The 54,952-nt window shown below is 65.6% G+C and carries 57 protein-coding genes, 2 tRNA genes, 2 pseudogenes and 1 other annotated feature (1 of these 62 cut by a window edge); of the genes and pseudogenes, 15 read left to right on the forward strand and 46 right to left on the reverse strand.

Annotated features, from left to right (window positions below):
- Positions 1–129: 129 nt before the first annotated feature.
- On the reverse strand, positions 130–1,224 hold the full coding sequence (locus FM104_RS13300) for a VIT1/CCC1 transporter family protein (protein WP_087132728.1): 1,095 nt from the start codon (positions 1,222–1,224) through the stop codon (positions 130–132).
- Positions 1,225–1,362: 138 nt separating this feature from the next.
- Positions 1,363–3,105: a DEAD/DEAH box helicase gene (locus FM104_RS13305; RefSeq protein ID WP_179206806.1), complete on the reverse strand. Its 1,743-nt coding sequence runs from the start codon at positions 3,103–3,105 to the stop codon at positions 1,363–1,365.
- A gap of 102 nt (positions 3,106–3,207) precedes the next feature.
- Here FM104_RS13305 and FM104_RS13310 point away from each other — a divergent pair, with 102 nt between their 5' ends.
- Positions 3,208–4,041, forward strand: a complete 834-nt coding sequence (locus FM104_RS13310) for an SGNH/GDSL hydrolase family protein (protein ID WP_087132730.1) — start codon at positions 3,208–3,210, stop codon at positions 4,039–4,041.
- A 23-nt stretch (positions 4,042–4,064) separates the two neighbouring features.
- Here FM104_RS13310 and FM104_RS13315 read toward each other — a convergent pair whose 3' ends face one another.
- A complete protein-coding gene (locus FM104_RS13315; RefSeq protein WP_087132731.1) occupies positions 4,065–4,865 on the reverse strand; it encodes a TrmH family RNA methyltransferase in 801 nt (266 codons plus the stop codon).
- A gap of 67 nt (positions 4,866–4,932) precedes the next feature.
- On the opposite strand from FM104_RS13315, the gene FM104_RS13320 reads away from it, so the two are divergent.
- Both FM104_RS13320 and FM104_RS13325 read left to right on the forward strand, forming a co-directional pair.
- Positions 4,933–5,772, forward strand: coding sequence for a Sir2 family NAD-dependent protein deacetylase (locus FM104_RS13320; RefSeq protein ID WP_087132732.1), 840 nt, complete (start codon positions 4,933–4,935; stop codon positions 5,770–5,772).
- A gap of 24 nt (positions 5,773–5,796) precedes the next feature.
- Entirely contained in the window at positions 5,797–6,381 is a 585-nt protein-coding gene (locus FM104_RS13325; protein ID WP_087132733.1) for a histidine phosphatase family protein, read from the forward strand.
- 27 nt (positions 6,382–6,408) lie between these two features.
- Here FM104_RS13325 and FM104_RS13330 read toward each other — a convergent pair whose 3' ends face one another.
- Genes FM104_RS13330 through FM104_RS13350 form a run of 5 tightly spaced genes read right to left on the reverse strand, consistent with a single transcriptional unit; the run spans position 6,409 to position 12,355 of the window.
- Entirely contained in the window at positions 6,409–7,212 is an 804-nt protein-coding gene (locus FM104_RS13330; protein WP_087132734.1) for an HpcH/HpaI aldolase/citrate lyase family protein, read from the reverse strand.
- Positions 7,213–7,689: a MaoC family dehydratase gene (locus FM104_RS13335; RefSeq protein WP_087132735.1), complete on the reverse strand. Its 477-nt coding sequence runs from the start codon at positions 7,687–7,689 to the stop codon at positions 7,213–7,215.
- A gap of 9 nt (positions 7,690–7,698) precedes the next feature.
- Positions 7,699–8,865, reverse strand: a complete 1,167-nt coding sequence (locus FM104_RS13340; protein ID WP_087132736.1) for an acyl-CoA dehydrogenase family protein — start codon at positions 8,863–8,865, stop codon at positions 7,699–7,701.
- Entirely contained in the window at positions 8,862–10,793 is a 1,932-nt protein-coding gene (locus FM104_RS13345; RefSeq protein ID WP_087132795.1) for an ATP-binding protein, read from the reverse strand. The genes FM104_RS13340 and FM104_RS13345 overlap by 4 nt, the downstream gene beginning before the upstream one ends.
- 8 nt (positions 10,794–10,801) lie before the next feature.
- Positions 10,802–12,355: a carboxyl transferase domain-containing protein gene (locus tag FM104_RS13350; RefSeq protein WP_087132737.1), complete on the reverse strand. Its 1,554-nt coding sequence runs from the start codon at positions 12,353–12,355 to the stop codon at positions 10,802–10,804.
- Between the two features lie 98 nt (positions 12,356–12,453).
- On the opposite strand from FM104_RS13350, the gene FM104_RS13355 reads away from it, so the two are divergent.
- Entirely contained in the window at positions 12,454–13,059 is a 606-nt protein-coding gene (locus tag FM104_RS13355; protein WP_087132738.1) for a TetR/AcrR family transcriptional regulator, read from the forward strand.
- A gap of 31 nt (positions 13,060–13,090) precedes the next feature.
- On the opposite strand, the gene FM104_RS13360 is transcribed toward FM104_RS13355, so the two are convergent.
- Genes FM104_RS13360 through pdhA form a run of 3 tightly spaced genes read right to left on the reverse strand, consistent with a single transcriptional unit; the run spans position 13,091 to position 16,606 of the window.
- Positions 13,091–14,461, reverse strand: a complete 1,371-nt coding sequence (locus tag FM104_RS13360) for a dihydrolipoamide acetyltransferase family protein (RefSeq protein ID WP_087132739.1) — start codon at positions 14,459–14,461, stop codon at positions 13,091–13,093.
- Positions 14,458–15,492, reverse strand: a complete 1,035-nt coding sequence (locus FM104_RS13365) for an alpha-ketoacid dehydrogenase subunit beta (RefSeq protein ID WP_179206807.1) — start codon at positions 15,490–15,492, stop codon at positions 14,458–14,460. The genes FM104_RS13360 and FM104_RS13365 overlap by 4 nt, the downstream gene beginning before the upstream one ends.
- A 1-nt stretch (position 15,493) precedes the next feature.
- Positions 15,494–16,606, reverse strand: a complete 1,113-nt coding sequence (gene pdhA / locus FM104_RS13370; protein ID WP_087132740.1) for a pyruvate dehydrogenase (acetyl-transferring) E1 component subunit alpha — start codon at positions 16,604–16,606, stop codon at positions 15,494–15,496.
- 169 nt (positions 16,607–16,775) lie between these two features.
- On the opposite strand from pdhA, the gene FM104_RS13375 reads away from it, so the two are divergent.
- A complete protein-coding gene (locus tag FM104_RS13375) occupies positions 16,776–17,249 on the forward strand; it encodes an Lrp/AsnC family transcriptional regulator (protein ID WP_087132741.1) in 474 nt (157 codons plus the stop codon).
- Here the strand turns inward: FM104_RS13375 and FM104_RS13380 are convergent.
- Positions 17,221–18,123, reverse strand: a complete 903-nt coding sequence (locus tag FM104_RS13380) for an alpha/beta fold hydrolase (RefSeq protein ID WP_087132742.1) — start codon at positions 18,121–18,123, stop codon at positions 17,221–17,223. The two genes, FM104_RS13375 and FM104_RS13380, sit on opposite strands and share 29 nt — an antisense overlap.
- Positions 18,124–18,189: 66 nt before the next feature.
- On the opposite strand from FM104_RS13380, the gene FM104_RS13385 reads away from it, so the two are divergent.
- From FM104_RS13385 to FM104_RS13400, 4 genes are all read left to right on the forward strand, one after another.
- Entirely contained in the window at positions 18,190–18,453 is a 264-nt protein-coding gene (locus tag FM104_RS13385; RefSeq protein WP_087132743.1) for a hypothetical protein, read from the forward strand.
- Between the two features lie 76 nt (positions 18,454–18,529).
- Positions 18,530–18,602 (forward strand) — tRNA-Arg (locus tag FM104_RS13390).
- A gap of 97 nt (positions 18,603–18,699) precedes the next feature.
- Complete coding sequence (gene orn / locus FM104_RS13395; RefSeq protein ID WP_087132744.1) at positions 18,700–19,326, forward strand: oligoribonuclease; 627 nt, start codon at positions 18,700–18,702, stop codon at positions 19,324–19,326.
- A 36-nt stretch (positions 19,327–19,362) separates the two neighbouring features.
- Positions 19,363–19,438, forward strand: a tRNA-His gene (locus FM104_RS13400).
- On the opposite strand, the gene FM104_RS13405 is transcribed toward FM104_RS13400, so the two are convergent.
- From FM104_RS13405 to FM104_RS13440, 8 genes are all read right to left on the reverse strand, one after another.
- Complete coding sequence (locus tag FM104_RS13405) at positions 19,431–21,125, reverse strand: recombinase family protein (RefSeq protein ID WP_087132745.1); 1,695 nt, start codon at positions 21,123–21,125, stop codon at positions 19,431–19,433. The genes FM104_RS13400 and FM104_RS13405 overlap by 8 nt on opposite strands.
- 181 nt (positions 21,126–21,306) lie before the next feature.
- Positions 21,307–21,513, reverse strand: a complete 207-nt coding sequence (locus FM104_RS13410) for a hypothetical protein (RefSeq protein WP_143738417.1) — start codon at positions 21,511–21,513, stop codon at positions 21,307–21,309.
- On the reverse strand, positions 21,510–22,076 hold the full coding sequence (locus FM104_RS13415; RefSeq protein ID WP_087132747.1) for a hypothetical protein: 567 nt from the start codon (positions 22,074–22,076) through the stop codon (positions 21,510–21,512). Before FM104_RS13415 ends, FM104_RS13410 begins: the two co-directional genes overlap by 4 nt.
- 20 nt (positions 22,077–22,096) lie before the next feature.
- Positions 22,097–22,552: a single-stranded DNA-binding protein gene (locus FM104_RS13420; RefSeq protein ID WP_087132748.1), complete on the reverse strand. Its 456-nt coding sequence runs from the start codon at positions 22,550–22,552 to the stop codon at positions 22,097–22,099.
- Positions 22,553–22,638: 86 nt separating this feature from the next.
- Complete coding sequence (locus FM104_RS13425) at positions 22,639–24,423, reverse strand: type IV secretory system conjugative DNA transfer family protein (RefSeq protein WP_087132749.1); 1,785 nt, start codon at positions 24,421–24,423, stop codon at positions 22,639–22,641.
- Positions 24,420–24,965: a hypothetical protein gene (locus FM104_RS13430; RefSeq protein WP_087132750.1), complete on the reverse strand. Its 546-nt coding sequence runs from the start codon at positions 24,963–24,965 to the stop codon at positions 24,420–24,422. Before FM104_RS13430 ends, FM104_RS13425 begins: the two co-directional genes overlap by 4 nt.
- A gap of 34 nt (positions 24,966–24,999) precedes the next feature.
- The gene (locus tag FM104_RS13435; protein WP_087132751.1) at positions 25,000–26,484 is read right to left on the reverse strand and encodes an ATP-binding protein; all 1,485 of its coding nucleotides are present in this window, start codon (positions 26,482–26,484) and stop codon (positions 25,000–25,002) included.
- Complete coding sequence (locus tag FM104_RS13440) at positions 26,481–27,254, reverse strand: hypothetical protein (protein WP_087132752.1); 774 nt, start codon at positions 27,252–27,254, stop codon at positions 26,481–26,483. Before FM104_RS13440 ends, FM104_RS13435 begins: the two co-directional genes overlap by 4 nt.
- A gap of 118 nt (positions 27,255–27,372) precedes the next feature.
- On the opposite strand from FM104_RS13440, the gene FM104_RS13445 reads away from it, so the two are divergent.
- Positions 27,373–28,128: a hypothetical protein gene (locus FM104_RS13445; protein WP_087132753.1), complete on the forward strand. Its 756-nt coding sequence runs from the start codon at positions 27,373–27,375 to the stop codon at positions 28,126–28,128.
- Positions 28,129–28,170: 42 nt separating this feature from the next.
- On the opposite strand, the gene FM104_RS13450 is transcribed toward FM104_RS13445, so the two are convergent.
- The 12 genes and pseudogenes from FM104_RS13450 to FM104_RS13505 form a co-directional block, all read right to left on the reverse strand.
- Positions 28,171–29,637 carry an SCO6880 family protein gene (locus FM104_RS13450; protein WP_087132754.1) on the reverse strand — a complete coding sequence of 489 codons (1,467 nt, stop codon included), beginning with the start codon at positions 29,635–29,637 and terminating at the stop codon, positions 28,171–28,173.
- A gap of 6 nt (positions 29,638–29,643) precedes the next feature.
- The gene (locus FM104_RS13455) at positions 29,644–31,026 is read right to left on the reverse strand and encodes a conjugal transfer protein TrbL (RefSeq protein WP_087132755.1); all 1,383 of its coding nucleotides are present in this window, start codon (positions 31,024–31,026) and stop codon (positions 29,644–29,646) included.
- Between the two features lie 34 nt (positions 31,027–31,060).
- Entirely contained in the window at positions 31,061–31,333 is a 273-nt protein-coding gene (locus FM104_RS13460; protein ID WP_087132797.1) for a DUF6112 family protein, read from the reverse strand.
- 151 nt (positions 31,334–31,484) lie between these two features.
- Complete coding sequence (locus FM104_RS13465; protein ID WP_087132756.1) at positions 31,485–31,751, reverse strand: DUF6112 family protein; 267 nt, start codon at positions 31,749–31,751, stop codon at positions 31,485–31,487.
- Positions 31,752–31,759: 8 nt separating this feature from the next.
- Positions 31,760–32,941, reverse strand: a pseudogene (locus FM104_RS13470) (M23 family metallopeptidase); the annotation flags it as partial.
- A 9-nt stretch (positions 32,942–32,950) separates the two neighbouring features.
- Positions 32,951–33,586: a hypothetical protein gene (locus FM104_RS13475; RefSeq protein WP_256971665.1), complete on the reverse strand. Its 636-nt coding sequence runs from the start codon at positions 33,584–33,586 to the stop codon at positions 32,951–32,953.
- 87 nt (positions 33,587–33,673) lie between these two features.
- Positions 33,674–34,672: a ParB N-terminal domain-containing protein gene (locus FM104_RS13480; RefSeq protein ID WP_087132758.1), complete on the reverse strand. Its 999-nt coding sequence runs from the start codon at positions 34,670–34,672 to the stop codon at positions 33,674–33,676.
- Between the two features lie 6 nt (positions 34,673–34,678).
- Positions 34,679–35,545, reverse strand: a complete 867-nt coding sequence (locus tag FM104_RS13485; protein ID WP_087132759.1) for a hypothetical protein — start codon at positions 35,543–35,545, stop codon at positions 34,679–34,681.
- A 94-nt stretch (positions 35,546–35,639) separates the two neighbouring features.
- Complete coding sequence (locus FM104_RS16795) at positions 35,640–36,011, reverse strand: hypothetical protein (protein ID WP_256971666.1); 372 nt, start codon at positions 36,009–36,011, stop codon at positions 35,640–35,642.
- A 2-nt stretch (positions 36,012–36,013) separates the two neighbouring features.
- On the reverse strand, positions 36,014–36,691 hold the full coding sequence (locus FM104_RS13495) for a DUF2637 domain-containing protein (protein ID WP_087132760.1): 678 nt from the start codon (positions 36,689–36,691) through the stop codon (positions 36,014–36,016).
- The gene (locus FM104_RS13500; RefSeq protein WP_087132761.1) at positions 36,688–37,608 is read right to left on the reverse strand and encodes a bifunctional DNA primase/polymerase; all 921 of its coding nucleotides are present in this window, start codon (positions 37,606–37,608) and stop codon (positions 36,688–36,690) included. The genes FM104_RS13495 and FM104_RS13500 overlap by 4 nt, the downstream gene beginning before the upstream one ends.
- On the reverse strand, positions 37,605–38,099 hold the full coding sequence (locus tag FM104_RS13505; protein WP_444875230.1) for an ImmA/IrrE family metallo-endopeptidase: 495 nt from the start codon (positions 38,097–38,099) through the stop codon (positions 37,605–37,607). Before FM104_RS13505 ends, FM104_RS13500 begins: the two co-directional genes overlap by 4 nt.
- A 12-nt stretch (positions 38,100–38,111) precedes the next feature.
- Here FM104_RS13505 and FM104_RS13510 point away from each other — a divergent pair, with 12 nt between their 5' ends.
- Together FM104_RS13510 and FM104_RS13515 are read left to right on the forward strand one after the other, a co-directional pair.
- Positions 38,112–38,636, forward strand: a complete 525-nt coding sequence (locus FM104_RS13510; protein ID WP_256971667.1) for a CHAT domain-containing protein — start codon at positions 38,112–38,114, stop codon at positions 38,634–38,636.
- A gap of 16 nt (positions 38,637–38,652) precedes the next feature.
- Positions 38,653–39,216 (forward strand): ankyrin repeat domain-containing protein, encoded by a 564-nt coding sequence (locus FM104_RS13515; protein ID WP_087132762.1) that lies wholly within the window; start codon positions 38,653–38,655, stop codon positions 39,214–39,216.
- Positions 39,217–39,244: 28 nt separating this feature from the next.
- Here FM104_RS13515 and FM104_RS13520 read toward each other — a convergent pair.
- Positions 39,245–40,509, reverse strand: a protein-coding gene (locus tag FM104_RS13520) for an IS3 family transposase (RefSeq protein ID WP_143738419.1) whose coding sequence is annotated in 2 segments (ribosomal slippage) — positions 39,245–40,206 and positions 40,206–40,509 — 1,266 coding nt in all. Because the reading frame shifts where the segments join, the coding sequence is not laid out codon by codon here.
- Positions 40,076–40,210: a sequence feature (AL1L pseudoknot), on the reverse strand. It overlaps the preceding gene by 135 nt.
- A gap of 107 nt (positions 40,510–40,616) precedes the next feature.
- Here FM104_RS13520 and FM104_RS16800 point away from each other — a divergent pair.
- Positions 40,617–40,898 (forward strand): hypothetical protein, encoded by a 282-nt coding sequence (locus tag FM104_RS16800; protein ID WP_256971668.1) that lies wholly within the window; start codon positions 40,617–40,619, stop codon positions 40,896–40,898.
- A gap of 96 nt (positions 40,899–40,994) precedes the next feature.
- Positions 40,995–41,231 (forward strand): hypothetical protein, encoded by a 237-nt coding sequence (locus FM104_RS16805; RefSeq protein ID WP_256971669.1) that lies wholly within the window; start codon positions 40,995–40,997, stop codon positions 41,229–41,231.
- A gap of 214 nt (positions 41,232–41,445) precedes the next feature.
- On the opposite strand, the gene FM104_RS13530 is transcribed toward FM104_RS16805, so the two are convergent.
- From FM104_RS13530 to FM104_RS13580, 10 genes are all read right to left on the reverse strand, one after another.
- Positions 41,446–43,158, reverse strand: coding sequence for an FAD-dependent oxidoreductase (locus FM104_RS13530; protein ID WP_087132764.1), 1,713 nt, complete (start codon positions 43,156–43,158; stop codon positions 41,446–41,448).
- Positions 43,155–43,340: a UBP-type zinc finger domain-containing protein gene (locus FM104_RS13535; protein WP_245642855.1), complete on the reverse strand. Its 186-nt coding sequence runs from the start codon at positions 43,338–43,340 to the stop codon at positions 43,155–43,157. The genes FM104_RS13530 and FM104_RS13535 overlap by 4 nt, the downstream gene beginning before the upstream one ends.
- A gap of 93 nt (positions 43,341–43,433) precedes the next feature.
- The gene (gene trxA / locus FM104_RS13540) at positions 43,434–43,859 is read right to left on the reverse strand and encodes a thioredoxin (RefSeq protein WP_218778583.1); all 426 of its coding nucleotides are present in this window, start codon (positions 43,857–43,859) and stop codon (positions 43,434–43,436) included.
- Positions 43,856–46,483, reverse strand: coding sequence for an ATP-dependent chaperone ClpB (gene clpB / locus FM104_RS13545; RefSeq protein ID WP_087132766.1), 2,628 nt, complete (start codon positions 46,481–46,483; stop codon positions 43,856–43,858). Before clpB ends, trxA begins: the two co-directional genes overlap by 4 nt.
- Positions 46,474–46,785 (reverse strand): chaperone modulator CbpM, encoded by a 312-nt coding sequence (locus FM104_RS13550; RefSeq protein ID WP_087132767.1) that lies wholly within the window; start codon positions 46,783–46,785, stop codon positions 46,474–46,476. Before FM104_RS13550 ends, clpB begins: the two co-directional genes overlap by 10 nt.
- Positions 46,782–47,669, reverse strand: a complete 888-nt coding sequence (locus FM104_RS13555; protein WP_087132768.1) for a DnaJ C-terminal domain-containing protein — start codon at positions 47,667–47,669, stop codon at positions 46,782–46,784. The genes FM104_RS13550 and FM104_RS13555 overlap by 4 nt, the downstream gene beginning before the upstream one ends.
- 3 nt (positions 47,670–47,672) lie before the next feature.
- The gene (locus FM104_RS13560; protein WP_087132769.1) at positions 47,673–48,212 is read right to left on the reverse strand and encodes a nucleotide exchange factor GrpE; all 540 of its coding nucleotides are present in this window, start codon (positions 48,210–48,212) and stop codon (positions 47,673–47,675) included.
- Positions 48,213–48,230: 18 nt separating this feature from the next.
- Positions 48,231–50,096 carry a molecular chaperone DnaK gene (dnaK, locus tag FM104_RS13565; protein WP_087132770.1) on the reverse strand — a complete coding sequence of 622 codons (1,866 nt, stop codon included), beginning with the start codon at positions 50,094–50,096 and terminating at the stop codon, positions 48,231–48,233.
- 35 nt (positions 50,097–50,131) lie between these two features.
- Positions 50,132–50,563, reverse strand: coding sequence for an Hsp20/alpha crystallin family protein (locus tag FM104_RS13570; protein WP_179206808.1), 432 nt, complete (start codon positions 50,561–50,563; stop codon positions 50,132–50,134).
- 469 nt (positions 50,564–51,032) lie between these two features.
- A complete protein-coding gene (locus FM104_RS13580; protein WP_172664066.1) occupies positions 51,033–51,317 on the reverse strand; it encodes a hypothetical protein in 285 nt (94 codons plus the stop codon).
- Between the two features lie 293 nt (positions 51,318–51,610).
- Between FM104_RS13580 and FM104_RS13585 the strand changes: the two are divergent.
- Positions 51,611–51,880 (forward strand): annotated as a pseudogene (locus FM104_RS13585) (hypothetical protein); the annotation flags it as partial.
- A 22-nt stretch (positions 51,881–51,902) separates the two neighbouring features.
- Here the strand turns inward: FM104_RS13585 and FM104_RS13590 are convergent.
- The 3 genes in view from FM104_RS13590 to FM104_RS13600 are tightly spaced (at most 58 nt apart) and all read right to left on the reverse strand, a layout consistent with a single transcriptional unit that may run on beyond the window.
- Positions 51,903–53,780, reverse strand: coding sequence for a heavy metal translocating P-type ATPase (locus tag FM104_RS13590; protein ID WP_087132773.1), 1,878 nt, complete (start codon positions 53,778–53,780; stop codon positions 51,903–51,905).
- Positions 53,781–53,838: 58 nt separating this feature from the next.
- Entirely contained in the window at positions 53,839–54,567 is a 729-nt protein-coding gene (locus tag FM104_RS13595) for a Crp/Fnr family transcriptional regulator (RefSeq protein WP_087132774.1), read from the reverse strand.
- Between the two features lie 48 nt (positions 54,568–54,615).
- Positions 54,616–54,952, reverse strand: the 3' portion of a protein-coding gene (locus FM104_RS13600; RefSeq protein WP_087132775.1) for a class I SAM-dependent methyltransferase. 332 nt of this gene lie beyond the right edge of the window; only the last 337 of its 669 coding nucleotides appear in the window; its start codon lies off the right edge, out of view; its stop codon occupies positions 54,616–54,618.

A 54,952-nucleotide genomic window follows, 5' to 3' on the forward strand; every position in this document is an offset into this window, starting at 1 on the left:
ATCATGAGCAGATTTCCCACGATCAGCCGTCAACGATGTGGTGAATTCCGACACCCCTCCGCGCACGGAACAGAAGGCCTCGGATCCAAGGATCCGAGGCCTTCTTCCGTTGTCGGCAGGTGCGCCGTGCTACAGCACGGTGACGCCGAAGAGCAGGCCCAGCGCGTACGTGATCGCGGCCGCCCCGAAGCCGATCGCCAGTTGGCGCAGTGCCCGGCGCAGCGGCGGGCCGCCGGAGAGGATGCCGACCATCGCGCCCGTCAGCAGCAAAGCGATGCCCACCAGCGCAAGAGCGACGACGATCGCGGTGAATCCGGTGAGACCGAAGATCCAGGGCAGCACCGGGATGATGGCACCCGAGGCGAAGAGCAGAAAACTGGAGACCGCTGCTGCCCAGTCGCTGCCGATGATGTCGTGGTCGCTGTGCGCGACGTGGGTGCCGACGGCACCCGTGCTCGCGCGGCGCGCGCCCACCTGGGCCGCCGTGACGACGCGCTGTGCACGCAGCAGGGACTCCTGCTCGCTCATCCCCCGGGCTCGGTAAACGAGCGAGAGCTCATTCGCGTCGATATCGAGATCGCCTGCAGACGCGTCGGCGGCATCATTGGCTTCGGTTGCTGCGAGGAGCTCGCGCTGTGAGCGCACCGAGACGAATTCGCCGGCACCCATCGAGAGTGCCCCGGCGAGAAGCCCAGCGATACCGCTGAAGAGCACGAACTGCGGCGCGATGCCGGTAGCACCGATGCCGAGCACGAGCGCGAGGTTGGATACGAGCCCATCATTCGCGCCGAACACCGCAGCTCGGAATGACCCGGCGAGTCGACGCCGGCCTCGTACCGCCAGCCCGCGCACGACCTCGTAGTGCACCTTCTCATCAGCGCGCATCGCGGCGGTGGCATGCTGCTCGGAATCGTAGGGCGAGCGCGCCTCCGCACTCTGCGCGAGCGCGAGCACGAAGATCGACCCGAATCGGCTGGCCATCCAGCCCAGCATCCTCGAGCGCAATCCTGCCTTCGGCAAGCGGACGGGTTCTTCGCCGAGCAGATCCAGCCAATGCTGCTCGTGACGGCGTTCAGCCTCCGCCAGCGCCAGCAGAATCTGCCGTTCTTCCCCGTCTCTGCGCGCGGCGAGTCGCGCATACACCGCGCCTTCTGCGCGTTCCTCGACGAGATAGCGGGCCCACTGCCGCCGATCTGCGGCGGTGGGCTGTGCGGGCGCGGTCATGAAGCCTCCGGGCTGGGGGTGAACATTCCACGCTATCGAGCGCGCCGCCCGCACAGCGCACCCGAGCGATGATTGTCAGGATTTCGGACTCCCCAAACGTCGGCACGGAGAGCCCCGGCCAGCATCGGTACGCGTCGATCAGGAGCGAACGCGCTTGCGCAGGATTTCGATGCGCGACTGCAGCTGCGTCACTGTCGCCTGGGAGACAGCGGGTCCGCCGCACATACGACGCAACTCGGCATGCACAGCGCCGTGCGGCTCCCCGCTCTGTCGGGCGTACAGCCCGACGAGACTGTTCAGCAGCTGCCGCTGCTCGCGCAGCGTGCGGTGCAGGGGCGCCGGAAGAGTGGTGGTCGCCTCGGGTGGTGCTGAGGCCTCACGTGCTTCGCGCAACCGGCTCTGTCTGCTCTGGCGCTGCATGAGAAGCTCGTGCACGTGCTCGGGTTCTAGCAGCCCAGGCAGGCCGATGAACTCTTCTTCTTCGGGCGTCCCCGGCTCTGCGAGTTGTCCGAAATCCTTGCCCTCGAAGACCACCCGATCAAAGTGCGCGAGCGAGGAGATCGCCTGATAGCTGAACTCCTGAGTGAGCGCGTCTGAGGCATCGTCTTCGCGGTTGGCGCCCTCGAGCAGCGAATCCTCGAGACCGTCATCGTCTTTGTCGCGGCGATCGAGTGCGTGATCGCGCTGACGCTCCATCTCGTTGGCGAGCGTCATCAGCACGGGAACGTTCGGCAGGAAGACACTCGCTGCCTCACCGCGTTTGCGCGCCCGCACGAACCGGCCGATGGCCTGGGCGAAGAACAGCGGCGTCGACGACGACGTGGCGTAGACGCCGACGGCAAGACGCGGCACGTCCACCCCCTCCGACACCATGCGCACCGCCACCATCCAACGCCGACCGTTGGTGGTGAACGCGTCGATCCGCTCGGAGGCCGTCGCATCATCTGACAGCACGACCGTCGGCTGCTCACCGGTGAGACTGTGCAGGATCTTCGCGTACGCACGCGCGACGGTCTGATCCGTCGCCAGCACCAGGCCACCGGCATCCGGCACATGATGACGGATCTCGGTGAGACGCCGATCCGCGGCCGACAGCACCGCCGGCATCCACTCCCCCTCGGGGTCCAGCGCCGTGCGCCAGGCCTGCGAGGTGACGTCCTTGGTGTTGTCCTGCCCGAGGTGCGCTTCGAGTTCGTCACCGGCGCTGGTGCGCCACCGCATCTTGCCCGAATACATGTGAAAGAGCACCGGGCGCACGACGCCATCGGCGAGGGCACGCCCGTAGCCATAGGCATAGTCGGTGGACGAGATGCGGGCGCCCGACTGGTCGGGGTGGTACTCGACGAACGGAATCGGCGCCGTATCGCTGCGGAACGGCGTGCCCGACAGCAGCAGTCGGCGGGTCGCCGGCGCATACGCATCGCGGATCGCGTCGCCCCAGCTGAGCGCGTCGCCGCCATGGTGCACCTCGTCGAGGATGACGAGAGTCTTCGCCGACTCGGTGAGGTGGCGGTGGACCGATGAGCGCGCGGCAACCTGCGCGTAGGTGACGACGGCCCCGTGATACTGCTTGGAGGGCGCCCAGTGACTGTTGCGGAAGCGCGGATCGAGTCGGATGCTGACGCGTGCCGCCGCATCCGCCCACTGGGTCTTGAGGTGCTCTGTGGGCGCGACGACGATGATGCGGTTGACCTCGCCCATCCGCATCAGCTCCACTGCGAGTGTCAGTGCGAATGTGGTCTTTCCTGCGCCGGGGGTCGCCGCCACGAGGAAGTCTCGCTGATCGGCCGCATAGTAGGCGTCGAGTGCCTCTCGCTGCCACGCCCTCAGTTTGTCGGCGGTACCCCAAGGAGCGCGCTGAGGAAAAGACGGAGAAAGCATCGACTCAACGATAAGCCAGGCCGCCGACATCTCAGCGCAGCGGGTAGGCTCTCATCCGGCACGCCGGGCGTCTCTGCGGCGCCGCGTTCGAAGGAGCAGACGATGACCGACCAGGAATCCTCTAGAACCCCCTACATCGCCAACGCCGGACCGCACCCATGGCGGCGCTTCGTCGCCGTCGGCGATTCGTTCACCGAAGGCATCGGCGATCCGGATCCGCACACGCCGGGCAGCCACCGGGGCTGGGCCGATCGCGTCGCCCAGGTCCTGGCTCGGGACGTCGACGACTTCGCATACGCGAACCTCGCGGTGCGAGGAAAGCTCATCGCACAGATCATCGCCGAGCAGATCAAGCCGGCGATCGATCTGAAGCCGGACCTGATCTCGATCTGCGCAGGTGGCAACGATGTGATCCGCCCCGGCACTGATCCGGATGACATCGCAGCTCAGCTCGAGAGCGGTGTCTCCCAGCTCGCCGCAACCGGCGCGGCCGTGCTGCTCTTCACCGGAATCGACACCGGGTTCACCCCGGTCTTCCGGGCGTTCCGCGGCAAGGTCGCGATCTACAACGAGAACGTTCGCACGATCGCCGAGCGGCACGACTGCATCGTGGCCGACCAGTGGGCGCTCAAGGAGATCCAGGACACGCGCTTCTTCGCGGATGATCGTCTGCACTTGAACCCGCTCGGGCATCACGAAGTGGCGCGGATGGTGCTGCGGGCGCTGAATGTTCCCAACGAGCTGCAGGTGATGCAACCCGAGCCCATCCCGGTGCGCACGTGGCGTGAGGCCCGGGCAGAGGACATCGGCTGGGCGCGTGAGCATCTCGTGCCCTGGGTGCTGCGCCGGCTTCGGCACCAGTCATCGGGCGATCATCTCGCGGCGAAGCGCCCGGATGCCGTCCCCTTCCCACGCGAGCTCGGCGAAGACGACTGACGGCGAAGGCGGATGCCGCGAGGTCAGCGGCTCATCGCCCACAGCGCCACCGCCGCAGCGGAAGCGACATTCAGCGAGTCGACACCACCGGTCATCGGAATCGTGACGACCGCGTCCGCAGCATTCAGTGCTGCCGAGGAGAGCCCCTCGCCCTCTGCGCCCATCACCAGCGCAACGCGCTCCGGCCGGGATGCCGCGTAGGCATCGAGCGCGACCGCATCGTCGTCGAGGGCGAGTGCTGCGATGGCGAATCCCCGCTGATGCAGCTGCTCGGCAGCATCCGACCACTCGCCGATGCGAGTCCACGGCACTTGGAAAACGGTCCCCATGCTGACGCGCACGCTCCGGCGGTAGAGCGGGTCGCCGCAGCGCGGCGTGATGAGCACGGCATCCGCACCGAGGCCTGCCGCCGCCCGGAATGCCGCACCGATGTTGGTGGGGTCCCCGATGTCCTCCAGTACGAGAACAAGCTGCGCACCGTCGATCACCTCGGCGAGCGGGCGCTCCGCCGGGCGATGCATCGCGGCCATCACCCCGCGATGCACGGCGAAGCCCGTCACCCGCTCAGCGACGTGATCAGCGACGACGTACACGGGAACGTCTCGATCCCCCAGCAGATCACCGACAGCATCGACCCACTTCTGCTGCGTCAGCACCGAGCGCGGCCGATGTCCGACCGCCAGGGCCCGTTCGATCACCTTCGCGGACTCGGCGATGTACAGCCCGCCTACCGGTTCCTGCACGCGCCGCAGGGCGGTGTCGGTGAGCGATCGGTAGTCATCGAGCACCGGGTCATCGGGATCGCTGATGGGTGTGAGCTGCATTCCTCCACTCTGACAGCACCACCGTCTGCCGACATGTTCGGCGGCATAGACTGCCCACGTGCGGGCTATGCAACTCTCTGATCAGGCTAGCGACGGGGTCGACCGCGCTGTCGAGCTGCTTCGCGGCCGGAAAACCGCTGTTCTCACCGGGGCAGGCATTTCCACCGACTCCGGCATTCCCGCCTACCGCGGTGCGGGCGCGCGCACGCGAGCGACACCGATGACGATCCAGACCTACCTTTCCGATCCTGATGCTCGCCGCCGCTACTGGGCCGGAGGGCATCTCGGCTACCGCACCTTCACGTCGACCCAGCCGAATGAGGGGCATCGCGCGCTGGCGGAACTCGAGAAGCTCGGCGCCGTCTCCGGAGTGATCACGCAGAACGTCGACGGTCTGCACCTGCGCGCGGGCAGTCGCCGCGTCGTAGAGCTGCATGGAACCATGCACCGTGTGCACTGCCTCGACTGCGGTCAGGTGTTCGATCGACGTGCCGTCGCCGATCAGATCGACGAGCTGAACCCGTGGATCACCGTGCCGGAGAACGCGGTCATGAATCCCGACGGTGATGTCTCCCCGTTGTCGTCAGAGCAATTCGTCATCCCGCCGTGCACCGTCTGCGGTGGCATGCTCAAGCCCGAGGTCGTCTATTTCGGCGAGTTCGTTCCGACTGCCAGGTTCCGTGCGTCGGAGTCTCTGGTGCATGCGTCGGAAGCTCTTCTGGTGGCGGGGACCTCATTGGCCGTCAATTCCGGCATCCGCGTCATCGAACGCGCCAGGCGACGCGACATGCCACTGGTGATCGTGAACCATGAGCCGACGAAGGCCGACGGTTGGGCGGATGCCGTCATCGCAGGTGGCACCACTCCGGTGCTCAGTGCGCTCGCCAGTCGTCTCAGCGCCTCCTGAGCACGGGTCGCATAGGCTCAAGGGGTGACTCTGCTGACTGTTGTGCGCCATGGCCAGACCGATTGGAATCTCGACCGACGTATTCAGGGCGCGACGGACATTCCGCTCAACGACACCGGAAGGGCGGATGCGAAAGCCGCCGCAGCGGTTCTGTCCGGCGGATCGTATGACGCCATCTACGCCAGCCCCTTGCTGCGCGCCACCGAGACCGCGCAGATCATCGCGCGCGAACTCGGCCTCGCAGAGCCGGCCATGACTCGAGGCATGCGCGAACGTCACTTCGGCGACGGCGAGGGACTGCACGTCGACGACTACCTCGCCCGATACGGAGACTGGCACGCCGTGGTTCCGCAGGCGGAAACGCTCGTCCAGGTGGGTGAACGCGCGATGGACTCACTGGATCGGATCGTGCGCGCCTCACGCCGGCGCTCGGCACCGCGCGCCGAGTCACTCATCGTCGTCAGCCACGGCGGCGTCATCCGGGCACTGCTCATGCATGCCTCCGGGGGAACGCTTCCCCGCGAGGGCGATGTACTGCGCAACGGATCCGTGCACCGCTTCATCGCCGAACGCGGCACGATTCGACTGCTCGAGTCGACACCCGCCTGATCGGCCGTTCACGCACGCTGATGGCGATCAGCCGCGCGCGATGACCGCTCTCGCGTGACGCAGCACCGGTTCGTCGATCATCCGGCCATCGAAGCGGAAGACGCCGCGCTCGCCATCGGCGGCGGCCAGCACCGCCTGTGCCCAGGAAAGGGTGGCGTCATCGGGCCGGTAGGCCTCTCGAATGACGGCGACCTGTTTCGGGTGGATGCACGCCGTTGCTCCGAAACCGGATGCCACAGCATCCGCCGCCTCGGATGCCAGGCCGTCCAGGTCTTCGATGTCGAGGTGAACGGCGTCGATCGCCGTCTTGCCGCATGCACCGGAGGCGAGCAGCACCTGTGCTCGTGCAGTCCGTGCGACGTCACGGTATCGGCCATCGGAGTATCGGCTGGACATTCCTCCCAGCGAGGCAACGAGGTCTTCCGCTCCCCACATGAGAGCAACTGTTCTCGGGTGAGCCGCTATCGCCCCTGCGTGGTGCACACCCCGCGCGGTCTCACACAGGGCGATCAGACGGAATTGGTCATCGAAAGCATCGAGTGCGGCGGGATCTTCGCTCTTGGCGACCATGACCATACGGAACGGGGTTCGTGCGACAGCAGCGAGATCATCCGCGAAGTGGTCGGTGTCGGGAGCGTTGACCCGAACGATCACCCGGGAGGGATCGAGATCGGCGGCGAGCAGATTCTCTCTAGCCTGCGCCTTTGCAACAGGCAGCACAGCGTCTTCCAGGTCGAGGATGACAGCATCCGCCTTATGCAGCGCCCCGGCGAATCGCTCGGGGCGATCCGCCGGGCAGAACAGCAGCGCGGGTCCGAGATCGAAAGACATCTATGCCCCTTCCGGCATGCAGTGCATGAGCGCGGTGCGAGTGGCCATGGCCACGACCGTGCCGTCCTGGTTGCGCCCGGTGTGTGCGATCGTGCAGATGCCCTGACCAGGGCGAGATGAAGACAGGCGTTTGTCGACGATGAGGCTCTCGGTGTAGAGAGTGTCGCCGTGGAAGAGCGGATGCGGGAAAGCGATGTCACCGAGCCCGAGCTGCGCGACCAGCGTGCCCTGGGTCAGCTGTCCGACCGAAGCGCCGACCATGGTCGACAGCGTCCACATCGAGTTCATCAGCCGCTGCCCGAACGGCTGCTGCGCCGCGGAGAACGCCGCATCAAGATGCAGCGCCTGTGCGTTCATGGTGAGGGTCGTGAACAGGACATTGTCGGCCTCGGTGGCGGTGCGCCCCGGCCGATGCAGGTAGCGAGCGCCGACTTCGAACTCCTCGTAGTAGAGCCCGCGCTGAACGATATCGGTCATATCCACACGCTACCCGGACAGTCCCAGGGCACGCGCGATGACCAGCAGCTGCACCTCGGTCGTGCCCTCGCCGATCTCGAGGATCTTCGAATCACGGTAGTGCCGGGCGACGGAGTACTCGTTCATGAACCCGTTGCCGCCGAAGATCTGTGTGGCATCGCGTGCGTTGTCCATTGCCGCGTCTCCGGAGACGAGCTTCGCGATCGCGGCCGCTTCGGCGAACGGCTTTCCCGCGTCGCGCAGTCGCGCTGCGTGGTGCCACGCGAGCCTCGCCGTATGCACGCGGGCCCGCATGCGCGCCAGGGTGAACTGCGCGTTCTGACGGGTGCTCAGAGCGGCGCCGAAGACGATGCGCTTCTGCGCGTAGTCGACAGCGGCTTCCAGACAGCCCTCGGCTGCTCCGGTCGCGAGGGCGGCGATTGCGATGCGCCCTTCGTCGAGGATGCTGAGGAAATTGCGGAACCCGGTCCCCCGTTCTCCGATCAGATTCTCGGCGGGTACCCGCACGTCCTGGAAAGTGAGCGGGTGGGTGTCGGAGGCATGCCAGCCGACCTTGTCGTAGGCGGGCTCCACGGTGAATCCAGGTGTGCCGTTGGGCACGAGGATCGTCGAGATCTCCTTGCGGCCATCCTTCTCTCCGGTCACGGCCGTGACCGTGACGAAACGCGTGATGTCGGTACCGGAGTTCGTGATGAACTGCTTCGTGCCGTTGATGACCCACTCGTCTCCGTCCAGACGAGCCGTCGTGCGCGTCGCACCGGCATCGCTGCCGGCTTCAGGTTCGGTCAGGCCGAAACCGCCGAGTGCTTCACCGGCGAGCAGGCTCGGCAGATACTCGCGCTTCTGCTCTTCGGTGCCGAACCGGTAGATCGGCATCGCGCCCAGGCTGACACCGGCCTCGAGCGTGATCGCGATCGACTGGTCTGCGCGCGCCAGCCCCTCGATCGCGATGCCGAGTGCGAGGTAGTCGCCGCCCTGCCCGCCGTACTCCTCAGAGAACGGCAGTCCGAACAGCCCCATCTCCCCCATCTGGCGAACCACGTCGAGGTTCAGAGTGTGCGTGCGGTCTGCTTCATACGCCTGCGGCGCGACGACCTGTTCGGCGAAGTCGCGCACCATGGCAGCGAGTTCGCGCTGGTCCTCGTCGAGATCGGCGTGGCTGAGTGCGTCGGTCATACTGTCTCCTGTTCGCTGACGCGGGCGACGGGTTGGTCGCGCCGCACCTGGTCGCCGAGCGCGACCAGCAGATGCACCGTGCCGTCGTGCGGCGCGAGCACCGGATGCTCCATCTTCATCGCTTCGATCGACACGAGCGGGTCGCCCGCTTTGACCGTGTCGCCATCCGCCACATGCACCGCCACGATGCTCCCCGGCATCGGCGCGCGGCCTTCCGGCTCGCGCGGGCCGGATGCCGGCATCCGTTCGGCAAGGCGTCTCCGCATCGAGGCGCGACGCGACAGCGGCCGCAGCCGCATCGTCAGTCCGCGCTCCGATACCCAGACCTCGCCGTCCGCATCGGCTGCAGCCGCAGCCGTTCCCGCGGTAGTGCCGGCAGGCGCGTCAACCACCCGGTCATCGTCGGTGAGGAAGGACACTGCCGGTGACGTGGTCTCCGCACCAAGACGCCAGCCTGCCAGGGCGTGCCAGAGCGAGTCTGCACCTGCTGTCGTCGAGGAGGACGCCGACGACAGAGCGGCAGCGGCGCCCAGCATCCGATCGGTGGGCTCTTGCGGAGCCAGTGGCAGCATCGTCTCGATGAGTCCGGTATCGAGATCTCCGGCGACGACCCGCTCATGCTGGCACAGCGCACGCAGGAACGCGATGTTCGTCTCGACGCCGAGCACGGTCGTGCGGGCGAGGGCAGAGTCGAGCCGGCGCAGAGCCGTGGCGCGATCGGGACCGAACGCGATCACCTTCGCGATCATCGGATCGTAGAATCCGGTCACCTCGGAGCCGGTCTCCACCGCTGCATCCACGCGGACGTCTTGCGGGGCCGCGAAGAGCAGCACGCGTCCGGTCGACGGCAGGAAGCCCCGCTCGGGAGCTTCCGCATAGACACGCGCCTCCACCGCGTGGCCGCGCACCTCGGGCAGATCCGGCAGTGCGCCGCCGGCGGAGACCAGCAGCTGCAGCGCGACGAGGTCGGAACGCGTGACCGCTTCAGTCACCGGGTGCTCGACCTGCAGGCGCGTGTTCATCTCGATGAAGAAGATGTCATCGACAGCATCCGCTTCGACGAGGAACTCCACGGTGCCCGCGCCGACGTAGTCGACGCTCTTCGCTGCGGCCACCGCGGCATCGAGCAGACGCTGACGCACACGGTCTGGAAGGTGCGCGGCCGGCGCTTCTTCGATGACCTTCTGGTGCCGACGCTGCAGCGTGCATTCGCGCTCGCCGAAAGCCTGCACAGTGCCATGCGCGTCGCCGAAGATCTGCACCTCGATGTGTCGCGGCCGCTGCACAAGCCGCTCAAGCACCATGGCATCGTCGCCGAAGGCGGCGAGAGCGACGCGACGAGCGGTCGCGAGCGCCGACGCGAGACCGTCGCCGTCGTTGACGACCTCCATGCCCTTTCCGCCGCCGCCCGCGCTCGGCTTCACCAGCAGCGGGTAGCCGACTTCGTCGGCTCGTGCACGGATCTGCGCGTCATCCAGTCCTGCCGCGTTGAAGCCGGGCACGACGGGAACACCATGCTGTGAGACGTGGTCACGAGCCCGTGCCTTGTCGCCCATGATCTCGATCGCGCGCACGTCCGGACCGATGAAGACGATGCCCGCCGCGGCGCACGCCGTGGCCAGTGACATGCTTTCAGACAGGAAGCCGTAGCCGGGATGGATGGCCTGAGCGCCGGTCGCCTGAGCGGCTGCGACGATCGCGTCCACCTTCAGGTAGGACTCGGCTGCCGGGGCGGAGCCGATGTGCACCGCCTCATCTGCTTCGCGCACGTGGGGCGCGTCCTCGTCGGCATCGCTGTAGACAGCAACACTGCGGATGCCGAGTGTGCGCAGCGTGCGGATGATTCGTCGGGCGATCTCACCGCGATTGGCGACGAGGACGGTGTCGAAGAGGGTGGTGTCAGACGCCGCGGCGTCATGCTGAGTCATCATCTGTGTCACATCCGGAAGAGGCCGAAGCGCGGGTCGGGCAGGGGGCTTCGCGAGACGACGTCGAGGGCAAGACCCAACAGGTCACGCGTCTGATCCGGGTCGACGATGCCGTCGTCCCACAGGCGAGCAGTCGCGTAGTAGGGCTCCCCCTGCGCCTCGTACTGGGTGCGAATCGGCGCTTCGAACGCCGTCCGCTCGTCGGGGCTCCAGGAGGTTCCACCGGCGGCGAGCTGGTCTTCTTTCACTGTGGCGAGCACGGATGCCGCCTGTGCACCGCCCATGACGGAGATGCGGCTCGCGGGCCACGTCCACAGGAACCGCGGAGAGTAGGCGCGCCCGCACATCGAATAGTTCCCGGCGCCGAAGGATCCGCCGATGATCACGGTGAGCTTCGGCACGCGAGTGGTAGCCACCGCAGTGACCATCTTCGCGCCGTCCTTGGCGATCCCCCCGGCTTCGGCATCTGTTCCGACCATGAAGCCGGTGATGTTCTGCAGGAAGAGCAGCGGGATGCCGCGCTGATCGCACAGCTCGATGAAGTGGGCGCCCTTCAACGCCGACTCGCTGAACAGCACGCCGTTGTTGGCGACGATTCCGATCGGGTGGCCGTGCAGCACGGCGAATCCGGTGACCAGCGTTGTGCCGTACTCGCGTTTGAACTCGTGGAAAGAATCTGCGTCGATGAGGCGGTCGATGACCTCGTGCACGTCATAGGCAGCATTCACATCGACCGGCACCGCGTCGTAGAGGCTGCTCGCGTCGGCCGGCTCGCGGCTCGGCACGACGGTCCACGCCGGTGCTGCGGGCAGCGGGAGTGTGGCAACGATGTCGCGCACGATCTCGAGCGCATGCTCGTCGTCTTCGGCAAGGTGGTCGACGACCCCGGATCGACGTGCGTGCAACTCACCGCCACCGAGCTCTTCGGCGGTGACGACCTCGCCGATCGCGGCTTTCACCAGTGGTGGTCCGCCCAAGAAGATCGTGCCCTGGTTGCGGACGATCACGGTCTCGTCGCTCATCGCGGGCACATATGCGCCTCCCGCAGTGCACGATCCGAGCACCGCCGCGATCTGCGGGATGCCCTCGGCCGAGAGCCGCGACTGGTTGAAGAAGATGCGCCCGAAATGATCACGGTCGGGGAACACCTCGTCCTGCTTGGGCAGGAACGCACCCCCGGAGTCGACAAGGTACAGGCATGGCAGCCGATTCTCGAGCGCGATCTCTTGCGCACGCAGATGCTTCTTCACGGTGAGTGGAAAGTACGTCCCACCCTTCACCGTGGAGTCATTGCAGACGACCATCACGTGCCGACCGTGCACGAGGCCGATGCCGGCGATCACTCCGGCCCCGGGTGCATCGCCGTCGTAGAGACCGTACGCCGCGAGGGGCGCGACCTCGATGAACGGGCTCCCCTCGTCGAGCAGTCTCATGACCCGATCCCGCGGCAGCATCTTGCCGCGCGCGACATGCCGCTCACGCGATCGCTCGGGTCCGCCGAGCGATGCCTCGGCCAAACGTTCGCGCAGTTGAGCGGCAAGCGTCTGCTGGGTGGCGACCATCGTGCGTCCTCCTCGACTCACAGCTGATGCTGATTTCTGGCAGCAAATTGGTTAGTGTTCACTAACCCGACAATTCAGGTTAGCGAGGATTAACCGAAATGACAACGCCCAGCACAGCCCGCGAACGAGCGAAGGCCGCGCGCACCGACGCGCTGCTGATCGGTGCAGCCGAGTTGTTCGCAGAACGCGGCTACCCTGGCGTGAGTTTGGAAGACATCGGCGCGGCTGTCGGTGTCTCCGGCCCGGCGGTCTATCGACACTTCGCCGGCAAGGCCGCCCTGCTCGCCGCGCTGCTGATCAGTGTGAGCGAACGGCTGGTGGCGGGTGGCCAGCAGGTTTCGGCAGCATCCGCGACGCCGGTTGAGCGCATGCGCGCGCTGGTCGCGTTCCACGTCGACTTCGCACTCGGAAACGCCCACGTCATCCGCGTGCAGGACCGCGACATCGTGCACCTCTCCCCCGCGGCCCGCGAGGACGTGCGTCGACTGCAGCGCGCCTACATCGAGCTGTGGATCGACGCCCTCGCCGATCTCGTCGACGGCGATCGTGACACTCTGCGGTTGCGAGTGCAGGCGTGCTTCGGGCTGCTGAACTCGACCCCGCACAGCACGAGTGCGGCACTGCGTGCGCGAACCGACACGGCAGGGGTGCTCGCGTCGATGGCGCTGGCAGCACTGAGCGCCGAGACGGATGCTGAGAGCTGAGACGGCTCAGCTCTCAGCATCCGCCATCAGATCAGAAGAGCATCGCCCGCCCGGGCTGCTCGAGAATATCGGCAACATCCTTGAGGAAACGCGAACCCTCGGCGCCATCGACCAGTCGATGATCGAACGAGACGCTCAGGGTCATCATCTGACGCAATGCGATCTCGCCGCGGTACTCCCACGGCTGGCGGCGAACGGCACCCACAGCCAGGATGCCGCTCTGCCCCGGGGGCAGGATCGGAGTACCCGCGTCGATCCCGAACACACCGATATTGGTGATCGAGAACGTGCCTCCGCTCAGGTCAGCAGGTCCGGTCTTGCCGGAACGGGCGGTCTGCGTCAGCTGCTGCAGCGCATCAGCCATGCCGGTCAGCGAGAGGCTCTCCGCGTCGCGAATGATCGGGACGATGAGTCCACGATCGGTAGCGGCAGCGATGCCGAGGTCGACGAAATGGTTCTCGATGATCTCGCCCGCAGGCTCGTCCCACGTCGCGTTCAGCGAGGGGTTTCGGCTGAGCGCCAAGCACACTGCCTTCGCGATCACGACGAGCGGACCGATGCGGTGTTCCGCGAGTGACTTATCGGCACGGAACTGCTCGATGAGCTCCATCGTGGCCGTGACGTCGACGGTGTGGAAGGTCGTCACGTGCGGGGCGCTGAACGCGCTCTTCACCATCGCCTGTGCGGTGTGCTTGCGCACGCCCTTCACCGGGATGCGCGTCTGCGCCCGGTCACCCGACGGGCGCCGAGGCGTCGCCGGCGCGGACGCAGCCTCGGACGGGCTGGCCGTTTCGGAAGCGGGGGCGCCGACGCGGTCGGCGTATGCATCTACGTCGGATCGGGTGATCACCCGATCGCCCACTTCTGCGGCAACCAGTACCAGATCGACGCCTCGACGCTTCGCATGCGCGCGCACCGGCGGCGTCGAGCGTGGTCGCTCGCCCACGGTCGGCTCCGCAACGGTCGGTGGCAGGGCGTCGTGCGGGGCAGCTTCGCGCACCGCGGCATCCGCCACCGTCGATCCGGATGCTGCAGCCGCGCCGCGCCGCGCACGGCGTGCCGGTCGACCACTGCTGGCGGGGGCTGCGCCGTAGCCGACGAGGTTCGGCTGGGCCTTCTCCTCAGCATCCGACGAATCGGGTTCCGCTGACCCGCTCTCTTCGCCGTCGACGTCGAACGCGATCAGCGGTGCTCCGACCGCGATCGTCTCGCCGGCTTCGGCGTGCAACGACGTGACCGTGCCGGCGTACGGTGATGGCAGCTCCACAACTGCTTTCGCTGTCTCGACTTCGGCGAGCGTCTGGTTGAGCATCACGGTGTCGCCGGGCTTGACCATCCACTGCACCATCTCGGCCTCGGTCAGGCCCTCACCCAGATCGGGCAACCGGAATTCCGCGTTCATCGCTGAGCTCCTGTCGTTTCGGCGGCGTCACTGAGGCTGTTCGGACGCTCCAGCACGCGATCGACGGCGTCGAGGATGCGGTCGAGGTCTGGCAGGTGGAACTTCTCAAGCTTCGCCGGCGGATACGGAATGTCATGTCCGGTGACGCGCACGGGAGCCGCCTCGAGGTATTCGAAGCAGTACTCGGTGATGCTCGCGATGATCTCGGCGCCGACGCCGGCTTCTCGAGACCCCTCGTGCGCGACGACCACCCGGCCGGTGCGGCGCACCGCGGCGGCAACAGTGTCGTAGTCGACGGGCGACAGCGAACGCAGGTCGATGACCTCCAGAGAGATGCCTTCGTCCTCGGCAGCGGCCGCCGCATTCAATGCGGTGCCGACCATGGCTCCGTACGTGATGATCGTGGCATCCGTTCCCGGACGCACGATGCGGGCCAGTCCCATCGGCGGCGCGTCGGCGAGGGGCGCGTCGAGATCGACTTCGCCCTTCTGGTGGTACAGACGCTTGGGCTCGAAGAACAGCACCGGGTCATCGCTGGCGATCGCCTGGCGGAGGCAGCGGTAGGCATCTTCCGGGTCGGACACGGCGATGACACGAAGCCCGGCGGTGTGCACGAAGTACGCCTCGGGCGACTCGGAGTGATGCTCGGCTGCACCGATGCCACCCGCCCACGGAACGCGGATCGTGATCGGCATCTTGACCCTGCCCTGCGTGCGGTAGTGCAGCTTTGCGACCTGCGAGACGATCTGATCGAAGCCGGGGTAGATGAAGCCATCGAACTGGATCTCAACGACCGGACGATACCCACGGAAGGCCAGGCCCACCGCGGTTCCGATGATGCCGGATTCAGCGAGTGGAGTATCGACGACGCGCTTCGCGCCGAACTCATCGAGCAGCCCGTCGGTGATCCGGAACACACCTCCGAGCGCGCCGATGTCCTCCCCCAGCAGAACGACCTTGTCGTCGTCGCGGAGAGCCTGACGGAGACCGGCGTTGAGCGCCTTGCCCAGAGTCATCTTGGTCTTCGTCATCTCACGCCGCCTCGTACGCGGCGAGGTACGCCGCGAACTCGTCGCGTTGACGCTCGAGCCCCGAGTGCGGCTCGGCGTACACCCCGTCGAAGACCGCCAGCGCCGGACGGGTGACCATCCCCAAGCAGGCGGCGCGCATGTCGCGTGCCACGGTGTCTGCTTCAGCCTGCACGGCATCCATGTGATCCTGCGACAGCTCACCTGCTGCACGCAGGTGCGCCTCGAGTCGCGAGATCGGGTCGCGGCGACGCCACTTCTCGAGCTCGGCCTCATCGCGGTAGCGCTTCGGATCGTCGGCTGTGGTGTGCGGGCCCATCCGGTAGGTGACGGCCTCGATGTAGGCGGGCCCCTTGCCGGTGCGCGCGTGGTCGAGCGCCCACCGCATGGCTGCGACGCAGGCGAGCACGTCGTTGCCGTCGACGCGCATACTCGGGATGCCGAAACCGGGCGCTCGACCGGCGAGCGGGAACTGCGACTGCAGTCCGACCGGCTCCGAGATCGCCCAGTGGTTGTTCTGACAGACGAAGACCACGGGAGCCCGGTACGAAGCGGCGAAGACCATCGCTTCGTTGACGTCCCCCTGGCTGGTAGCGCCGTCGCCGAAGTAGGTCACCGCGACCTCGTCTGCACCGTCGTACTGGATGCCCATCGCGTAGCCGACGGCATGCAGCGTCTGTGCGCCGATGATGATCTGCAGCGGCGCGATGCGCAGCGCGTCGGGGTCGTACGCCGCGCCCTCTTCGCCTCGCCACATGCGCACGTAGTCGCCCGGGTCCGCTCCCCGTGCGTACATGACGCCCGTCTCGCGGTAGCTGGGGAACACGTAGTCGCGATCCTGCAGCGCGCGGCCAGTGCCGATCTGCGCGGCTTCCTGCCCGTTGCACGGCGCCCAGAGGCCGAGTTGGCCCTGGCGCTGCAGCGCAATGCCCTCGGAGTCGATGCGGCGCACGACGACCATGTCACGATGCAGATCGCGCAGCGTCTGGAAGTCGACGTCCTGGATGTACGGATCGAGTTGCGGGTTCGGCATCCGCGTTCCGTCTGGCGCGATGATGCGCTCAGTCAACTCGAGATCGTTCTCGGTATCGACGATCGGTGTGGTGTGCGGTGACATCTGCGTCCTCCTGACGTGGCGGCCTTCGTGGGGCATGCACGGCTGTGCCGACGGCTTCGTCGGGCTTAAGGAGATCGTACGTCGACCTGACACGTCGCTCAACCATGTCTGCGGCGGTTGAGCATGTTGCGCAATTCACACCCATGGAGCACTGCTATCGTGTGGCACTATGCCCGCTCTTGACCGCATCGATCTCGAACTGCTCACAGCTCTCTCCGAGGACCCCCGGACGACCGTCGTTGCACTCGCTGAACGGCTCCGCCTTTCGCGCAATACGATCCAGGCGCGCCTGGCCCGACTGGAGCAGACGGGGGTCTTTGAATCGTATGAGCGCTCGTTCTCTGCCGAGGTGCTGGGCTTTCCGCTGCAGGCGTTCATCAGCATCGGGGTTAGACAGACCGAGTTGCCGCGGATCATCGGCGAACTCGCCCGGGTTCCAGAGATCGTGCAGGCTCACGGGCTCAGCGGAACGATCGACCTATTGGCGCGCGTGGCATGCCGGGACGCCCGTCATCTATTCGATACAGACGCGCGAATCCTGTCGATCGAGGGCGTCGAGCGCACCGAGACATCGCTCGCGATGGGCGAGGTCATCCCCTTCCGGGTTGCCGGTCTCATCGGCCTCGCGCGGCGGGAAGTCTAAGAAACCGTCGGATCGCACCGGCTGCTTCGGCGGGCGCTTCGTAGTGGATCAGGTGGCCGACATCGGCGATCTCTACGAGTTCGGAGTCGGGGAACATCGTCGCCAGACGGCGCTCGGCGTCGATCGGCGTGATGTCATCGCGCTGGGCGGCGATGAGCAGCGTGGGCACATCGATGACTCCTGCGAAAGCACGCACGTCGTGCGACACGCTGGTGATGAAAGCCTCGTGCAGAACTTCGCGGTCGGCGAAGCGGGAGAAGTACGTGTCGTGCTGGTCGTGGATGAAGCGCCGCAGCGCCGCGTCCCGCGTCTTCGCCATGGCAACGCTCGTCACGCGCACGGTGAGCGGATGCCGCAGCAGCGCGGTGCCCAGCTTCTCGGGCAGTCGAGCGCCGAGTGCGTAGTACAGGACCGCGATCCGCGTCAGGACTCCCTTCGGCCCCTCGAGAGCCGGAGCCCCGATCGGGTTGACCAGGATCAGCCGAGGCGTCTCCAGCCCTCCCGCGACCGCGGCTGACGTGACGATCGAACCGAACGAGTGCCCGAGGATGATCGCACCTGGCGCAACGGTGCGGGCGAACTCGCACAGCCAGCCGGTGTAGAGGCCGAGGTCATGCTCACGGCCCGGCACGGGTGGCGTTTCGCCGAACCCCGGCAGGTCTGGCGAGATCACCCGCACACCGGGCAGGTACGCGATCACGGGCTCGAGTCCGTGATGCTCGCCCCGGAACCCGTGCACTGCGATGATCGTCGGCACGTCTTCGCGGTCCGGCCCATAAGCCCAATATGCCGTAGTGGAACCGAGAACCGTGACCTCACGTCGCTCGACAGGAATCTCGCCGAGTCGGGCGGCATAAGGGGATGCGACGGGCATGCCTCGAGTCTACGCGTGCCCAATGTCGGTGCCCGTCCTTATGTTCGAAGAAAGGAAGGAAACATCATGCGAACGTTCACCGACACTCTGCCCTCGATCGAGTGGGACACCCCTGCTCTGCGCTCTCGCCACGAGCATCTCGAACGTGCCGGAGATCGACTGTGGCGCGTCGTCGATGGTCGCGGAAGCATCCGCGGGCACTTGAGGGTCGTCGCTGACCCTCTCGGCATCCGCTACCGGGCTGAGCGGCTACATCTGTTGTCAGGCGGCTTTCGACTCGTAGGCGAATTCTGGGACGCGGACGATGCGGTGGCTGCACTCCGACACTGATCCCGACCGCGGATTGACATCGGCGGCGAAGCCGGGATTCCTCAGCACACTGAGAGACCGGTACCCTAGAACGCACCCCCTCGTAGCTCAATGGATAGAGCAACGGCCTTCTAATCCGTCGGTTGCGCGTTCGAGTCGCGCCGAGGGGACAACAGCATCTTTCCCAGCGAGCGGCAGCTAGAGCTCATAACCACGCGCGGCGTCCGGCACTCCTACCGACGATCACCGCGCCGATAGGATCGACACATGGTTTCTGCGTCTGAAAACGACCGTCTTGTCTGGATCGACTGCGAGATGACAGGGCTCGATCTCGCAGTCGACGAACTCGTCGAGATCGCCGTCGTCATCACGAATTTCGAACTGGAGCCGGTCGACCCGGGTTTTCAGATCGTGATCAAGCCCAGCAATGCGGCGCTCGAGAACATGAACGACTTCGTGACGAAGATGCATGAGGCTTCGGGACTGATCGAAGAGATTCCGCAGGGTGTCTCACTTGCCGAAGCCGAGGAGCAGACGCTGGCGTACATCAAGCGATTCGTGCCGCAGGAGCGCAAGGCGCCGCTGGCTGGCAACACCATCGGCACCGACCGCATGTTCCTCGCCAAGTACATGCAGAACGTCGACCAGTACCTGCACTATCGCAACGTCGACGTCTCCAGCATCAAAGAACTGTCACGCCGGTGGTACCCGCGAGTGTTCTTCCAGGCACCGGAGAAGAATGGCGGTCACCGGGCTCTCGCGGACATCCTCGAGTCGATTCGTGAGCTGCGCTATTACCGCGAGGCGGTGTTCGTCGGCGCGCCGGGTCCCTCCTCTGACGAAGCACGCGAGATCGCTTCCGCCACGGTGTCCGAGTTCACTCCGAACATGTAATAGACTTGAAGAGTTGCCTGCTCCGGTAGGCGCATGGTGGGTATAGCTCAGCTGGTAGAGCGCCGCCTTGTGGTGGCGGATGTCGCGGGTTCAAGTCCCGTTACTCACCCCAAATGGGAGAGGTTCAAACCCTCGACGAGAGTCTCCACTCTCGCGAAGGTCTGAACCTCACCACTTTTCTTTTTCCCGGCACCTGCCGCAGCCGCCCAGTTCAGCGCGTTCGCCTGCTCCTCCGCGTTGCACAGCGACCCGAACGGCCGCTCGTAATCAACCCGGGTCTCACGGGCTTCGTCGATGAAGATCCGCGTGAAGAACGCCTGGTTGCAGAGCCTTCGGTTCGCATCATCACAGCGCTGGTAGATGCCCGCGACGTTCGCGAGTAGCCCGAGCGAGTCGTCGACGTTCGCGCGCGCCGACGCATACTCGTCATGGTGCGCGGCGATCCGGTTCTCGATGTTCTCCAGACCCGCGCCGATGCGATCTTGCTCGATCTTCAACAGATCGAGCGGCACCGCTCCCGCATAGTGCGCTTGCAACACCTTCATACGCTCGTCTTCCAGGCGATCCCTCTCGGTCGCAAGCCGATTGAGTTCCTTCGACTCTGAAGCCATGAGGTGGTCGAACTCGGCGTGCAGCATGCCCGCGAGGCTCTGCCGCATCTCACCACTCACTTGAATCGTCTCGTAGTAGCGCTCGATGAGGTGCTCGACATCCTCGATGAGCATGGCCTGCCGCGTGCACGCGTTCTTGCCGGAGTGTCTGCCCGAGCAAACGAAGTACGGATAGACCTTGCCGTGCCGGTTCCGTGCGTTCGTGATGATGAGCCGTTCACCGCACTGTCCGCAATACACCGTCCCCTTCAAATAGTGGTCGTGCACCTGGGTCGCATCGGCCGCGGACTTGTGCGCATCCAGCACCGTCTGCACCTGATACCAGACCTCTTTCGCCACGATCGGCGTGTGCGAACCCTTGTATGTGACGCCTCCGTAGCGCACGTCGCCCTTGTAGTACGGGTTCGTCAGAATGCGGTGCATCGTCGACAGCGCGATCGGTTTCGACGGCCGCTTCGGCGTCGGTGGACTCGTCAAACCCCGCGCGACGAGTTCGCGATGCAACTGCGTCGTCGTCCACCGTCCCGACGCATACACCTGGAACGCCCACGTCACGAGCTCGGCCCGTTCCGCATCGACGACAACCGTGCGGATCTCGCGGCCTCGTTCGTCACGGATACCGACATTCGTGTAGCCAATCGGGGCGCGGTTCGGAGTGCCACCCTGCGCAGCCTTCTGCGAGAGGCCCTTCACCGTTTCGGTGGCGAGGTTGCGGGAGTAGAACTCCGCGATCGACGACATGATGCCGTGCAACAGCATCCCTGACGGGGTCTCATCGATGTTCTCACTCGCAGACACCAGCATCACCCCGGCGTCACGGAGCGCGAGATGGATCGTGACGTCGTCAGCTCGGTTGCGTGCGAGGCGGTCGACCTTGTGCACGATGCAGTAGTTCACCTGGTGCTCGGCGACGTACTTGATCATCCGCATCAGCTCGGGCCGGTCGGCCTTACGGGCCGACTCTCCAGCGTCGACGAACTCTTCGATCACGGTTGCGCCGAGTTGCTCCGCCTTGCGGCGATTGGCTTGCCGCTGGGCCGGAATCGAGTACCCCTCGTCAGTGCCGCCCTTCTCGGCCTGCTCTTTGGTCGAGACGCGCAGGTAGGTGACGGCGACCGCGCCGCCAGAGGGCATCGAGGGATGCACGAGATCATCGACCGCTTGCCGGTCGGTTGTTGAGGTCGTCATGGCTCTTCTCCGCGTTGGTGGTCCAGAACGTCCACCGCGGATTTGTCAACTGCGAATGTTGATCGTGAGAAGAGCCCGAAGGCTGTAGGACTAGGCCAGAACGGCCACGTTATAAGTGCTCCACACCGAGGTGCAAAGGTTTGGGACCACAACATCCACCTCAACGGCGGACACCCACATTCTACGACGAGGTGCTGGCACTCGCCAGGGAAGTTCGTCTACCGCTGCTCGCCGCGCGGGCCTCCCCCGCGTCTTGAAGGGCGAATCGAATCAGGAGCTGCGTGAGCATCTGCACGTCGGGCTCCGGACGATGCTCACCGCGCACCGACAGACGCCGCTCCTCGCGGCTGCGACGTTCGGTCTTCTTCTCGTATGGGCGAGACATCATTCGTTCACCTCGCCGGTCTCGGGGTCGATGTTTGCGAAGAACGCGTTTTCAGCGGCCTGGCGTCCTGCGACCTGGTCGAGCACGAACTGCACGAAGTCGGCGTCGCGGTCGGTGATGACCTGCTCGACGATCTCCTGCTCGCGCTTCTCGCCGGGCCACGGGACTCGTCGTGTCGGTCGATCCCTATCGCGACGTGTTCCACAGGCTGCCACCCAGTCGCGGAGCCTGCCGCGTGCGTCGGCGAAATCGCGGTGCCATCCGAGTGGGGCGGAGCCGTCTTGGTCTGGGTCGTAGGCGCAGAGCCAGTGCAGGTGGAGTGCCGACAGCTCCCAGAGGAGTTCGGGGTGGCGGTGCCACAGTGGCGGAACCTCTGAGGCGGGAAGGCCGTACTCCAGGCGCAGCCAGTTCACCCAGCGGTTGAGTTCGAGCAGTTCTTGCTCAAGGTCGTGGGCGGTGAGCAGGTTCCAGTTCACTGGGTGCGGTGGCACGGCTGCGGGTTCTGGCTCGAAGTTGGTCTCCGGGACGTCGTCGAAGGAGTCGCCCGGTACGTCGCGGTCATTCATGATCTCGCTCCTGCGGTGTCTCAGCGGCCGAGGGTCGGAGCTTCAGTGCTCGGCCGCTGTCGAGGGGCGTCGAACGCTCGGCTCTGCTCCCTGGACGGCGCTTCGTGTGCCCCGGCGCGGGAACTGCGGTCGACGCTGTACTGCGTGCGCGCGGTGTCGTGGCCGATCTTCTTGGCGACGAAATCTTCGCCTTCGACCTTCTGGCCGTCTCGCTCGTAGGCGTACTCGTGGGCGTATCCCTCGGCGACGAAGCTGTCGCCCTTCGCGAAGCGCTCGTACGCTCGTTCAGCGGTGGCGCGATACATGACGAGGTTGTGGAAGCTCGGTTCGAGCTTGGTGAAGGTGCCGTCGTCTTCACGCCGGAAGTTCTCTTGGCCAAAGCGGGCGTAGAAGCGTGCTTCGCCTCGGTCGGTCTCGGTGAGCTGCGGGTCGCTGGCGATGAAACCAGAGATCGACTGCTGCGTGCGGATAGTCATGGGACTGTTCTCCTGTCTGATGAGGAGCAGCCGACTCAGCTACTCGTACCAAACAGGTGCACTGGAGTGCCCGTGCTGACGGCGCTCTACTCTGCGGTCGACCGTTGTTGCAGCAGCGCTTCGATATCGGCGCGATCGCGCAGCAGCCCTGCGGCGTCCGGCCTCTTCGGCCACGGGTGCAGATCGGTGACGATCGGCGGTGCGGAACGCAGCAGCACGACGCCGGTACCGAATGGCAGGGTGCGAATGCGGTCGGGCGGCATGATCGGCACGCGCCGCACCGAGCGCTGGTTCGTGCGCGACCCGTAGTCGCCGAGGGTCACGGAGTCGGTGAACTCGTCTCGCTCGCCGATGAGGGTGGAGAGGTCTTGGAGGTCGCGGGAGTTGGATGCGCCGCCGAGGACGATCTTGGCGATGCTCGCGTCCCAGATCGCGGCGGCTTGATCCTCGCTCCACTTGTCGCGCGCTTGCGCGAGGGACTGCAACACGGGCATCGTCGTAATCCCAGTACCGCCGCCTTCGGCCATGAGCGTCGGCAGGGACGGGAGCGGTGCGAGGTTGCCGATCTCATCGAGTGCGAGCAGCAACGGCGGATCAAGCCGTGCGCCTGGTGACCGTGCCGCCATGCGTCGGGCGGTCTCGACGAGATCCTCCACGAACGCCGCCACCAGGGCGGCGCTGTTGCCTGCCCCGGCGCCCGTGGCGAGCAGGTACAGGGTGCCCTTGTCGCGGAAGAACGCTTCGGGGTCGAACGGCTCGTCGTCGCCAGGGCTCACGGCGTCGAGCACGCGGGGATCAGCGAGCGCTGCGAGTGCCAGCGAGACGCCCTGCCAGATGGAGTCGCGGGTGCGCGGGTCGGCGTCGATCATCGCTTCCAGCGACTCCGCCCATCCCGTTGCGGCGTGCTCTGACGCGTTCAGGATGGCGACGGCATCAGCAGCGGCAGAGGGATCGAGGGTCCACCGGAACAGCTCCGCAGGTGTGCGGCGGTCGAGGGCCGCGGCATGCAGCATTGCCTGGAGCGCGACCCTGGTCTTGCCCTCCCAGAATCCGTCACCATCGACGCCGCCGTCGGCGAGCCCAGTGGCTGCGGCAAGCCCCGCCGCGCGGATCATGGCGGTGAGCGGATCCTCGCAACCGCGGATCGGAGACCACCGAAGACCCACAGGCACGCCCTCGGCGAGGCGCTGCGGGTCGAACACCATCACCGGGCCGACGCGCATTCGCGCGCGCAGCGTTGCAGTCAGGTTGTCGGGGCGGGTTGAGGTGGTGACGACCCCGCCAGGTGCGTCGAGGATCGCGGGGATCACGACGTGCAAGCCTTTGCCCGATCGCGGTGGGCCAATGAGCAGGATCGAGTCTTCGACGCTTGCCCACACTTCTTTGCCGCGGGCCTGCCCGACCAGGTAGCCGACGTCGGCTGGTGTTGGGTGTTCGAGCGACGGGCGGAGCGTGCCAGCCCGGCGGAGCAGCGCCCGAGCCGACGCGGTCGTCTGCACCTCGTGCGAGGTTGCGGTGCCAGCAAGCTTGCGAGGATCGGTATCGACCTTGCGGGAGTAACGCCTCCACCGCGTCCACGCCCACGCCGTCGCAGCAACGAGTGCACTGAGCATGAAGCCCGCGACCACCCAGTAAGCGATCGAGTCGAGCCCATTGATGCCGAGCGCCGCACCAGGATTACCAGGATTGAAGAGCACACCGACGCCGCCGGTGATCCCGACACCCGGTTGATCGAGGCCACAGAACAACGCGGCGACAGACCCCGCAGCGCGGAGCACGAGTGCGACGCCGAAGAGGCCGATGAGCGCGATCATCATGATGTTCGTCAGCTCGTCGCCCAACGACCCGGTCTGTCGTCCTTGTGCGTTCATGGCAGTCGCTCGGTCACGATTCGGCCCGAGATGTGCCCGATGAGCATCACCTCGGTGGCATGATCCAGGAGCCGGCTGAGGTCGACCACGGCGCGTGCGTCCCCGGTCGCGTTCCCTTCGGCTGAAGTCACCGGGATCGCGACCGTGATGTCTTCGCCAGGAATGAAGCCGCTGCCGCTGATATCCAGCAGCAGCGGTGGCGTACGGCGTCGCTCGCGCCGGGAATGTGGACCTGTTGGCGGCATCAAGTCGGCTTCTTGATCGCCGTGCTTCAGGCGTTTGGCGTGGATGATGTCGGTGAAGACGGTCCCGTCGCTCTCACGCACTTCGATGCGAACGGTGCGCTTGCGCCCCAGAGTGAGTGTATCGAGCAGCTCACCGAACTGCGCCCGAGACCAGGTCTCGGCCGGTGCGGGCGGCGCGAACCCGACCCCGTCGAGCGTTGCGATCACCGCGCCAATCTCACCGACGGTGATGATCGCGAGGGGAATCGAGACGGGAGAAGAGTCGGGCTTGTCGGAGGGATCGTGATGGGTGCTCATGCCTGAGAGGTGCGCACCCGCGCCCGCCCTCGGATCAACTCGTCATGCGACCAGTCGTGTCGAACAGCTCCAGCTCCGCTGGGTGCAGTTGGTGCTGGCAGACGAATGAGCGGTCCTTGATTCGCCAGAGTCCCTGGCCAACCCCGAGCCCTGGGAGGAGTTTCTGCTCCGTGCCGGTGAGGCCGAGGGCGCGCGCGGTGACGCCGAGCTGGTCGGATTCTTGCCGGTAGATGATCCTGGTCTCCGCGTTCGCGAGCAGACTGTTCGCGAGGGACCGCATCGCAGATCCTTGATCGCCGACGTTTTCGAGGTCGGTGAGTTTGTGGAAGATCAGCATGTTCGCGATGCCGTAGTGGCGAGCGAGTCGCCAGTGCGCGTCCATCCGCTTGAGAAGCGCGGGATGCGACATGAGACGCCACGCTTCGTCGTAGATGCACCAGCGTTGCCCGCCGTTCGGATCGAGCAGTGCTGATTCCATCCACGCCGACGAGCAGGTCATCAACACCGAGATCAGCGTCGAGTTCTCTGCGACCCGTGACAGGTCGAGCGAGACCATCGGCAGCGTCGGGTCGAACTCCACTGTTGATGGTCCGTCGAAGAGTCCGGCGAGGTCTCCCGCGACGAGCCGTCTGAGGGCGTGCCCCACCAGTCGACCATCTTCAGCGAGACGGCCGTCTGCATCGGCTGTGCTGCTCGGGTTCAGGATGTGGTCGACAATCATGGGCAGGATCGGCACCGCGTTCGTTCGCACTGTCTCTGTGAGCGCGTTATCTATTGCGGTGTGCTCCAGCGGCGACAGCGACCTTTCGAGCACTGTCTCGGCAAGAGCACCGATGAGGTCCCGGCGGCGGGATGCAACCGTGATGGCCCACGTCGCGTCGCTCATTCCCGATGGCCGGTAACCCTCGTCGAGCGGATTCAGGCGGGTCGACAAACCATGACCAAGCACGATCGCCCGGCCCCCGACGGCTTCCGCGACGGCGGTGTGCTCGCCTTTCGGATCACCTGGCACGTACACGCGGCGTCCGAACGGGAGCGAGCGTGTGTAGAGGCTCTTCGCGAGTGAGGACTTGCCGGAGCCGACGATGCCCGCGAGCACGAGGTTGGGTGCGGTGATGAGACCGCGTGAGTAGAGCACCCACGGGTCGTAGACGAAGGATCCGCCGGAGTAGAGGTCTTGACCGACGAAGACACCGTCAGGGCCAAGACCGCCTTCGGCAAGGAACGGGTAGGCGCCCGCGAGTGTCGCCGAGGTGTCTTGATGTCGCGGCAGCTTGAATCGTCCCGGGGATCGCAGCTGAGCGGGGCCAGGCTCACCGGCATTCGGTAGGTAGATCGTGGCTCGGCGCTCAGCCTGATCCGCTGCATACTTCTCGTGCGCGGCCAGCCGTTCGGCCCGGTGCTGTTCGAGTTGAATCTGCTTCGCTGCGAGCTTGCGTTGCTTGCTCAGTCGGCGCTTCTCATGAGCGGGCGTGACCAGCACTGAGGTGTGGAGCCGTTCTGTGTCATCGCGTTTCACAGCCCGATTCCTCTCGCTCGCTTCACCGCGGCAACGCCCGGATGCTCGAACCACGATGATGGCGACGCTGGCTGCAGTTTGAGCGCATGCGCGTTGCCCAGCTCTTCGTCTGCGAGGGCATCGGCAGGGTTGATCTCGTGGAGGCGGTACAGGCCGACGTGACCGAAGGAGTGGCTGTAGGTCATGTCGTAGTTGCTGTTTCGAACTTCCTGCTCCAGCGGACCCGTGGGAGGCGCGTCGTAGACGTGCCCGTTCTCCATCGCGGCCTGGGTGGTCTCGTCGCCGTAATCCCAGTTCTTCAGGTATCCCAACGCAGCATCGACGCCTTCGTCATCAATCATCTTCAGCACTTCGTCGGCATCCTCGCCTTGCAGGAAGCAGACGCTGACCCAGCGTTGTTCGGCAGCTGGTCGTCGGTCTGGCAGGGATCGCCAGGCGATGCGCCCAGCTGCTGACATCGCAGCATCCATTCGTTCTTCGGCCTGATCGATCAGGCTCGCCGCTTGTCGCAGCGCCTCTGCCGTGGCAAGCGCCGCTCTCGATCCGATCGCATGGTCACCGTCATCGTCAAACGCGCGGGGGCGATTCACCCTGTGGGAGGTGGCGAGCTGCTCAACGACTTGGTGCAGCGACCGCATCCCGGAGAGAAGGTCTCCGAGTACGCCGTACATGTCCTGCGGATTCTCGAACCCCCGACTCGCGTGTGCGAGGCCCCGCAGAGCCTCGGACGCTTCACCGGCGTCGGCGCCGGGATCGTAGAACGTTGGCATCAGTGCACCGCACCTCCGTGAATATCGACACAGAGCAGGTGCGCAACCCCATCCAGCGTCGGATGCGCTCACTAGACTTCGGGCATGGACACCCAACAGCCGAGGGGCGGGAGTGGTGATGGCTGAGACCGGCTTCACTGACTACGAAGCGATCATTCGAGTCTTCGACGGAATGAAGCTCTCGAACTCCAACTACGCAGATGATGCGGTGAGTTCGTTGCTTCGCGACCCAGTCTCGAACACGCTTGAGACGCACGCGCCGATCTTCTTAAAGGATGCTTCCGAAGAGGGCATGAAGAAGGTCGCCGAGGCCGTCAAAGATCTTCCGACAGGAACCAAAGTCATTCTCTTGGCAGGTGCGGTTGTGGTGATCAGTGGAGCCGTGGTTGTCGGCAAAAACTGGGAGTCCATCAGGAGCTGGAGCGTCGGCGCGATCAGCAGGCTGCGACCCCAGAAGGCGCTTGTTTCCCGAGTCTCCGACATCGAAGCCGTTGAGATTGATATTGAGCCTTCGGCTCGCATGGATCTAGTTGACTCTCCTACAGAAGTTGAGATTGCCGAGAAGGAATCGGCAATCAGCCTCACTTCAGCTCAATGGAGGCAACTACTTCAGGGTGCGCTGACACTGAGCTCCTGGGAAGAGCAGATCTGGTTGGTCCTATGCAATGCCGCCATCGAAGACGGGGATGAGAAGGTTCTCGAATGGCAGCGTCAAATGCGTGAGCTGACGCCAGACGAGGCAGCCGCCAGCGTACGTGGAATGATTGAGCAGCACCCAGAGCTTAAAGACGACCAGGCCGTTGCTGAACTCATCAAGATTGTCGTTCGGAGACTCGGGGAAACGGATGGAGACCCGAAATCGCTCGACCTTTGAGCCGTCCAAGCGTGTGAATCGACCTATACGAGTTGCCTGGATTCACACAACCCGGCACAGCGGCAGCGCGGCGGCGGTGAACGCCTGAGCCTGCTGGCCGACGAGCAGGCGGGTCTCGCAAGAGGCTTGAATCGCGGACTGCTCAATCGCAGCGACAGCGGCGTCGAGTTCATCAGCGCTCGCCGCAGAGACGCTGATGAGGCCGGTGTAGCGAAGTACTCCGTGGCCAGCGGTGAGATCGGCCTCCTGCTGGAGCACGTCGTTGAACTCGGCGGTCTGTGAGGCGTCCTCGATCTGCCCGATTCGCTGACGCTGCGCGGCATCGGAGATGTACTCGGTCTTCTTCTTGCGGATGTTGCGGGCGGCCTGATCCGAACGCATCGGAGTGCACAACATCGAGAACGAGCGCTGGATCCCCGTCGAGAGCAACATTGGTGCGAGGAATCCTGGGTAGACCATCGAGCGCGGCCACTCGCTGATCCACAGCACCGCGTGATGTGCCGAGTCAGTGCGAAGCCCCGACCACGACTCGTTCACTGCGACAGGTCCCGCGGTCGCCAGCGACTGTCCCAGCTCGCCGTGCCGCTCCAGACTGGCGGCAACAGCCGGGTCGTATGCCGAACGCAGAATCACCGCGATCTGCCCGCTGCTTAGCCACGCTGAGGGCGCGAGATCTGCTGACCTCAGTGCGGCGACGAGCGTCGCCATCTCCTGGCGCAGCACAGCGGCCCCGCCGCGTACCCCGCCGCCCGCGGTGCGAATCTGCCGCGCGGCAGCACGCATGTCGAGCGAGAGCGACAACGTGGTGGCGTGTCGTTCACCTGCCGGGCCTGCACGGTCGATGAGTTCGGCGTACGTGGTCGAGGCCCAGGTGTCGTCACGGGAGCCGTGCGCGGCCCACCATTCCGCGAGACCGGTACCAGAGTCGGGCAGCGTGCGCTCCAGCACCTGCAGCATCGAAATGCGCCCAGACCTGCAGGCGGTGGCGAGCACACGCCCCCAGGAGGCGACCCGTCGCTCCTGCTCACCGGGGTCGAGCAGCACGAACGCGGGATGCGTCACCGAGAGGACCACGGTCAGTGTGGCTGCCGCGGGGTCGTGGATCATCCCGGCTCCAGTCGCTGGGTCGTCGTACTCGCGGAGCCGAGCCATGTCGCCGGGCAGCGCGAGTGTTCCCACAGGTCGCGGGGCGACGATGCGGCGGCGGTAGAGCAATTGCCCGCCGGTGGTTTTCCACATCCACCAGAACGCAACCGGGATCCACTCGACGATCGGGCGCCGCGCGATGGGTACCCAGGCGAGAACTGCAGCGAGCACCACAACGGGTGCGGCGAAGGCGATGAGAATGCCGCCTCCTGCGTAAAACGCCCACACGATCGACCCGAAACCGATGCTGAGGGTGCTCAACTGCGATACGGAGAGCCCGAGGAGGACACCGCGGCGAGTGAGCCGGGAGAACTTCACCGGCGTGAGTTCAGCGTCAGTTCTGGATTGTGTGCGTGACGACATTTCGGATCATCCCTTCGGCGTGCGCGGGGTCGGTGGTGCGGGCTTTGGCGGTGCAGGGTCAGTAGACGGTGGTCGCGGCTGCGGCACAGAGCGTGCAGGCGAATCAGCCTGCGGCGGCGCAGGCGTAGCGGTCTGTTCCGCGCCGCCAGCGGCGGTCTCGGCTTGGCTCCCGATAGCACCACCGAGCTTCGGACCCGCGGTTGCCGCAGCCTTTGCGACCTCGGCAGCGATGACCACTGCCGCAGCGGGTCCGGCGACCGCGGCTCCGGCACCAGCTCCGCCCGCGGCGGCTCCACCCGATCCACCCACCGTCGATCCGGCCTTGGCCGCCCCGCCCGCCCGTGCCGCCGCGCGGCTTCCTCCTCCAGCGGTGGGTATCGATCCTGCGCCGCCCGAGGGGTCACCTCTGCCGGATCCGCCGCCATCAAGCACCTTCTTCACGCCGTCGCTCTGCGGTTGCGTGGGCACCGGGACGGGTCGGTTGACGGCGTTCTTGGCGTCTTGTTCGGAGCCCATCGCGTGGTACTGGTCGAAGCCGAGGAACGAGATGAACCGGTACACCATGTATGGGGCGAACGCGGCGATGAACAGCAACACGATGCCGTTGATCGGCTCAGTAACGGCGGCGAGATCGACTGCGATGGGCGTGGAGATCTGCGTGATCGCGATGAGGAAGATGACGACCAGGACGAGTTTCGAGACGATCAACGCGATCACGAAGGCTGCCCACTTCCCGATCCAACCCCGGGTGACATCCCATGCAGCTCCGGCGAATGCGATCGGCGCGAGCACGATCGCGACCAGCAGCAGCGCCTTGCGGATGAGCAGGGAGAACCAGACGATGGCGACGGCACAGATCATGAGCCCTGCGAGGAAGATCGTGACGATTGCCCCCACTCCTGGCGCGGCGATGTTGATGGTGCCGAGCCCCGCGGCGAGCAGCATGATCTTGTCGCCCATTGACTCGGTGGTCTCGCCAGCGGCTTGCACGATGCCGATGCAGAGCTGATCGACGATCTCAAGGGTTGTCGCGGTGAGTGTGATCACGACAAACGAGCCGAGGATCGCCTTTGCGGCGCCGAGCGCAGCGCGTGAGAGCGCGGAGGGCTCCCTGCGGATGAGACCGAGGATGAGTTGGAAGCAGAAGAACAGCAGCACGACGAATACGCCGATGCCGAACAGCAAGTTGTAGACGTCGAGGTATCCGTCCGTGGTGACGTCAACGAGCGTTGTCGAGTCGAAGACCTGCCACATTCCATCGAGCAGCCATCCGGCGGCTTGCCCCATTGTGGAGGCGAGCCAGTCGAACGGTGCCGAGATGAGAGACGCGGCGGCTTCACCGGCGGTGTCGCAGACGGTCGAGATGATCGGGATATCGCAGACACTCATCACGTGCCACCTTCGGGTCTTTGAAATGTGTGCGTCAGACCTGCTGGCCGACGCCCCAGAAGAAGTTGATGAGCGTCACTGCCGCACCGCATAGCACCGCGGCACCGCAGGAGACGAGTACGCCGACTTTGCCGCGCGACGCCAGGTGCGGGTTGGACGAGTTCGATCCGAATCCCCACACGATCGCGGACACGATGAGCGCGAGGACGCTCAGGATCAGCCCGACCGTCATGACGGCGCCGACGATGGTGCGCAACTGCGCGATCCCCGGCAGACCGGAATCATTCGGCGTAATGTCGATCTCCATCGGCACCAGGGCGGGAAGCTGTGCGGCAACTTCCAGCAGCGTTGAGGCGAGTTCGAACACGACGTGCTCCTTGCGATTAGCCCGCCACGAGGACGGAAGCGAAACAGGGTCGCCAGCAAGGTGCGCAGCAGGTTCCGGCGGCGCGCGTGGACTACAACTGCTCGCCGATGCCGATCAGCCAGTTGATCCAGGCGACGCCGCATCCGGCGAGCGCGGCTGCTCCGAGCGCGACAAAGACGCCGCCCCGTCCCTTCGCTGACATGCCGGGGTTGCCGGTCGAGGTGGCGATGGCCCAGATGATCGCGCAGATGATGATCATGAGGACAGCGACGATCAGGATGATCGTCAGCAGCGCGCCGACGAAGACCTTGAGGTCGCCGATGCCTCCGAGGCTGTCGAAGTCAGGGAACACGTTCATCTGGTGCCTCCGGCTTCGCAGTTGGATGGGCCGGTCGTCGCCTCGGGCAGGTTCGCAGCCTCGTGGTCGTTCAGCCAAGCGGCGGGGTCAATGGCGGTGCCGTTGGTGCCGCCAGGGCGAACTTCGAAGTGCAGATGAGCGCCCGTCGAGTAGCCAGATGAACCGACATCGCCGATGTGTTGGCCCGCGACAACGGGCTCGCCCGCGGTGACATGGATGCCGGTCTGCCACATGTGCGCGTAAGCGGTCGCGACCGTCTCGTTATCCAGCTGATGTTCGATGACGATGAGTCCGCCCCAGTTGTCGCTGAACTCGGCGACGGTGACGACGCCATCTACGGCGGCAAGGATCGGGGTGCCATCAGGGGCAGCAAAGTCCAAGCCGTGATGCGTCGTCTGCTCACCGGAGATCGGGTCGATACGCGGCCCAAAGTCGTCTGATTGCACCCAGGTGCCTTCTGGTAGCGGGAACACCACTTTCGACGACGTGTTCGATGCGTTTGAAAGCGAACCTGCGGGAGTAGTCGCCGATGCCGAAGCACCACCAGTCGTGAGCGTCACGAGGATCTCCTCGGCGACCGGCGCGTAATTATCGTACCGTTCCGGGTAGGCCGAGACTTCGACGGCTTGCGCGACTTCGCCGAGCCCCATCGACTCCCAGCCGGGAATGTCGAGGAGCCCTCGCGGTGACGGATAGTTCGGCCCCGTCGGCCGGCCGAAGAACGCCGCAACCTGGTACTCCGGATCCATCAGCTCGGCGACCGTGCCCCAGCCAGACTGCGGGCGCATCTGGAACAGGCCGAGCGAGTCGTTGTCGGACCCGTTGCCGTCGTTTGGGTAGTCGCCGGATTCTGGGTAGGTCCCCGTGTTCGCAAGCATCCGTAGCGTCGACTCGGTCAGCGCCGCCATCAACGAGATCTTCAACGCATCTCGGTTGACGCCTTCGATCTTCGAGCCGACGGTGATGATGGTCGCCGCGTGTGTGAGCTGCCGCTTGTTAAGAGTGAATGTGTACCCGTCCGCCGTGGTGACTTGCAGCGAATCGGGGACGTTCCGCACGCTGACCCCACTGCCGCTGACCGTGCAGGCGGCGAGCGCGGCGGTGTTCATCACGAGCCCAATGCTTACGAGACCGAGCGTCGGCGCGAGGAACATCAAGGCGAGGGCGCCGATGGCGAGCTTCTTCAACACGATGCCCTCCTACCTGAGTGGGCTGCCGAGTTGCGAAAGCCGCAGCAGGTAGCAGGGGTCACCGTCCGGTGGGCAAGCGAGGAACACCGTGAAGGCGACTGGTGCGGTGAGCACTTGCGGTACGTCGTTCCAGATGCCGTCGCGGTGTCGTACGCCGTCGATCGTGTACGCGATCGCGCCGGGTGGGAGCTGGCCGGGCTGGGCTTGTGCGACTGCTTCGCTCCACGCGTCGGGTACAGCGATGTTGTCGATCGTCAGGTACTGGGTGGTGGCGTATTGGCGCAGCTGCACCCATGCTTCCCGGCTGGGCAGATAGGTCGCGATGTCGGCGGCGAGTCCGGCCTGCTCGGTGCCCGAGGGATCGCCGACATCAAGAATCGCTGAGGTGTAGTCGAGTGGCATCAATCCAGCTCCGGTGTCCCAGGTGAACAGCGCCGCAGCGACGCGGCGTGCGAAGGTCTCCGGGTTGCTCGTGGGCAGGATCCGCGGCACTTGAGGCCGCGAAGGAGTCTCGGGTCGCGGAGATGCCGTCGATGACGGCGCAGGATCGCGATGAACTGGTGCCATCTCGCTGTCGGTGCCGCTGAGGAGCCCATAGCCGCCCACAGCAACAAGGGCGAGCAAGATCACTCCGCTTACGATCATTGCGATGAGCTTGCGGCGCGTCCTGGGATCAGCTGAAGTTCTCATGCCCAGCAGGTGCACTGCAAGATCCGAGCGCTCGCCGCCGCCTCAGATAGCGCGCAGTCGCGGCGGAGCTTCGTTCTCAGCGTGCAGTTGGTCGAGCGCTTCGCGCAGGTGGTCGGCGAACTGGCTCCATCGCTCGATAGCTGCGAAGAACATGTCGGCTTCAGCTTCGGTGAGTTTCGCTGCAATTGCTATGGGATCGGTACTTGCGCAGAGCCCTCCGAGTTCGGTCCAGGTGATGACGAACGCTCGTACCGTCATCGGCTCGATGGCGGCGGGGGCGTCCGCACCGGGGGTGCGTCGTTTCGGCTTCTTGCCCGCCTTGATCTCGGCGAGCTTCTCTTCGGCCAGCCGGTGCAACAGGACGTCGCGATCGGCCGTCGCAGCGGCAACGAGTTCTCGAGTTCGCACCCAGCGCGGGTGTACCGGTGCGCCGTCGCGAATCTCGTCGAGAAACTCCTGCGCGACCTGTCGCAGATCCTCTGACTGCACTGAGTCCTCGGCAGTTCGTTGGATGAGGTTGATCTCTTCGAGCCGTGTGTATGACGACGTGCCCGTGATCATCTCTGCCGCCTGACGACGGGCCGAACCCAATGGCGTCTCCAACGGTCCTGCCGATTCGGCATGACCGTTCCACCTGGGCTGATGCTCCGTCGACAGCTGGGTTGCAGCCTTCCGCTGTGCCGCATCCTCGGCGAGCAGCGCCTTCATCTCCCGATACAGCGCCGCCGCTTCCAACTGCGTGAGCGGCTTGTGGAGCACATTGTCGTCTTGCTCCGCGAGCATGTACCCGAGCGACGTCGAGATCCCCGAACGCACCCACACCCGAACCTCGGTCCAGCCAAGTTGCTTGATGGCAGCCAGGCGCCGCGCACCACACACGAGTACGCCGTCGGGTGTGACCGTGATCGGCTGCAGGAGCCCGTCACGGTCGATCGACTGCGCGAGGGCCGCGATGTCGCCGAGGTCGTTGCGATGGCGCCGCCCAATATGGATCGACTCGACAGTTCGAGTGACGGCGCCGTTCCCCTGCTTCTCGTCCATGACAGGTCATCTCCGCCGCCCCGGCGCGGCGAGTGCGATCTGGAAGACGAGCTCCTCGTCGTGCAGCAGCGACTGCAGCGTTTCACCGAGCAGGAGCCGGAGCAGCACTCCACGCCCGGCTGCGGTGGCTTGCAACGCAGGATGGGTGTTCCCGAGGATCGCCCGCTGCAGCGCGGACCACGAGTGTGCGGGCAGGTCCAGCAGTACGAGTGCATGCTTGTCGCGGCGCAGCGACTCGTAGGCGCTCGCCCGATTCCCGGCACGTTCGGTAGCCTCGCAGACCCGATCGATTCCCAGTCTGGCGACATCCTCGGGCCAGTCGAGCAGCGTGAACAACCGCACCGCATCGGCGATCGCGGCGCGAGCTGACGACGCCGAAGAGAGTTCGTCGTGAACCTCATCGATCTCCGGTTCGTCGTCAATGTCGACATTGTCGGTCACGCGGAACGCCCGGTGGTAGTCCGACAGCGGGTTCTCGCGATCGGAGATGCGCTCGGGATCGTGCAGTGCGGAGAACTGCGGTCGGCGTGCTTGGTTCGTCGAGCAGAGCAGCCCTTGCCCGCGTTCCTCAGCGATGCAGGTGACTTGTACGCCGCGGGTGATGACCGCCCAGGGATCCTTCGCTTGGCGAGTCGCCTTTGCACGCATGACCTCGAATGCAGCGCTCGCCGCTTCCCAGGGGTCGAGTCCGTGCTTGCGCGCGAGCGCCGCGTACTTGTCTGCGGTGAAGGCCATGAGATCCGCAGCAACCGGGTCGTGCTTCCACGCGCTCGACCCCTGCTGGTGCAAACGAGTGAGCACACGGCGCAGGCCTTCACCCGTGTTGAAGTCTTCGGCGGGTTCGGTGACATTCGATGTCGATGTGGTGCGCATGGTGGGATACCTCCTGGCAGGCAGGTGCGCACTCGCTCCCACGACGGGAGTGACCGTGTTCGCGCGCATAGCCAACCTCCTGGAGTTCCGGTGGTCAGCGCATGCCGACCGCACCCCGATCGACACCGCGCTCGGCACTCCCGCGGCCAAACGCCGACAGGGGCGGGAGACGACGTGCGCGATCGCCAATCACGTGCAGGCGATCGGCGGTGGCCCCGCGCGCTCTGCGAGCGAGTTCCTGCTGGAAGTCGATCCCGGCACCGGCAACTCGGGAACCACCGCGCGCGAGGAGGTCTGTGGGCCGCACCCACTCCACCCCGCGTGCTCGCGCGGCAGCAGGATCCAACGGGTACCCATGGCGGTGACGTCCGATCGAGGCGGCTTCAATCGCCTCCGGCGTACCTTCGGTCCCGGCCACGTCACCGGCAAGGCCATCGCGACGGCGGTCGTATTCTTCGGCACTCATGTTCATGGCTCCTCTTCTGGGTGCGTCTTGCTGAGTAGGTGGGAGTTCGTCGTCGAAGTCGTCTCGATAGCTGGCGCAGGGGCATCCTCGTCTGAGATGAGCCAGCGGCCAATCGTCGAGGGATGCACGTTGAGTTCGCGGGCGATCCGCTTGTTCGTCCACCCGCTGCCGCGTAACGCGGCGGCCAGCTCGCGACGATCCGGCGACACCAGCGCCTCGGCGTCCAGTTCGGTTGCCGGATCGGGATCGGGATCGGAGTCTGCGGCAGGGGCGGATACTGCGCTGGTGAGGATGACCGTGAGATGTGTGATCGCGAGCAGCACCACCGGCGGCACTGCGGCGACGGCACCAGCGAGGACGCTGGGAACGTCCGCGTCGGCTGCGATCACCGCGTGGATCGCATTCGCGGTGACGGAAACGACAGCACCGCCGATCAGGAGTGCCCAGGGATACCAAGCGGAGCGGTTGCCAGCGAGCGCGACGACTGCGACTGTGGCGACGACGATGATCCCGTCGATGATCAACGGCCACGCCCAGGCTTGCCCTACTCCGATGCCGGAGCGCCTGGCGAGGTCGGCGAGAGAAGTGAACGAGAGCCAGAAGGCGCCAGCGGCAATAAACACAGTGCCCGCCACCGCGGTGACGACAGCCCAGCGGCGACTCGTCGAGATGGTGTTCATGCCAGCACTCGTGATTGTGAATTGCACGGTGGCGCCCGGTCCGGTTGCGGAAGCGATGAAGCCCGAGCCCCGCTCGGCTGCGAGCCATGGACGGAGCGGTAGGCGGAGCGCACGGTCGTCGAGATCTCACGGTCGGTGAGTCCGGCCGAGCCGCCCGCCACGGTGAGCGCTTCGAGCGCGCTGCCTGCCGGAACATCGTGCTCGGCCATCTTGCAGGCCGCCCAGAACAGGCCGTGGTTTCGTTCGCCCTCTTGTCGCCGAGCAACCCATGCAGCAAGGCGCTCCACTGCGAATGGCTGATCAATCGCAGGATCGCTCCGATGGATCGCGGGCTGCGGGTCGAGGAAGTCGCGAAGCCGCTCGGCATCGAGCATGAAGCGCTGCTCCGAGTTGATGCGATCGATCACGTAGGCGGTTCGTTCACCTTCGATCATGCGGGCGGAGGGCGGGACGATGATGTAGCCGCCGTCGCCGCGGAAGTCGATACCGGCGCGCGCCGCTTGCCACGACCGCTGCTGATCCGACGACGACGCGTGGAAGTAGAGGTGTAGACCGCCGGAAGGCGATCGCACCGTCATCTCCCACCCGGCGACAAGCCCGGCGACGTGCGCCCGGTTGAGCGCGTCGTAACCGTTGACCTGGCCGTGTACATCAACGTCGACGACCACGACACCCGACGTCTTGCCGGTCGGGATGGCGAGATTCGCGCGAGGGTGCGCACTCCACCACGACCTGAGTTGCCCGGGATCGGCCGACGCATCATGGAACCCTCGCCGAGTCAGCGGCCGCTTGCTTTCAGCGGCGACCGGAAACACGGGCACGCCCGCAGCAGCCAACACGAGCGCGGTCTGCTTCGATGTCGCTGTACCCGGCATCCGCGCCATGACCGATGAGAAGGCGCTGTGCACGGCAGTCATGCGATGCTCCGCACCTCAGCCCGAGCGGGATCGTGCCGCGAGGATGCCGTGGCGCCCACGGCGGACGCGATCCTGCGTTCGGGAGGCTGCCGTTCCGCGCTCGCGCGGGCCGGGACATCTCGTTGCAGCCCCGGCGGAGTACCGGTGCCGAGTTGGTCGGTGTCGAGCTGATCGAGAATCTTCAGCGCGATCGCACGCACCCGCTCTCCGGTGGTCTTGACGACATCGGCGGGTTTTTTCCCGTCGACCTGCGCGGCCCAGGTGGTGACGTACGGGATCGTGTAGCTACTGGTGTCCATGCCGTGCGCGGCGCCGATCATGAGTGCGACCGACTCGGCCTCAACTTCGCCAATGCCGCGATGCAGGCGCACGTCGACGCTCTCGGGGTCGTGCATAAGCACATGCCCCAACTCGTGCGCGAGCGTCTTCACCCGTGCCGCATCATCCATGTCCGCCCGCACCAGCACGGTGCGCTCGCCGTAGTTCGTCACCCCGTTCGCACCATGGATCGGTCCGCGCTCCACCGCGACCTGATCGACCTCGATGTGCGCCCGGCTGCCACCGCGAACGATTTGCTTGATGGCATCACCAAGTTCCGCCCGCATGTCGTGCATTTCTCAGGGCACAGCAATGAAGACCTCGTGGTGTTCGAACACGAGAATGACGCCCCGCACCATGGACATGTCGTCACTGCGCGTGCGTTCTCACGGGCGATCGCAGCGACTGACGAACCCCCGCTGCTGGTGCTACTCAATGCCTGCAAGTCGGCGTCTCAGATTCACCAACTCGTCGCCGAGGTTGTGCCTTTTGCGATCGGGATGGCTGACAGCATTGAGGACGGCGACGCGATCAACTACGCCGCTCAGTTCTACGCGTCCATCGCGAACGGGCAGTCCATCCGGTCGGCCCATTTGGCCGGTCAGGCGGCTTTGGAGCTTGCTGGGCTGAACGGAGCCGAGTTGCCGACGCTCGCATCAGCCGCCGACGCAGATTCTGGGAGCACCTTCCTAGTCAAAGTTGCCGAGTAGCGCAGGAGGCACACCGATGAGTACCGAATGGCACGGCGTCGTCGACACCGAAGCACTGAAGGCGAGCTACGTGGAGAACGTCGATCTCGTTGCCGACGCGGCGAAAGCCGGGAGCTGGACGGAAGTCTTGAGGCTTCTGGACTCGGATGACTGGCTGACGCCCAACCACTGGCGGATCAGCGGGAGATCCTGGTTCACGCCGCTGCACCAGGCCGCGTGGCTGGGTGCACCGGTAGACGTCGTGGAGCAGCTTATTCAGCGGGGGGCGTGGCGGTCGCTCAGGAACGCCGACGGCGATCGTCCGCTCGATATCGCTGAGAAGCGCGGCCACCCTCATCTGTTGGATCCGTTGGGCGTGCGCGCGACCGGAGAATACGAGCAGCGAAAGTATGCTGCGTGGGATCGGCATTTGGCTGAATTGATTGCAGAGCGCACCCAGAGGCTTGACCCGGTGAGGTTCCGACAAGTGCCTACCGAAGTCATTGCCCTGGAACAGCTTGAGAGCTTGTGGTTCGACTACCCGGGCATGTACGGCGGGTTCGGCATGTCGATCCACAGGGATCGGCTTTTCGTCGAGTGAACCGCACTGGGTTTGATGGAGACTGACGTTATTTGATTCCCAGCAGCCGGTCGGCGGCTGTTGGGCCAGCATAGAACGCTTCCTCGAACTCCGCGGGCGGGATGTCGCCGAGGTAGCCATGCAGGCGTTGCGTGTTGTGCCAATGCACCCAGCCGAGGGTCGCCAGTTCCAGGTCCTCGACCGTCTTCCACGGACCGGATCTGGCGGGTCCGCGGACGAGTTCGGTCTTGTAGTAGCCATTGACTGTCTCGGCGAGGGCGTTGTCATAGCTGTCCCCGACGGTTCCGATCGATGGTGTCGCACCGATCTCAGCGAGGCGTTCGCCGTAGCGAATCGACGTGAATTGAGACCCGGCGTCGCTGTGACACCGCAGATCCTCGTGATGGCGGCCCCTTGACCAGCGGGCCATCTCGATCGCGTCGAGAACCATCTCAGTGCGCATATGTGACGCGCACCGCCACCCCACGATCATCCGACTGAACGCGTCAACGATGAAGCAGACGTAGGCGACGCCGGCCCAGGTGGGAACGAACGTCAGATCGGTAACCCAGAGCCGGTTCGGTGCGGATGCGGTGAACTCCCGCTTCACCAGATCAGGATGCCGAGCCGAGGTCGGATCGGGCCTGGTCGTCTTCACCCGCTTCGACCGGATCGCTCCCTCGATACCCGCTGCCCGCATGAGCCGGCCCGTCTGATCCCGGCCGATCTCAATCCCCGCCCGGCGAGCCGCTTTCCAGAGTTTCCGGACCCCATAGACGCGATAGTTGTCTTCCCAGAGAGCGACAAGCTCAGGGGTCAGGACGGCGTCACTGATCGACCGCGCCGACGGGGCACGGTCTTTCGCGGCGTAATACGTGCTCGGAGCTATCTGCAAGAGGTCGCAGATGGGCTCGACTCCAAGCGGGCGACCCTCGATGACGTCGTTCTTGTTCGCGTCGATGAACGCGACTATTTCCGGTGTTGGCGGTCGAGCTCCGCCCCGAAGAAAGACGCCGCCCGCTTCAGAATCTCGTTGGCCCGCCGCAACTCGCGAACCTCCTGCTCAAGCTCTCGCATCCGTCGCGCCTCCGCCGTGGTCACCCCGGCAACGTGACCGTCGTCGACGTCTGCTTGCTTGACCCAGCTGCGGACGGACTCGACCCCGTAACCGAGCTGCGTCGCCACGCGCTGCACCGTCCCGTGATCGGTCCCGAGCTCCGCTCGCAACCTCCTGACCATCCGCACCGCAGACGCCTTCTCCTCCGGCGAATACCGACGCCCCGTCGACCCACCAGGTCCCTGCTTCGACACCATGACTCCATCCTCGTTTCCAAGGTCAAGAGCCTCCAACAAACCCAGGGCGGTTCAGTGGGCCAATCGCTATCGCCCGGAATGAGCGCTCGAACGCCCGATTGCTGCGCATGGTCGATGCGCGCGGTCAGTTCCTTTGTGCCTGGCGCGCTGAGGTGGTCGCGCCAGGCCTGCGCGTCCACCGGGCTCAGCCCGACCACTGCACCGTCGTGCTCAGCCAGCCAAAGCGTCTCGACCGCGCCCAGCCTGGACAAGATACGTCCTGTCACCGGGTCATTGGGCTCGACGAGCATCGACAGCACCATCCTCGCAGTGCGCTCGTCGCTCGCGACATCAATCAAGCTGGCCATCATCGGTTCCTCTCGACGCTCGTTACCGACGAGGTGCGCTGACCGCTTCAGGGGCTGGCAGCCATCCCGGAGACCGGCGTTCGACAGCAGTTTCAGCGAGTCGTCGAGGTTCGCACGGGCATCAGCGTAGTGGCCGTGGTGAGCGTTGATCCGGTGCTCGATGGTCTCCAGCGACGCAGTGATCCGGTCCTGCTCCTTCTTGAGCAGGTCGAGCGGGATGGCTCCGGCGTAGTGAGCTTGGAGCAGCTTGTGCTGCTCGCCCTCGAGTTGGGTTCTTCGTGTCGCCAGGCCAGTGAGTTCGGCGGCTCCTGCTGGCGTGATGCACCGGTGGGTGCGCTCGAGCAGCGGGATCACGTGGTGAAACGTCACCGATGAGGAGGCGATACCGTGCAGCAGCAGCACTGTCGGGCCTCGCCGCGTTCCTCGGCGATGTGCAGCACCGGCATGCGGCGAAACCACCTCATCCGACGCAACGTCGAGCGGATCTCGCCCGCTACGCCCGCATGGGCCACCGGAGGATCCGCGGGTTCTCCCACGGCTGCCGGGTTCGGGGCGGCGTGCGGCGTCCGGTGTCCCTGGATGTCGGAGCTCATGCGCACACCCGACTGTGACGACCCTCGTTCAGGTACTCGTGGATCTGCCGGACCACACTGGCGCCCTCACCCACAGCCGAGGTCATTCGCCTCACAGACCCGTGCCGCACATCGCCGATAGCGAAGACCCCGGGGATGGTGGTCTCCAAAGAGAAGCGGGGGCTTCCTTCCGTCCGCACGCCGGCCAGCTCCGCCTCCGCGCCGGTGAGGATGTACCCGTCGGGATCGCGTGCCACATCGACCTTCAATCCCGTCGTCGCCGGAGCGGCGCCGACGAAGACGAACATGTGCTCCACGCGGAGCTTCTCCAGCACGTCACCGTGACGGACTGTGACCGCTTCCAGATGGTTGTCGCCGTGCGCTTCCACGACCTCCGAGGACAGCATCACATTGATACGGGGGTGATGTTGGATCTGGTCCACCAGGTATCTGGACATTCCCGCTCCCAGGTCCGCGGCGCGTACCACAAGGTGCACACGGGAGGACGTGCGGGCAAGAAACAGCGCGGCCTGGCCGGCCGAGTTGCCGCCGCCGACAACAGCGACAGGTATGTCTACGCACATCCGCGCTTCCTGCGCTGTTGCCGCGTAGAACACGTTCGAGGTCTGGAACCGGTCCAGCCCCGCGGCCGGAAGCGAGCGGTATCGCACCCCGGTGGCAAGGACCACCACATCTGAGGTGACCTCCCTGCCATCTTCGAAGATCACCCGGAAGCGGTCCTCATCCTCCACGACCTCCCGGACCGTGGTCGGGATGTCCAACGTGGCACCGAACTTGCGCACTTGCAGGAGGCTGCGGTCGGCGAGCTCAGTGCCGGAGATTCCGGCGGGAAACCCCAGATAGTTCTCGATCTTCGCTGACGTTCCCGCCTGCCCGCCGGTGGCGACCGCGTCGCACAGGTAGACCGACAACCCATCGGAGGCTGCGTACACCGCCGCGGCAAGACCAGCCGGCCCAGCGCCGACGACCACCACATCGCAGGTGGCCGGTGGGGCGGGCGGGCGCATCCCCAACTCGTCGGCAAGCCGTGCCGGGGTGGCACCCAGGACGGTGCGCGAGCCGCCGAGGATCACCAGCGGGAAGTCGGCGACGGTGGCGCCGAGCTGACGGACCAGCCCCTCCGAATTCTCGTCCTCATCTAGGTCCACCAGCCGGTGGGGCAGCCGGTTTCGTGCGATGAAGTCCAGCAGATCCCGGGTCTGCGGGGAGAAGCAGGAGCCGACGACCCGCAGGCCCGCTCCCGCCCCGATGGCCAGGGAGCGGCGGATGAGGTAGGCCCGCAGGATGATCTCACCCAACAGCGGGTCCGAGGTGACGATGGCCTCCAGCTCATCGACGGGCACCTCCACCACCTCGGCGGCGCCGATGGCGGAGACGACCACGAAAGACGGCTGTCCTTCCAGTAACCCGACATCCCCCACGAACCGGCCGCGGCCGTGCACCCCGACCGCCAACGACTCATCGGATTGACGCGGATCCGCCGCAAGCTCGGTGTCCGCCGTCAGCAGGTGCCCTTCCAGGACGACATAGAGGGAGGACGGGTGCTCGCCGGGCTGGATGAGAACCTCCCCGTCGGTGAGTGTGCGGCGCTGCCCTCGTACGAGCAGCACCGCGATCTGCTCGTCGCTGAGCCGCGGGAAGGCGCCGATGGTGTCAGGCGTCTCGGCCTGAGCGACCTGGCGGCGGTTGGCGGCGGGCGTGTCACTCATAGGTACGCTTCGTCCACGTAGCACCAGCTCCAGTTCTCCCCCAGCTCCAGCGACCGCACGATGGGGTGCCCCGCCGTGAGCGCATGCGTGCGGGCGTGCCGCATCGGGGAGGAGTCGCAGCACCCGACCTTCCCGCAGGTGCGGCACATCCGCAGGTGCAGCCAGGGCGTGCCGGCCGCCACGCAGTCCTCACATGACCCGGGTGTCCGGGGACGGACCGGGCGGATGAGCGCGACGTGTAGGTCGACATATCTTATGGGGCAGCGCCGGCCGAGTCAGCCTTCTTCTGCAGCGCCTCGTCCACCCAGCGCAACGTCCGGCGGGGCGGCTCCGGATTGGCGGGAGAGCACGTTCCCTTGGTTGAGGATGAGCAGAGTCGGCACCGCCTGGACGGAGAACTTGCGGGCCGTCTCCGGGGCGGCGTCCACGTCCACTTTCACCAGCTTGAGCTTGCCGGCACGTTCCGTGGCGACCTTCTCGAGGGCGGGGCTGACCATTCGGCACGGTCCGCACCAGGTCGCCCACAAGTCCACGAGCACCACTTGCGGGGCCTGCTCGACCACCTCGGCGAAGTCCGCATCGCCCGCATCGACGATCCACGGCACGGCGCTCTTGCAGACGCCGCAGCGCGGGTACCCCGACGCGGCGGCGGGGACACGGTTCTTCTTCCCGCAGTTGGGGCAGGTCACAATCGCGCTCACGCCGTGTCCTCCTCTTCGGCGGGCGCTGCGATGTTGAAGACGAGGTCGCCGTCCTGCACGTCCAGCGTGACCGTCGACCCGTCCACCAGCTGCCCGCTCAGCAGCGCACGACCCAGTCGGGTCTCGATCTCATGGCTGATGTAGCGTCGCAGCGGACGCGCACCGTACACGGGGTCGTAGCCGCGGTCAGCGATGAGCTGGCGTGCCGCGGGCGTCAGCTCGATGCGGATCTGACGCTCGGCCAGCCGGGAGCGCAGGTCGGTGAACTGCAGCTCCACAATGTCCTGGATCTGTTCACGACCCAGCGGCGAGAACACCACGATGTCGTCCACCCGGTTGAGGAACTCGGGACGGAAGTGGGCGCGCAACTCACCGAGCACCTTGTTTCGCACGTCGTCGGGGATCGCGCCGCCATCGGAGCCCAACAGGTGATGGGCACCGATGTTGGAGGTCATGATGACGATGGTGTTGCGGAAGTCGACGGTGCGTCCCTGGCTGTCGGTGATGCGGCCGTCGTCGAGGACCTGCAGCAGCGTGTTGAAAACGTCCGGGTGCGCTTTCTCGATCTCGTCGAAAAGGACCACGCTGTACGGGTGGCGGCGCACCGCCTCGGTCAGCTGCCCTCCCTCGTCGTACCCGACATACCCGGGAGGTGCACCGACGAGCCGGCTGACGGTGTGACGTTCCTGGTATTCGCTCATGTCCAGCCGGACCATTGCCGACTCGCTGTCGAACAGTGCTTGCGCGAGCGCTTTGGCCAGTTCGGTCTTTCCCACTCCGGTGGGGCCGAGGAAGATGAACGAGCCGATGGGTCGGCGCGGGTCGCGGATGCCGGAGCGGGCACGGATAATCGCGTCGCTGACGAGCGTGATGGCCTCATCCTGACCGACCACCCGCTCCTTGAGGGTGGCGTCCAGGGTGAGGATCTTGTTGCGTTCACCTTCCTGCAGCCGGGCCACGGGGATACCCGTCCACGCTGCGACGATCTCGGCGATCTCGTCCTCGGTGACCACCTCCCGCAGCAGCCTCTGCCGGCCTTGTTTGGAGGCGAGACGCTCCTCCTCGGCGTGCAGGCGTCGTTCCGCGTCAGCGATAGCCCCGTACCGCAGTTCAGCGGCACGGTTGAGGTCGTAGGAGCGCTCAGCTTCCTCCGCCTCCCGCCGCAGCCGCTCCAGCTCACCGCGCAGCTCCTGGACCTTGCGGATCGCTTGACGCTCCGCCTCCCACTGGGCGCGCTTGGAGTCCGCCTCCGCCTTCAGGTCGGTCAGTTCCCGGCGCAGCTCCTCCAGCCGTTTCTTGCTGGCAGTGTCCGTTTCCTTCGACAGCGCCGCTTCCTCGATCTCCAGGCGGGTCACCCGCCGGGTCAGCTCGTCGAGCTCAGCGGGCATTGAGTCGATCTCGGTTCGCAATCGCGCGCAGGCTTCGTCGATGAGGTCGATGGCCTTGTCGGGCAGGAACCGGTCGGAGATGTACCGGTGGGACAGCACGGCGGCCGCGACCAGTGCGCTGTCCTGGATGCGGACACCGTGGAAGATCTCCAGTCGTTCGCGCAGGCCGCGGAGGATGGAGATCGCGTCCTCCACGTCAGGCTCCTCGACCATCACCGTCTGGAACCGGCGTTCCAGGGCAGCGTCCTTCTCGATGTGCTTGCGGTACTCATCGAGGGTGGTGGCACCGATGAGGTGCAGCTCCCCGCGGGCGAGCATCGGCTTGAGCATGTTGCCGGCGTCCATCGCCCCTTCGGTGGCTCCCGCCCCCACCAGGGTGTGCAACTCGTCGATGAACAGCAGGATGCGTCCCTCCCCTGCCTTCACCTCCGCCAGGACTGCCTTCATTCGCTCCTCGAACTCGCCCCGGTACTTCGCGCCGGCGACCAGGGCAGACAGGTCCAGCGAGAACACGGTCTTGTCACGAAGGCCCTCGGGCACGTCCTCACGCAAGATCCGCTGGGCAAGGCCTTCCACGATGGCGGTCTTTCCGACACCGGGCTCGCCGATGAGGACGGGGTTGTTCTTGGTCTTGCGGGAGAGGATCTGGATGACCCGGCGGATCTCCGCATCACGCCCGATGACCGGGTCAAGCTTGCCCAACCGGGCGTCAGCGACCAGGTCACGGCCGTACTTCTCCAACGCCTCGTACGTCTGCTCGGGGGTGGCGGAGTTGACATGCTGGTTGCCGCGGATCTTGGTGAGCGCGCTGAGGAAGCTCTCCCGGGTGACACCGTGCCCGCGCAGCACGCGGGACGCGGCACGGTTGGAGGAGTCGTCGGCGAGGGCCAGAACGAGATGCTCCACGGAGATGTAGGAGTCTTTCAGCCGCTTTGCCTCCCGCTCCGCCCGTTCCAGGGTGGAGGTGAGGCTGCGGCTCAGATACACCTGACCGGTCTGCGGGGAGGACCCGGAGACGCTGGGCTTGCGGGCGATCTCCGCTTCGACGTCGGCGCGTACCGCTTCCACGTCAGCACCCGCTGTCTGCAGCAGTCGGGGAACCAGCCCCTCCTCCTGCTGCAGCAGTGCGAGCAGGAGATGCTCCTCATCCGTCTCGATCTGACCGGCCAGGACCGCGATGCTCTGGGCCGAGGTGAGCGCTTCCTGCGACTTCTGAGTGAGTGAGTTCATGTCCATGGGGTGTCTCCTTCAAGTCGGATGGTCCGGTGCTGCTCGAGCTGCTCGATGCGGGCGAGCAGGTCGAGCACGAGTGCGATGCCGGCGTAGTTCACGGCAAGATCGGAGTGCAGACGCACGATGGTGTGCACGCGGGCGGGGACGGTACCGGCGAACCACAGCCGGCCGCTGGTGTCGACGTGGGCGGTGACCAGCCCCAGCTCGACGAACTTCCGCAGCGTATCCGGGTGGATACCTGCGGCCACCGCGGTCGCCGCCAGGTCGGCCCGGGCGACACGGACGGGCAGGTGATGTGAGGTCATGATCCTCTCCTGGCATCAAACGACGATTCGTCGCGGAGCTGTTCGAACAGCTCCTTCTCCTTCTTGCTGAGAGTGCGCGGAACGACGACCTTCACCCGCGCATACAGGTCTCCCGGCTGTCCTCTGCGGGGCATCCCCTGCCCGCGCAGGCGGAGCCGCCTGCCAGTGGACGAGCCGGGCGGAACGTGCACGGTGACCGGGCCGCCGGGGGTGGGCACGCTGACATCCGCGCCCAGCGCCGCCTCCCACGGTGAGATGGGAAGATCCGTTTCGATGTCCGCGCCGCTGAGCCGGTACCGCTTACTGTCCTTCACGCGCAGCGTGACCAGCAGGTCCCCGTCCTGTCCGTCGGCGCCCGCTCCGCCTGCGCCCGAGATCCGCAGCCGCTGCCCGTCGACAGCGCCCGCTGGGATGTCGATGGTGTACTCCTGCGCGCCGCCGTACGGGGACGCGACCTGCACGGTGCGCCGCCCGCCCCGGTAGGCCTCCTCGACGGTGATCTCCAGCTCCGCGGTGTGGTCGGCGCCGCGACCGAAACCACCGAAGCCGCCCCCGAAGAGGTCCTCCCAGTTCGAGCTCTGCGCGCCGCCCCCGCTCCACGTGTATCGGGTGCCCCCGCTGCGGCGCGGCTGCTCGGAGGAGCGAGCCGCGTCCGCGGCGGCGTACTGCCGGAAGTTCTCACCGAACCGGTCGTACTGTGAGCGGGTTTCCGGGTCCGACAGCACATCGTGGGCTTCACTGATCCGTTTGAAGGTCTCCTCCGCCCCCGGGGTCTTGTTGACGTCCGGGTGGAACTTGCGGGCCTTCTCCCGGTAGGCGCGGCGGATCTCCTTCTGATCCGCCGACCGGGAGACCCCGAGCGCGCTGTAAAGATCCTCCGCCATCTCCTACTCCTCGTCCGGCCTGCGGGTGACCACAACCGCAGCCGGTCGCAGCATCCGCTCAGGCGTTCCGAACCCGGGGCGAGTGACGGCGAGGATGCTGCGCGGCGGGACGCTGGCATCCTCGACCACCGAGACCGCCTCGTGCAGCTGCGGGTCGAACTCCGCACCGTCGATGACAATCTCGGGGTACCCGAGTGCGCGCAACGCGTCAGCGGCCTGCGCCCGGATGGCCTGCATGCCACCCAGAACGCCCTCGTCAAGGTCCACCCCGAAGCTGAGCGCCCGGTCCAGCCCGTCGACGACGGGCAAGAAGGCTTTGGCGGTGTGCCGCCGCTCCTGCTCGCGGACGGTCTGGATCTCGCGCGCCATCCGTTTGCGGAGGTTGTCGTAGTCCGCCGCCGCCCGGCGCCACCGGTCCTCGGCCGTCTCCAACTGGGCGGCGACCGCTGCTTGCGCGGCGCGGATCTCCTCCGGGGACACGTCGGTGAGGTCGTCGTTCAGCAGGTCCACGGCCCGCGTGTCCTCGTTCTGCTCCTCGACCATCGCGATCCTCCCTCCGTGCTACTTGTCGAATTCGGCGTCGACGACGTCGTCTTCGTCGTCCTGAGCGGGCTGCTCAGCGTGGCTGGCGTTCGCGCGGGCCGCAGCAAGGGACTGCGCAACCTGCAGTAGCTCGCCGGTGCGCTCTTTCGCTTCCTGCTCGCCGACGTTGTTCTGCACTGCCTCGCGGGCCTGCGTGATGAGCAGCTCCGCGCGGGCACGCTCGTGCTCCGGTGCAGCGTCGCCGAGCTCACGCAGTACCCGCTCGACCTGGTAGGCGGCGGAGTCCAGCTCGTTGCGGGCGTCCACGGCCTGGCGCAGCGCCTGGTCGTCAGCACGGTGCTGCTCGGCTTCCTTGATCATCCGGTCGATCTCGCCCTGGTCCAGATTCGAGGTGTCGCTGATGGTGATGCCCTGCTCGGTGCCGGTGTCCTTGTCCTTCGCCGTCACGTGCAGGATGCCGTTCGCGTCGATGTCGAAGGTGACCTCCACCTGCGCTTCACCGCGAGGAGCGGGGCGGATGCCGGTGAGCTGGAACCGGCCCAGCACCCGGTTGTCTGCGGCGTTCTCCCGCTCGCCCTGCAGGACGACGATCTCCACCGACGGCTGGTTGTCTTCGGCCGTGGAGAACACCTCGCTGCGTCGGGCGGGGATGGTGGTGTTGCGTTCGATGATCTTCGTCATCACGCCACCGCGGGTCTCCACACCCAGCGACAGCGGGGTGACATCCAGCAGCAGCACGTCGTCGACGTCGCCCTTGAGGACGCCCGCCTGGATGGCGGCGCCCACAGCGACCACCTCATCGGGGTTCACCGTCATGTTCGGCTCCTTGCCGCCGGTGAGCCGCTTGACGAGCGCTTGGACAGCGGGGATGCGGGTGGAACCGCCCACGAGGATGACCTCGTCGATATCGTTCTCGCTGACCTTCGCGTCGGCCATCGCCTGACGCACCGGACCGAGGCACCGCTCAACGAGGTCAGCGGTGAGGTCTTCGAACTTGGACCGCTTCACGGTCATGGTGAGGTGCCTGGGTCCGCTGGCGTCGGCGGTGATGAAGGGCAGGCTGACCTGGGTCTGGGACACCGAGCTGAGCTCGACCTTCGCCTTCTCGGCCGCCTCGAACAGTCGCTGCAGCGCCTGCGGGTCGTTGCGCAGGTCGATGCCGTTCTCGTTCTTGAACTCGTCGGCAAAGTAGTCCACCAGCCGGCGGTCGAAGTCGTCGCCGCCCAGGTGGGTGTCACCCGCGGTAGATCGCACTTCGACGACCCCGTCGCCCACGTCGAGGAGGCTGACATCGAACGTGCCGCCACCGAGGTCGAACACCAGGATGGTCTCGTGGTTCTTCTTGTCCATTCCGTACGCCAGTGCGGCGGCGGTGGGCTCGTTGATGATGCGCAGCACCTCGAGCCCGGCGATGCGTCCGGCGTCCTTGGTCGCGGTGCGTTGGGCGTCGTTGAAGTAGGCGGGAACGGTGATGACGGCCTCGGTCACCTTCTCACCGAGGAACTTGCTGGCGTCGTCGACGAGCTTGCGCAGCACCTGGGCGCTGATCTCCTCCGGCGCGTACTGCTTGCCGCGGATGTTGAACCGTGCTTCGCCGTTGGGGCCTTCCACGACGTCGAAGCCGACGGCGTTGGCTTCCTCCTTGATCTCGTCGAAGGACCGGCCGATGAACCGCTTGGCGGACGAGATGGTGCCCTTCGGGTTGAGGATGCTCTGCCGGCGGGCAAGCTGCCCCACCAGCCGTTCACCGTCCTCGGTGAAAGCGACCACCGACGGGGTAGTGCGGGCTCCCTCCGCGTTCGGGATGACCTTCTCCTCGCCGGCCTCCCAGACGGCGATAACGGAGTTCGTGGTTCCCAGATCGATTCCTACTGCCTTGGCCATGATGATTGTTCCATTCTTGTAGCGTGAGACACGTTTCAGGGGTCGTCAAAGAGCGCGCCAGGATCGGCGCAGGCGCAGGGCTGAGTGCCCAGAGTCAGGAAGCAGGCTGCTTCAGGGGGATCTTTCCGGACTGCGGGCTGCTCGATGGGCATCACCACCCGCAGGACGCCCAGGTCGCAGCTGGCGGTGACGCTGTCGCTGTCGATGCCGGGCGCCAGTCCCAGCAGCCGCATGAATTGCCCGTGGGGGCCGTTCGGCGGTGAACCACTTCGCGCCGGCGGTCGCGGACTGGGCCGCTGACCGCGCGGACGGTGAGCGGCTGGCCGCCCACCCAGCTCGATGGACTCCGAGTCGATGCCTGGCAGGTTCGCCTCAGGAACGTACTCGTCGCCCTCTCGGGACAGATCGACCGACATCGAGCGCGGATCCATCTGCTGAGCGATGCGCAGGTCCGCACATGAGGTCACCATCTCACCACCCCCCCTTTACGCGGAGTCGCTATAACTCCACTGCCGATGTTTGTTCGACGGTCGGAGGTGTAGAACCCACCCGGACCATGTGGTCCAAGCAGAAGCGCGAACGCGCGGTAGAGCTGCGTCGTTCTGGTACCAGACTGGACCCCACGTGGGCGTTTCGCAAGTGATTCGCCTGACGAACGGAGCCTGATCCGCTTTCCAGACCCGCGCGTCCACAGGGCTCAGCCCCACCACCGCGCCGTCGCGCTCAGCGAGCCAAAGCGTCTCGACTGCTCCGAGCCTGGACAAGATGCGTCCTGTCACCGGGTCATTGGGTTCGATGAGCATGGACAGCACCATCCTCGCGGTGCGCTCGTCATTCGCGACCTCACTCACGCTGGTCGTCATCGGTTCCTCTCGGCGCTCGTTACCGACGAGGTGCGCCGAGCGCTACCGACGGATCAGCAACTCGGAACCGCAGCTACGAGTCATCGCTCGCCTCGTCCACGATGAGTCCAGCCTCGACCAGTGCAGCCCGCACGGCCTTACGGTCCACGCCCATCCGGCGACCGATGGCCCGCATCGAGACGCCCGCTCGGGTGAGCCGCACGGCCTCGGCCTTCTCGTCGATCCCCAGCCTTGGTCGGCGGCTCGGCACGTTGCGGCGACGCAGATGGGAGAACACGGTGGCGCGGTGAATGCCGTACCTCTCAGCGAGCGCCTTGACGCTCATCCCGGCCAGGTAGTCGCCGACGAGGGCGTCCACCTCGGAGTCGGTCAGAAAAGTTTGAGCCGTCTCGACAGTGCTCGCAACAGGGCCACGATCATCCTTCGGAGCGGTATCCTGGGGACGTCGAGAGACCTCGTAGACCCCACGCTCTAGGCGGTTGACCAGGGTTTTTGTCTTGGGGGCGGAGTTGCCGAACGTACTACTCAGGCACGCTGGGCGACCAGATGGAAGCCGGCGCTGAACGCGTTCGCGATCGCATTCGAAGGACGAATCAACTAATGAACGCCAGGCCAGATCCACCGTTTATCGGACACACCCGGTCAGCCCAGGCGGCGGGGTACAACCTGATTTCGGTGCCGCTTGCCGCCGGTGTGCTCGCCCGCGTCGGGTTCGTGCTGCCGATGTCGGTCGGAGCGATTCTGATGTCGCTGTCGACGATCGTCGTGGCGCTGAATGCCCACGATGATCACCTGAAGCACTGTGTGCTCGATGCCGCCAAGCTTAGCGACGTGCTCGATGCCGCCAAGCTTAGCGACGAGGCCGCCCACGAGAAGATTCAGGAGGCCACTGCCGCGGTCAACCGGCTGATCCGATCGTGACTGTGTGAGTCGGCCTCGCGGGTTAGCCTACCGGCACTTCCCGCCGAGCAGGGCTCTCGCGCCGCGCACCCCGGTGCGCTCGGAGCGCGCGGAGCGCCGACAGAATGGCCACAAGGTCAACAATCTCTTGCAGCAGCGCTCCCACCACCGCCGGCAAATAGCCGAATGCGGCGACGAGCATCAAACCGACTGAGATGATGATGCCCATCCAGATCGACTGCAGGGCGATCTGCACCGTGCGCCGCGAGACATAGGCCACATCTGCCACTCGCGCGATGTCGTTCGAGGTGATCACCGCCGCTGCTGACTCGCTCGCGACCGTTGCACCCCTGCCCGCCATCGCAACACCGACATCGGCGGCCGCCAGCACCGGGGCATCATTGATCCCATCGCCGACCATGAGTACGGGTCTCGGCCGCATCGCCTGCACAATCCGCACCTTGGTCTGGGGAGTGGTCTCAGCGTGCACCGTCTGAATGTCAACCGCGTGTGCGACAGACTCCGCGGTCGACGTGATATCACCGGTCACCATCGCGATCTCGGCTACGCCTGCTCGGCGAAGACGGGACACCGTGTCTGCAGACTGCTCACGAATCGGGTCGGACAAGATGATCACTCCGGCGAGCTCGTCACCGACCGATACGTAGACGGCCGTCTCCCCAGCTGAGAGTACGGGTCGATCGATCGGCCCGGTCACCTCTTCGATAAATGAGGGCTTGCCCACTCGCACCGAAGTGCCGTCTGCCAGGGAGGCGAGGACACCGTTTGTTGCCACCTCGTCGACCGTCACCACTTCGGGAAGCTCAAGTTGCTGTGTGCGTGCCGATGCCACGATCGGATCGGCGAACACGTGCACGGAGTACTGCTCGGCGGCGGCCGCGAGCTGCAGCGTCTCGTCTACGGTGCGAGCAGCAGGGTGAATCTCGACGACGTCGGCTTTACCTTCGGTCAAGGTGCCGGTCTTGTCGAATGCGACTGCACGGACCCGGGCGAGCACCTCTAACACGCCACCGTCTTTGATGATGACGTTGAGCTTTGCCGCGGAACTCATCCCGCCCATAAACGCGACCGGGGTGGCGATGAGCAGCGGGCACGGCGTCGCCACGACGAGCACCTCGGCAAACCGCACCGGATCCCCGCTGAGAAACCACGCGAAGCCTGCAATCAGCAATGACACAATGGTGAACGGCACCGCATAACGGTCGGCGAGTCGCACCATCGGTGCCCGAGAGTCCACGGCCTCCTCGACCAACCGTACGATCGAGGCGTAGTTCGAATCGGCTGCCACCTTCTGCGCGCGCATCGTGAAGCTCGTCGTGCTGTTGACCGTTCCAGAAAGCAGTGGGTCGCCCGCGTGGTAGTTCACCGGGATCGGTTCACCGGTCACGGATGATTCATCAATCGTCGCGTGATCCGATAGGAGCACCCCGTCGACGGGGAGGATCTCTGAGGAGCGCACCAGCAGTTCGTCGCCGACTTTCACCTCTTCGATCGCGATGCGTTCGACCTCACCTGTTACCGGGTGAATTCGACCCGCGAATGCTGGGGCTCGGCTCAACAGTTGGTCGAGTTCTCGGCTCGCGCGGCGAGCGGCGAGGTCTTCGAGTGCCTCCCCTCCGGTCAGCATCAACGCGATGATGAGCCCCGCGACATATTCCTGTACGGCGAGTGTCGCGATCATGGCGATGACCGCAAGAATGTCGAGCCCCCAATGCCCGCGCATCAAATCTTTGAACATGTCGATCGCGGTGATCACGATCACGATACCGAGCACCAAGTATGCGGTGACCCCGAGAGCCATCTCTGCGCCGGTCAGCCAGAGCATAACCCCGGTCGCCAAACCGACGAGCACGAACATCATGAGCTTGCGGTTGCGAAGAAATTCCACCGTCGATGACATTGCGTGTGACGCTTCCGAGGTACGTGGGGCGATGGTCTGGGCTGGCACGGTGCTGTTCTCAGTCTCTCTTCGAGAGGGTTGAGAGTGCGGTGAGCGCGGTCACATCAGTGATCGTGATCCGCCCCTGTTCCTGTTGTGAGATCACCCCGGTGTCGGTGAGTTTGCGAAGTTGCCGACTGAGGGACTCTGGTGTCGTGGACAGGAGCGAAGCGATGTCCTTCTTTGCGAGCGGCAGCGTCACGTCGATGGCTCCTCGCGGCCCTGGCGTCGCAGGGAGCGAGAGCAGGTAATCGGCGAGACGAGAGCTCACGTTTCCCAAGATGACAGAAGCCAGCCGCGCCTCAGTATCATCCAAGCGCTGACTCACTCCTTGCAGCATGCGCAGCCCGATGCTCGGATGCTTCTCGACGAGACGCCCGAGATCGGCATGACGGAACACGCACAGTTCGGTATGCACGAGCGCTTCTGCTGCGTGATCGGGTCTCGTGCCGGTGAGAAACGCGGATTCTCCGATGAAGTCGCCCGGCCCGAGGACCCGGATCACCTGCTCGTGCCCAGCCGCACTTGTACGAGCGATCTTCACCTGACCGGTGTGCACCACCATCAACTGCGACATATCCGAGCCTGCTGTATACGCCTGCTCGACAGCGTCTAATCGGACGGTACGTGCAAATCCCGCAACTTCCACTTGCTGCGCATGTGTGAGCCCTTGAAACAGTGGTACACGGGCCACGCAGAGATCATTTGCTGGATCAGCATCCACATCGGTTGAAACAGCCAACGGCATCCTTCCCTTCCCTTCTAGTATGGCGACTCGTGGCACAACACCCGCGCTTCAGCTGAAGCCAGGGGTGGCGCGTGCAGTGATGTACGCGTGGGGCGTCCGCGGGTTCGAGCGCTGCCCGATCACCTCGAAACCGGCGTGGGTGAGGGCTTCGACCATTTTGTTCATCGGCCACCGGTATGCGGCGGCGATCGGATGGTCGAATGCCTCCCGCCGCGGCCCCGCGAAAAAGGACATCAGCAGCGATCCGCCGTCACCCAGCCGAGTGCGCAGTGTTGCGAGCGCGTGTAGGAGCTCTTCTGAGCTCATGTGAATGGTCGAATACCAGGCGAGGATCCCGCCCCAGCGGGTCTCGCAACGGGCGAGATCTTCGATGGAATCGTGATGG

Source organism: Microbacterium esteraromaticum (assembly GCF_900163815.1).
Lineage (GTDB): Bacteria > Actinomycetota > Actinomycetes > Actinomycetales > Microbacteriaceae > Microbacterium > Microbacterium esteraromaticum_B.

Bases quoted from the DNA above. Each gene is read 5' to 3' on its own strand.
- FM104_RS13590 (WP_087132773.1), bottom strand. From the start codon at position 53,780: ATGTCATCGACGGTGGAATTTCTTCGCAACCGCAAGCTCATGATGTTC.
- FM104_RS13340 (WP_087132736.1), bottom strand. From the start codon at position 8,865: ATGACCGACGCACTCAGCCACGCCGATCTCGACGAGGACCAGCGCGAA.
- orn (WP_087132744.1), top strand. From the start codon at position 18,700: ATGGTTTCTGCGTCTGAAAACGACCGTCTTGTCTGGATCGACTGCGAG.
- FM104_RS13405 (WP_087132745.1), bottom strand. From the start codon at position 21,125: ATGACGACCTCAACAACCGACCGGCAAGCGGTCGATGATCTCGTGCAT.
- FM104_RS13530 (WP_087132764.1), bottom strand. From the start codon at position 43,158: ATGAGTGACACGCCCGCCGCCAACCGCCGCCAGGTCGCTCAGGCCGAG.
- FM104_RS13495 (WP_087132760.1), bottom strand. From the start codon at position 36,691: ATGAACACCATCTCGACGAGTCGCCGCTGGGCTGTCGTCACCGCGGTG.
- FM104_RS13385 (WP_087132743.1), top strand. From the start codon at position 18,190: ATGCGAACGTTCACCGACACTCTGCCCTCGATCGAGTGGGACACCCCT.
- FM104_RS13595 (WP_087132774.1), bottom strand. From the start codon at position 54,567: ATGCCGTTGGCTGTTTCAACCGATGTGGATGCTGATCCAGCAAATGAT.
- FM104_RS13305 (WP_179206806.1), bottom strand. From the start codon at position 3,105: ATGCTTTCTCCGTCTTTTCCTCAGCGCGCTCCTTGGGGTACCGCCGAC.
- FM104_RS13455 (WP_087132755.1), bottom strand. From the start codon at position 31,026: ATGAGTGTCTGCGATATCCCGATCATCTCGACCGTCTGCGACACCGCC.
- FM104_RS13460 (WP_087132797.1), bottom strand. From the start codon at position 31,333: ATGGAGATCGACATTACGCCGAATGATTCCGGTCTGCCGGGGATCGCG.
- FM104_RS13510 (WP_256971667.1), top strand. From the start codon at position 38,112: ATGGATCGGTCCGCGCTCCACCGCGACCTGATCGACCTCGATGTGCGC.
- FM104_RS13360 (WP_087132739.1), bottom strand. From the start codon at position 14,461: ATGAACGCGGAATTCCGGTTGCCCGATCTGGGTGAGGGCCTGACCGAG.
- FM104_RS13555 (WP_087132768.1), bottom strand. From the start codon at position 47,669: ATGGCGGAGGATCTTTACAGCGCGCTCGGGGTCTCCCGGTCGGCGGAT.
- FM104_RS13450 (WP_087132754.1), bottom strand. From the start codon at position 29,637: ATGTCGTCACGCACACAATCCAGAACTGACGCTGAACTCACGCCGGTG.
- FM104_RS13380 (WP_087132742.1), bottom strand. From the start codon at position 18,123: ATGCCCGTCGCATCCCCTTATGCCGCCCGACTCGGCGAGATTCCTGTC.
- dnaK (WP_087132770.1), bottom strand. From the start codon at position 50,096: ATGGCCAAGGCAGTAGGAATCGATCTGGGAACCACGAACTCCGTTATC.
- FM104_RS13415 (WP_087132747.1), bottom strand. From the start codon at position 22,076: ATGAATGACCGCGACGTACCGGGCGACTCCTTCGACGACGTCCCGGAG.
- FM104_RS16795 (WP_256971666.1), bottom strand. From the start codon at position 36,011: ATGAGTGCCGAAGAATACGACCGCCGTCGCGATGGCCTTGCCGGTGAC.
- FM104_RS13300 (WP_087132728.1), bottom strand. From the start codon at position 1,224: ATGACCGCGCCCGCACAGCCCACCGCCGCAGATCGGCGGCAGTGGGCC.
- clpB (WP_087132766.1), bottom strand. From the start codon at position 46,483: ATGGACATGAACTCACTCACTCAGAAGTCGCAGGAAGCGCTCACCTCG.
- FM104_RS13410 (WP_143738417.1), bottom strand. From the start codon at position 21,513: ATGATGTCTCGCCCATACGAGAAGAAGACCGAACGTCGCAGCCGCGAG.
- FM104_RS13475 (WP_256971665.1), bottom strand. From the start codon at position 33,586: ATGATCGTAAGCGGAGTGATCTTGCTCGCCCTTGTTGCTGTGGGCGGC.
- FM104_RS13425 (WP_087132749.1), bottom strand. From the start codon at position 24,423: ATGAACGCACAAGGACGACAGACCGGGTCGTTGGGCGACGAGCTGACG.
- FM104_RS13330 (WP_087132734.1), bottom strand. From the start codon at position 7,212: ATGTCTTTCGATCTCGGACCCGCGCTGCTGTTCTGCCCGGCGGATCGC.
- FM104_RS13465 (WP_087132756.1), bottom strand. From the start codon at position 31,751: ATGAACGTGTTCCCTGACTTCGACAGCCTCGGAGGCATCGGCGACCTC.
- FM104_RS13420 (WP_087132748.1), bottom strand. From the start codon at position 22,552: ATGACTATCCGCACGCAGCAGTCGATCTCTGGTTTCATCGCCAGCGAC.
- pdhA (WP_087132740.1), bottom strand. From the start codon at position 16,606: ATGTCACCGCACACCACACCGATCGTCGATACCGAGAACGATCTCGAG.
- FM104_RS13320 (WP_087132732.1), top strand. From the start codon at position 4,933: ATGCAACTCTCTGATCAGGCTAGCGACGGGGTCGACCGCGCTGTCGAG.
- FM104_RS13445 (WP_087132753.1), top strand. From the start codon at position 27,373: ATGGCTGAGACCGGCTTCACTGACTACGAAGCGATCATTCGAGTCTTC.
- FM104_RS13430 (WP_087132750.1), bottom strand. From the start codon at position 24,965: ATGAGCACCCATCACGATCCCTCCGACAAGCCCGACTCTTCTCCCGTC.
- FM104_RS13440 (WP_087132752.1), bottom strand. From the start codon at position 27,254: ATGCCAACGTTCTACGATCCCGGCGCCGACGCCGGTGAAGCGTCCGAG.
- FM104_RS13515 (WP_087132762.1), top strand. From the start codon at position 38,653: ATGAGTACCGAATGGCACGGCGTCGTCGACACCGAAGCACTGAAGGCG.
- FM104_RS13350 (WP_087132737.1), bottom strand. From the start codon at position 12,355: ATGGTCGCCACCCAGCAGACGCTTGCCGCTCAACTGCGCGAACGTTTG.
- FM104_RS16800 (WP_256971668.1), top strand. From the start codon at position 40,617: ATGGTCGATGCGCGCGGTCAGTTCCTTTGTGCCTGGCGCGCTGAGGTG.
- FM104_RS13500 (WP_087132761.1), bottom strand. From the start codon at position 37,608: ATGACTGCCGTGCACAGCGCCTTCTCATCGGTCATGGCGCGGATGCCG.
- FM104_RS13485 (WP_087132759.1), bottom strand. From the start codon at position 35,545: ATGCGCACCACATCGACATCGAATGTCACCGAACCCGCCGAAGACTTC.
- FM104_RS13355 (WP_087132738.1), top strand. From the start codon at position 12,454: ATGACAACGCCCAGCACAGCCCGCGAACGAGCGAAGGCCGCGCGCACC.
- FM104_RS13550 (WP_087132767.1), bottom strand. From the start codon at position 46,785: ATGACCTCACATCACCTGCCCGTCCGTGTCGCCCGGGCCGACCTGGCG.
- FM104_RS13335 (WP_087132735.1), bottom strand. From the start codon at position 7,689: ATGACCGATATCGTTCAGCGCGGGCTCTACTACGAGGAGTTCGAAGTC.
- FM104_RS13310 (WP_087132730.1), top strand. From the start codon at position 3,208: ATGACCGACCAGGAATCCTCTAGAACCCCCTACATCGCCAACGCCGGA.
- FM104_RS13345 (WP_087132795.1), bottom strand. From the start codon at position 10,793: ATGACTCAGCATGACGCCGCGGCGTCTGACACCACCCTCTTCGACACC.
- FM104_RS13375 (WP_087132741.1), top strand. From the start codon at position 16,776: ATGCCCGCTCTTGACCGCATCGATCTCGAACTGCTCACAGCTCTCTCC.
- FM104_RS13480 (WP_087132758.1), bottom strand. From the start codon at position 34,672: ATGGACGAGAAGCAGGGGAACGGCGCCGTCACTCGAACTGTCGAGTCG.
- FM104_RS13560 (WP_087132769.1), bottom strand. From the start codon at position 48,212: ATGGTCGAGGAGCAGAACGAGGACACGCGGGCCGTGGACCTGCTGAAC.
- FM104_RS13365 (WP_179206807.1), bottom strand. From the start codon at position 15,492: ATGACGAAGACCAAGATGACTCTGGGCAAGGCGCTCAACGCCGGTCTC.
- FM104_RS13315 (WP_087132731.1), bottom strand. From the start codon at position 4,865: ATGCAGCTCACACCCATCAGCGATCCCGATGACCCGGTGCTCGATGAC.